The sequence below is a fragment of the Pseudonocardia sp. OZ21 genome (assembly GCF_059359135.1).
This window is the reverse complement of record NZ_JCADBN010000021.1, coordinates 55,764-108,142: the sequence shown is the minus strand read 5'-3', so window position 1 is coordinate 108,142 and position 52,379 is coordinate 55,764. Positions and strand designations below refer to the sequence as shown.

Here is a 52,379-nt window from a genome sequence, read left to right as displayed (position 1 = left end):
GGTGTGGGAGAGTAGGTCGCCGCCGACATCAAACTGTTTGTGGGCCCCCGCCGTCTGGCGGGGGCCCACTTTTTTGTATCATCTGCAGGTGAGTATCGCGGATGGTTCCGGCGATAACCGCCCGCGACGAGATGATCGCGACGGCGCCAGGGGACCCGACAGCCGACAGACACGTGCCCGTGGAGACCGCCCGGAGCGCGGTGATGAGCGTCGCGGAGCAGAACGCGGCCGTCGTGACGCACGTGCAGGAGGAGCCGGCGGCCGCGTCGGCTCGGGCTGGTCCGGTGGTGGATCCCGGGAGTCCGACCGGGGCTACCGGCCCCGCAGCGAGTCGTACGGAGGCGCAGGAGCACCGGCACGCGGTGCCGGGGGCTCTGGGCGCGACGCAGCACGTCGGGACGACCGTGCCCGGGACGACAGGCGTGGCACCGACCGCTCCGGTGACCGGGGACGGTCCGGATATCAGGCGAGCAGCAGGTACAACCGGGGATCCGAGGGATCTGACAGGCCCCGCTCAGGCGGCGGCAATGCAGGCGGCCGACGGTCCGACGCGGATCGCTCCTCGTACCCGCGCCGCGACGAGACCTCCGGTGGTGACCGCTACCGCGGCAGCCGCAGCGATCGGTCCGGCACCGACCGGACCGGTGGCGCGGATCGCCGCGGCTGGTCCGATGACCGACCCAGGAGCGGTGGCGGCTGGTCCGAGCGGCGGCCTTCGGGGCAGCGTTCGGACTCCCCGCGCGGTGGGAACCGGGAGGACCGCGGTGCGGGAGCGGCGCCGGGGAGCCGTGACCGCGATGAGCGCGGAGGTGGCAACCCCCGGTACGAGCGGTCGACCGGGGATTCCCGCGGTGGTTACCAGGGGCGGCCCCGCGGAGACGACCGTGGGGACCGCGGTGGATATCGCGGTACCGGCGGAGATCGCAGCGGTGACGACCGTGGCAGCGACCGCGGGAGCTCGGGCGGCTACCGCAGGGACGACCGGGGAGACCGCGGTGGCTACCGCGGAAATACCGGTGCGAGCCGCGGCGGATACCGGGGCGGCGAGAGCGGCCGCAGTGATTTCCGGGGCAGTGATTCCCGCGGTAGTGATTTCCGTGGAAACTCCGGGTCGGACCGCGGCAACGAAGCCGGCGGCGACCGTGGCGGTTACCGCGGTGACCGTGGTGGTTATCGCGGAAACACCGGTGGTGACCGTGGTGGTTATCGCGGTGGAAACACCGGCGGTGACCGCGCTGGTTCTCGTACGGACGACCGAGGTGACCGCGGTGGTTATCGCGGAAGCACCGGTGGTTCCCGTGCGGATGACCGGGGCGGTTATCGCGGCGGGAGCTCCGGTGGCGACCGGGCCGGATATCGGCGGGACGACAAGGGCGGACAGCGCGGCGACGACCGTGGGGGTTATCGCGGTAGCAGTGCCTCCGGCGGCGACCGTGGTGCTTCCCGGACCGATGACCGTGGCGGTTATCGCAGCGACGACCGGGGTGACCGCGGCGGTTACCGCGGCAATGCCGGCGGTGACCGCGGCGGATACCGGGGCGACGACCGTGGCGGCCGTGGTGGCTACCGCGCAGCCGACCCCGGCAACCGGAGCGCCGACCGTCCGTACAGCAAGAGTGCGGAGCGTTCGAGCAACCGGCGGGACGACGGCTCGGAGAGCCGGAGCGGCGACCGGCCGGCGACCCGGGGGAGTGGCCCCACCTCGAGCCGGAAGGACGACCGGCCGAGTGCCGCTGCGGAGGAGCACGGCAGTACCGACCGTGGTGACGAGCGCGGCACGCCGACCGGCGACTCGGTGAGCGCTCCTCCCGCGGAGCGACAGGACGTCGAGCCCACTGCGCGGGCGGCGGCTGCTGAAGACCGTGCCGACCGCAGCGGCGACCGCCCGTCGGGCGCCGGCAGTGAGCAGACGTCCGGTTCCGAGGACCGTGGCACCGAGCGGCGGTCGAGCGACGAGCGTCCGCCGGGTTCCGAGTACCGCGGTAGCGAGCGCCGGACGGGTGCCCGCAGTGACCGGCCCTCCGGTGACGCGCGTGGGCGTGGCGATCGGTCGGGCGACCGAGGTCCGGCACGCGACCGCAGTGCGAGCAGCTACGGCCGTGGGGCCGGGGCCAGAAGCGGAGGGCCCAGGGCCGGCGCCGCCGGTGGTGGCCGTTCCTCCGAGCGCACGGGCCGCTCCCGCCCGACCGAGGGCGTGCCTGTCGCGCGGGTCGCCGAGCCGCCGTTGAGCGACGACATCACCACCGCGGGTCTCGACCCCGAGGTGCGCCGGGACCTGCGCGGCCTGCAGAAGGACACGGCCGACAGCGTGGCGCGTCACCTCGTCGCGGCGGGAATGCTCGTCGACGACGACCCCGAACTCGCTCTCGAGCACGCGCGGTTCGCGCGTACCCGCGCTTCCCGGATCGCCGTGGTGCGGGAGGCCGCCGGCATCGCGGCCTACCACGCAGGTGAATGGGCCGAAGCGCTGGGCGAGCTGCGGGCCGCTCGCCGGATGGGCGGGGGTCCCGGGCACCTGGCGGTGATGGCCGACATCGAACGCGCACTGGGACGTCCGGAGCGCGCGCTCGACCTGAGCCGCGGGCCCGAGGTCCGCGAGCTGGGCCGGGCCGAGGCCATCGAGCTCCTCATCGTGGCCGCGGGCGCACGGCGTGACCTGGGCGAGCTCGACGCGGCCGTGATCGGCTTGCAGGTGCCGGAGCTGGACCCGGCGCGGCGCGAGCCGTGGAGCAGCCGCCTCTTCTACGCCCACGCGGACAACCTCCTCGCCGCCGGTCGGGAGTCGGACGCACTGGAGTGGTTCGTCAGTGCCGCCAATGCCGACACGGACGGCGAGACCGACGCCGAGCAGCGGATCGCCGAGCTCACCGGGGAGCTGCTGCTCCCGGAGGACGACGTCGAGTTCGGCCCGGAGGACCTGACGGACCTCCCGGCTGCCGACGAGGCCGACGACCAGACCGATGAGGACACCGATGTGTCCGACGGTCCGGCGGCCGACGGGCCCGCCGAGCACAGCGAGGCCGGCGACGAGGTCGCCGCGGACGAGGCTGCCTCGGCGGGCGCTGACCCTGCGGCAATCGACGTCGCAGACGACGCCCCTGCGGAGCAGGACGCGGCGGATGCGGACACCGTGCACGCGGAGTCAGCAGGGAATGACGCTCCCGACGGTGACGCTGTCGCTGATGACGATGAGGTCGCAGGCACCGAGGTCGTGACGGACGACACGGCGGCGGACGGCAGCGGCGACGCCACGATCGGTGAGGCCGCCGGCGCTCCTGCCGGGAGTGCCGATGCCGAGGTGCGCGGGGATCCGGCCGCGCCGAGAGGGGATGCACGGCTGTGACCGAGAGCGCCACCGACCTGCTGAGCAAGCACGATGTCGTACTCGCCGACCTGGACGGCACGCTGTACCGCGGGCAGCTCGCCGTGCCCGGGGCGGTGGAGGCGGTGAAGGCTGCCCGGGAGCGCGGTGTGCCCACCAGCTACGTCACGAACAACGCCTCGCGGCGGCCGTCCGACGTGGCGGCCCACCTCGCCGAGCTGGGCTACCCGGCAGGCGAGGGGGACGTGGTCACCAGCTCGCAGGCGGCGGCCGCGATGCTCGCGCAGCAGCTCCCGGGCGGCTCGCGGGTGCTCGTCGTCGGCACGGACGCCCTGGCGGCCGAGGTCGTCGGCGTCGGGCTGGCCGTGACCGATCGCGCCGAGGACGCCGTGGCGGTGGTGGAGGGCCACAGCCCGGACACCGGGTGGCGGGTGCTGGCCGAGGCCTCCGTCGCGCTCCGGGCCGGGGCCGTGTGGGTCGCGTGCAACCTCGACTCCACGCTGCCGACCGAGCGCGGTCTGCTGCCCGGAAACGGGGCCATGGTCTCCGTGCTGCGGGTCGCCACCGGGCGAGAGCCGCAGGTTGCCGGGAAGCCCGCTCCCGGGCTGTTGTACAGCGCCGTGGAGCGCACCGGGGCGAAGGCTGCCCTGATGGTGGGCGACCGGCTCAACAGCGACGTGGAGGGCGGCCGCGCGGCCGGCCTGCCCACCCTGCTCGTCCTGACCGGCGTCTCCGACCCGGCGGAACTGCTCGCCGCGCCGCCCGCGCTGCGGCCGGACTACGTCGACGCCGACATGGGAGCGCTCACCCGCGCTCCCGAGGAGCTCGCCCCCGGAGTGCGGCCCGGCTGGGGTGCGCGCGTCACCGGACACGGCGCGCTGACGCTCACGGCGGACGGGGGCACGGACCCGCTCGACGCGCTCCGCACGCTGTGCTCCGTGCACTGGGGTGCGGGTGGCGGACCCGCCGTCGTGACGGCCGACGGCCCGGACGCCGCACGTGCTCTGCGTGCTCTCGGGCTCGCCGGGGCCGATGCGTCCTCGGCTACCGTGGGTGGTGTGGACGGTGCCGCATCCGCCGCCGGCGGAGCGCGCCGTGGCACCGGGACCGACAACGCGGGAGCGCATTCATGACCGTCCCCAAGCCGGGGCCTCCACCAGTACCCGTGGATCCGCAGGAGATCGTCTCCCGCGCGATGGCGGGTCTCAGCGGGCTGGGCGACCGCCCGCTCGCCGAGCACGTGGAGGTGTTCGAGCGGGTGCACACCGCGCTGGGTGAGGCGCTCGCCGCGGGAACCTCCGGCGCTGCGTGACGGTGGTCACCCGAGCCCGCCTCGACGCCGAGATGGTGCGCCGGGGTCTCGCCCGCTCCCGGCAACAGGCCGGTGAGCTGATCGACCAGGGGCGTGTCGCGGTCCGCGGGGTGCCGGCGGGCAAAGCCGCCACCGTCGTCGACCGGGACACCCCGGTGACGGTCACCCACAGCGACGAACGCGAGTGGGCTTCCCGCGGCGCCCACAAGTTGATCGGCGCCCTCGACGCGTTGGCCGTGGACGTCACGGGGCGGCGCTGCCTCGACGCGGGCGCGTCGACCGGCGGGTTCACCGACGTGCTGCTCGACCGGGGTGCCGCCGAGGTGGTGGCGGTCGACGTCGGCTACGGGCAGCTGGTGTGGCGGCTGCGCAGTGATGAGCGGGTCCACGTGCACGACCGCACCAACGTGCGCGCACTGGAAACGTCGACGATCGGCGGTCCGGTCGACCTGGTCGTCGCCGACCTGTCGTTCATCTCGCTGCGTACCGTGCTCCCTGCGCTGATCGCGTGCACCCGCGAGGACGGTGAGCTGTTGCCGATGGTCAAACCGCAGTTCGAGGTGGGCCGCCAGCGGCTCGGTTCGGGCGGGGTGGTCCGCGACGCGAGCCTGCGGCTCGCCGCGCTCACCGAGGTCACGACGGCGGCGCGGGCGTCGGGGCTGGTCCTGCTGGGAGCGGTGGCGAGCCCGCTGCCCGGCCCGTCCGGCAATGTCGAGTTCTTCCTGCGGCTGTCCCGCCACGGCGTCGACGCCGGGGACGCGGTGCTGGCCGCGGCGATCGAGGAGGGCCCGTGACACGGGAGGTTCTGGTCGTCCTGCACTCCGGGCGGGAGACCAACCGGCGCACGGCGGCGGCGGTGGCGCACCGGCTCGCCGCCTCCGGCATCCGGTTGCGCGTGCTGGGCGAGGAGTGGGCCGAGGTGCAGAACGGCGACCTGCCGGCTCCGCTCGCCCCGCGCATCGTCGACGGGCGCCCCGGTTGTGCCGAGAGCGCCGAGGTGGTGCTCGTGCTGGGCGGGGACGGCACGCTGCTGCGGGCCGCGGAGATGGCCCGGCCGGTGGGGGTGCCGCTGCTCGGGGTGAACCTCGGGCGGGTCGGCTTCCTGGCCGAGGCCGAGGAGGAGTCGCTCAACGAGGCGCTCGACGCCATCGTGGAGGGCGGTTACTGCGTCGAGGAACGCATGACGCTCGACGCCGTCGCCCGCCTCGACGGGCACGTGCTCGCCCGCACGTGGGCGCTCAACGAGGCGACCGTCGAGAAGGTCAGCAGGGAACGGATCCTCGAGGTGGTGCTCGAGGTGGACGGCCGCCCGGTCTCCGCCTTCGGGTGTGACGGCGTGATCTGCGCGACGCCGACGGGATCCACCGCCTACGCGTTCTCCGCGGGTGGTCCGCTGGTGTGGCCGCAGGTCGAGGCGCTGCTGCTGGTGCCGAGCAACGCACACGCGCTGTTCGCCCGGCCGATGGTGATCGCCCCGGACAGCGAGGTGGCCATCGAGGTCGACCCGGCGGGGCCGCCCGCGGTGCTGGACTGCGACGGCAGGCGCACCGTGGCGCTGCCGCCCGGAGCACGGGTGGAGCTCGCCCGCGGCGCGACCCCGGTCCGGATGGTCCGGCTGGACGGGCAGCCCTTCGCCGACCGGCTGGTGCGCAAGTTCGACCTGCCCGTTCGGGGATGGCGGGGCGCGCCGCAGTCCGGCAACTGAGGCGTTGTCGGTTCGGCGCCGTACGCTTCGCCCCATGTTGGCCGAGATGCGGATCCAGGGCCTCGGCGTGATCGACGACGCTACGCTCGAACTGGATCCCGGGCTCACGGTGCTCACCGGTGAGACCGGCGCGGGCAAGACCATGGTCGTCACGGGGCTGTCGTTGCTCGGGGGCGGTCGCGCGGAGTCCTCGCGCGTGGCCGAGGGCGCGCGGCGGGCCGTCGTGGAGGGTCGCTTCAGTGCCGACCCGGCGGCGCTCAAGGTGGCCGACGAGGTGGGCGCCGACGCCGACGACGACGGCACGCTCATCGCGGTGCGCACCGTGAACGCCGACGGCGGGTCCCGGGCCCACCTGGGTGGCCGTTCGGTGCCGGTCGGGGTGCTGTCCCGGCTGGCGGAGGCCACGCTGGCCGTCCACGGTCAGAACGACCAGCTACGCCTCCTGCGCCCCGCTGAGCAGCGGGCCCTGCTCGACCGGTTCGCGGGCGAGGGGGTCGGGGTGCCGTTGGAGCGCTACCGCGCCGTCCGCGCGGAGTGGCAGCGCGTGGCCGCCGAGCTCGTCGAGCGGCGGGACGGGGCCCGGCGGCTCGCGCAGGAGGCCGACCTGCTGCGCCACGGCCTCACGGAGATCACGGCGGTGGATCCGCGGCCGGGCGAGGACGTGGAGCTGGTCGACCTGGCTCACCGGCTGTCCGCGGCCGACGACCTGCGCGAGGTCGCGTCCAGCGCCCAGCTCGCGCTGGTGGGTCCGGAGGACGGCGACCTGGACACCCCCGGCGCCCTCGCGCTGATCGGTGATGCGCGCCACCGCCTCGCCGGCGCAGGCGACCCCGACCTCACCGCGCTGGACGCGCGGCTGGGGGAGGTGCTCGCGCTGCTCGGCGACGTCGGCACGGAGCTCACCGGCTACCTCGACCGCCTCGACGCCGACCCGGAACGGCTGTCGGAGGTGCTCACGCGGCAGGCCGAGCTCAAGGCGCTCACCCGCAAGTACGCCGCCGACATCGACGGGGTGCTCGCCTGGGCCGACGCCGCCAGGGAACGGCTGGCCGGGCTCGACACCTCCGACGAGGCCCTCGCCGCCCTCGCCGCCCGCCGCGACGAGCTGGGGGTCGAGCTGGCCGAGCACGCGGCGGCCGTCACGGCGGCCCGCACCGAGGCCGCCGCCCGGCTGGCCGCCGACACCACCGCGGAGCTGGGCGGCCTGGCCATGCAGGACGCACGGCTGCTCGTGGAGGTCTTCCCCCGCGAGGCCGGGCCGGGGGCCGCCGACGCGCTGCGGGTCGGCGGCGCCACCCTCGTGGCAGGCACCGACGGCGTCGACGAGGTGGAGCTGCGGCTGGTCGCCCACTCCGGTGCCACGCCGCTGCCGCTGCACAAAGGCGCATCCGGTGGCGAGCTCTCGCGCGTGATGCTGGCGCTGGAGGTGGCGCTCGCCGGGGCCGACCCCGTTCCCACGATGGTGTTCGACGAGGTCGACGCGGGCGTCGGAGGCCGCGCCGCGGTCGAGATCGGGCGGCGGCTGGCCCGCCTCGCGGCGCGCCACCAGGTGATCGTGGTGACCCACCTGCCCCAGGTCGCGGCGTACGCCGACCGGCACCTGGTGGTCGACAAGACGGTCCGCAGCGGCGCGGGGCCCACCCGCAGCCGGGTGCGCACGCTGGCCGAGAGCGACCGCATCGTCGAGCTCGCGCGGATGCTGGCCGGGCTCGACGACACCGACACGGGTCGCGCTCACGCCGAGGAGCTGCTGGGGGCCGCTCGGGCCCACCGTGAGGCCGATCGGGCTCGTCCCCACGGCGCAGCGACAAGCAGCGCGGCAACCAACGGAGCCACGCCGAGGAACCGCAAGAAGGCGCCCAGCGGCGCCTGAACACGCAGGTTGTCCCAACCGCGCCACCTGGGGCGGAGGCACCCGTCGGAAGGTGGACGGTCGGGGTTCCTCCCGGCGTGCCTTACTCGTATCACCAGGCCCAGATGCCACAGTGCGTTCATGGAAGGGGGGTGCCTGCAATGAAGTTGTCCGGTCTGCTGCACCGCTCGCGGCCCGAGTTGCCGGGGCTGTCCGGTGTCGCGCGGGTCGATCGGCGAACCGACGGTCTGCTCCGGCGCATCAAACAGGGCGAGATCGCTGTGCTCGACCAGGTCGACCTCGACCGCGCCACAGCGGACGCCCTCGTCGCGGCCGAGGTGACCGCCGTCGTCAACGCCTCCCCGTCGATCTCCGGGCGGTTCCCGAACCTCGGGCCGGAGGCCCTCATCGACGCCGGCATCACGCTGGTGGACAACGTCGGGGCCGAGGCGCTGCACGCGATCAAGGACGGCAGCCGCATCCGGCTGCTCGACGGCGCCGTCTACGCCGGGGAGCTGCACCTTGCCGACGGCGTCGAGCAGACCGCCGACACCGTGGCCGACGCCATGGTGGAGGCCAAGTCCGGGCTCACCCACCAGCTCGAGGCGTTCGCCGCCAACACCATCGAGTTCATGCGGCGCGAGCGCGCGATGCTGCTGGACGGGGCCGGCGTCCCGGACGTCGATGTCGAGCTGACCGACCGGCAGGTGCTCGTGGTCGCCGCAGGCTTCGACCACGCGGCGGAGCTCGCCCGGCTGAAGCACTACATCCGCGAGTACCAGCCGGTGCTGGTGGGTGTCGGCGCGGGCGCCGACGCCCTCCTCGCGGCCGGGTACCAGCCGCAGCTCATCGTCGGCGACCCGGGTGAGGTGTCCAACGAGGCATTGACGTCCGGCGCCGACGTCGTGGTTCCTGCCTTCTCCGACGGCCACGCGCCGGGGCTGCACCGCGTGCAGGACCTCGGGACGGGTGCGGTCACGTTCCCGAGCTCCGCCAACCCCGAGGACCTCGCGCTGCTGATCGCCGCCCACCACGGCGCGTCGCTCGTGGTCACGGTGGGGCTGTCGGCGAGCATGGCCGAGTTCCTCGACCGTGGGCGCTCGGGAAGCATCGCGTCCACGTTCCTCACCCGCCTGCAACTCGGTGGCACCCTCGTCGACGGCCGCGTGATCGCCGCGCTCTACCGCAGCCGGATCTCCTCGGGAGCGGTGCTGCTGATGATCGCGGCGGCCGTGGTGGCCGTGATCGCCGCGCTGCTGGTGTCGGACGCGGGTGACGCGGTGCTGGCCTGGCTGTCCCAGGTCTGGACCATGCTCGTCGGGCAGGTCAGGGGCCTGTTCCGGTGATCTCGCTGCGATACCACGCGATCTCGATCACCGCGGTGTTCCTCGCGCTGGCGATCGGCGTCGTCCTGGGCGCCAGCGGCGTGTCCGACCGGTTGCTCTCGGCCGTCGCCACCCGGGCCGACGACCTCGGTGGTCAGGTGCAGACCCTCACCGCCCAACGTGATGCGCTGGCCGCAGCCCAGCGCGGCTCCGACGAGTTCGCGCGGCGCACCGGGCCGGCCGCTGTCCGGGGGCTGTTGCAGGGCCGGTCGGTCGTGATGGTCACGGCGGGTGCCGACCAGGGCGACCGGGATGCCGTGCGTGCCCTGCTCGATCCGGCCGGCGCCACCGTGACCGGCGAGATCGCGCTGACCGACGCCGTCGGCGACCCGGCTCGTGCCGACCAGCTCCGCGAGCTCACCTCGCAGCTGCTGCCCACCGGGGCGCAGCTGCCCGCGGCGTCCGACACCGGCAGCCTGGTGGGCGGCCTGCTCGGCGGCGTGGTGCTGGCCTCGTCCGGGCAGGTCTCCCCGGACCAGGCCGACGCGGTGCTCACCGGGCTCACGTCGGCCGGGTTCGTCAGCCCCGGGGAACGGCCCCGGCCCGCCGACCTCGTGCTCGTGCTCACCGGCGGCGCCGTTCCCGGGGTCGACGGCGCCGACGCCGCGGCCGTCACGGCGCGCCTGGCGGCGCAGCTCGACCGGGCGGGCGGTGGGGCCGTGCTGGCCGGGCGCACCGGCTCGGCCGACGCCATGGGCGCGGTGGGGGTGGCCCGGGCCGACCCGAACGTCACCGCGTCCCTCTCCACGGTGGACGACGTGCAGACGGGCGCCGGTCAGGTGGCGGCGGTGCTGGCCCTGCGTGAGCAGCTCGACGGGCGCGCCGGGCGCTACGGCACCGCGATGTCGGCGGCGGACGGCGTGGCCCCGGCCGCGTGACCGTCCGGAGCGACCGGCTCGACCACGCAGAGGCGCCGAACGCGGGCCCTCCGTCACCGTTTTCGCTGCGTCACCGTGCTCAATCGGGCGGGAGCCGCACAACACGCGGGTGGGGGCGGCCGGTCGCCGTCGTCCTATGTACCCTGAAACCCCGTGCACCCACGCGCGACGCGTCATCTGTTCGTCACCGGCGGGGTCGCGTCCTCGCTGGGTAAGGGTCTGACGGCCTCGAGCCTCGGACAACTTCTCACCTCCCGCGGGCTGCGGGTGATCATGCAGAAGCTGGATCCCTATCTGAACGTGGATCCCGGCACCATGAACCCGTTCCAGCACGGTGAGGTGTTCGTCACCGAGGACGGCGCCGAGACCGACCTCGACATCGGCCACTACGAACGTTTCCTCGACCGGAACCTGCACGGCAACGCCAACGTCACCACCGGCCAGGTCTACTCGTCGGTGATCGCGAAGGAGCGCCGCGGTGAGTACCTCGGCGACACCGTGCAGGTCATCCCGCACATCACCAACGAGATCAAGGACCGCATCCTCGCGATGGGCGATCCCGACGACGACGGGATCACGCCCGACGTCGTGATCACCGAGGTCGGGGGCACGGTCGGCGACATCGAGTCGCTGCCGTTCCTGGAGGCGGTGCGCCAGGTCCGCCACGACGTCGGGCGGGACAACTGCTTCTTCCTGCACGTGTCACTGGTGCCCTACCTCGCCCCGTCGGGCGAGCTCAAGACCAAGCCGACGCAGCACTCGGTCGCGGCGCTGCGCAACATCGGTATCCAGCCCGACGCGCTCGTGCTGCGTGCCGACCGGGAGATCCCGGACGAGATGAAGCGCAAGATCAGCCTCATGTGCGACGTGGAGACCGACGGCGTCGTCGCCGCTCCGGACGCCCCGTCGATCTACGACATCCCCCGGGTGCTGCACCGCGAGGGGCTCGACGCCTACGTGGTGCGCAGGCTCTCCCTGCCGTTCCGCGACGTCGACTGGACGGTCTGGGGTGACCTGCTCGACCGCGTGCACCACCCCGACGAAACGGCGCGTATCGCGCTCGTCGGCAAGTACGTCGACCTGCCGGACGCCTACCTGTCGGTCACCGAGGCGCTGCGGGCAGGCGGGTTCGCCCACCGGGCCCGCGTCGAGATCGTGTGGGTCCAGTCCGACGAGTGCCGCACCCCCGCGGGGGCGGCGGCCGCGCTGGAGGGCATGGACGGCGTGCTGATCCCCGGCGGTTTCGGGGTGCGCGGTATCGAGGGCAAGCTCGGTGCCATCCGGCACGCCCGCACGCGCGGCATCCCGACACTCGGGCTGTGCCTCGGGCTGCAGTGCATGGTGATCGAGGCGGCCCGGTCGCTCGCGAACCTCGGGGACGCCAACTCCAGCGAGTTCGACGAGCGCACCCCGCATCCGGTGATCTCCACGATGGCCGACCAGCGGGACGTCGTCGCCGGCGAGCGCGACATGGGCGGCACGATGCGGCTCGGCGCCTACCCGGCCGCCCTCGGAGCCGGCACGGTCGTGTCGAAGGCGTACGGGAGCCGTGAGGTGTCCGAGCGGCACCGGCACCGCTACGAGGTCAACAACGCCTACCGCAAGCGGTTGGAGGAGGCCGGGCTGGTGTTCGGGGGCACGTCGCCCGACGGCACGCTGGTGGAGTTCGTCGAGCTACCGGCCGAGAAGCACCCGTTCTTCGTCGGCACCCAGGCCCACCCGGAGCTCAAGAGCCGCCCGACCCGTCCGCACCCGTTGTTCAGCGCGTTCGTGCGGGCCGCCCTCGACTATCGGGCCGCCGACCGGCTGCCGGTGGAGTTACCGCCCCGGGAACGTGCGGCGGCGGCCGTCAACGGGGCCGCGTCATGAGCGCTCCGCGTCACGACTTCCCCGTGAAGGCCAGCACGGACATCTACGCCGGTGCGGTGATGGCGCTGCGCTCCGACGAGGTGGTGATGCCGGGCGGGAAGGTGGCCGTCCGGGAGATCCTGGAGCATCCGGGAGCCGTCGCGATCGCGGCCCTGGACGCCGACGACCGGCTGATGGTGATCCACCAGTACCGCCAGGCGGTGCGGCGGCGGCTGTGGGAACTGCCTGCCGGGCTGCTCGACGTCGACGGGGAGGACCCGCTCGAGACGGCGAAGCGGGAGCTGGCCGAGGAGGCCGGGCTGGCCGCCACCGACTGGTCCACGCTGCTCGACGTGGTGCCGTCCCCCGGGTTCTCCGACGAGTCGGTGCGCATCTACCTCGCACGCGGCATCACCGAGGTGGGCCGCCCGGACCTGGGCGACGACGAGGAGTCCGACCTCACGACGCGCTGGGTGTCGCTGCCGGTCGCGGTGCGGATGGTGCTGTCCGGCACGATCGTCAACGCGGCGACGGTGGCGGGGGTGCTCGCCGCGCACGTCCTCTCCGGCGCGCCCACGGCAGCGCGGCCCGCCGACGCTCCGTGGCCGGACCGGCCCACGAAGTTCGCCGAACGGTCGCGCGCGGAGTAGCGCCCGGCCTCAGGGGCGCAGCGGGCGTCCGTGGCGGTCGGTGGGCCGCCCGGCGAGGATCACGATGCCGTCGATGAACGCCCAGAGCAGGCCGATCCCGGCGAAGCTCAGCACGAGCTGGGCGACCGCGATGCCGGTGTGCCCGGTGTAGAACCGCCCGATCCCGAACGGCAGCAGCAACTGCAGCACCCCGGCCGCGACCTTGTACCTGTCCGAGTAGGGCACGCCGGTCACCGGGTCGCGGCCGTAGGGCGCGGCGAGGTCGTGAGGGTGGTGCGCGGGATGGGGCACCGGTGTGGCGACGGTCGCCGGAACCGGCAGCACGGTGGTGGACTGCTCGTCGCCGCCGGGGAGGTCCTCGAACAGGGGCGCCAGGTCGACGGAGGTGCGGGCGGCGTACGCCGCGGTCGTGCGCTCCTCGAACTCGTCCTGGTCGAGCCTGCCCTGCGCGTAGTGGTCGCCGAGAGCGCGCGCGGCGGCTTCTCGTTCCGCGTTGCCGATCCGTAGGGGGCGAGGGTCGGACGTGCTCATGGAACGACGGTACCGGGGGTTTCGTCCGTTTGGTGACCGGTGGCCGGGACCCCGTCAGGTGGGAACTAGCCGCTCGTGCGGGTCGACGTGCTGATCCAGGGCCTGTGCCCTAGGCAGGCTCGGTGGTGGCCGCCGCTCGGGCCGAGTCGTAGGTGTCGGCGTAGTGCAGGTACGCCGTGGCCACCTGGTCGATCACGCCCGCCTCGTCGAGGTCGCCGCGCACATGCGCGAGCAGCGGCTTCTCCCAGATGGTGCGTCCGATGGCGAAGCCGTGGAAGCCGTCCACCCCGGCGGCCACGCGCAGCCACCGGTCGAGCTGCGGCTGGTCGGCGTCGCGCCCCAGCACCACGCACCGGACGTCGTCGCGGCCGCCCCGGCGCGCGACGGCGACGACGCGCTCGGCGTCCTCGGCCAGGTCCAGGCCCTCGATCTTCCAGATGTCCGGTGCTGCTCCGGCCCCTTGCATGTCAATGATGACCTGCTCGGTCAGCGGGGGACGCAGCGCGCGGTCGTAGTCGTCGCCGAGGTTCTCGTGCTGCTCGGGCGTGGGCGGCACCAGCAGTTCGAGCAGCAGCCGTCGTCCGGCTCGGTGCAGCTCACCGGTCACCTGGGCGAGCGCGTCCTGCTGCTCGCGGCGGGCCCGGAGATCGAAGCCGGGGTTGTCGCGCACCAGGACCTTCACGTAGTCCGGGTCGAATTCTGCGACGTGTTCCAGCCACTGGCCGTCGGACAGGGAGCCGTACTCCAGGCTGAACCACTCCTGTCCTGAGCGTTCGATCGGCATGGCGAGACTCAGGCCCGCCGCGCGTGCTGCCCCGGCGACGTGCGCGCCGTACCGCTCGTCGACCAGCACTCCCGCCCCGGCCGGGGCACCGCGGTCGAGCGCGGCGCGAAGGCCCGCGAAGACCAGTTGCTTGCCGTCGGCGATCCGTGCCGCCTGCTCGTCGGTCAGGGGTTCTCGCCAGTCGTAGACGGTCCGGGCCAGCGACTCGCGGTGGTCCATGGCCAGGATCAGGAGGTCGGATACGACGGCGCCGGGCGTGGTCGTCGAGGCGGTGCGCATGTCGTCTCCCTCGTATGCGCTGTGGCCGGAGCGGTGCCGCGGCGGGCGGCGTTCGGCGAACACAGCGGCCGCTACCGGGCACCGACGTCCAGTGTGCCGATTCCGGCGGCCGGCGAGACGACCTCGGAAGCGCGCAGCGGCTGTACGTCCTACAGAGCACGTTCGGTGCCGACGGGCGATCGCACTAGTATGGAAGTCCGTGACCGGAATGCGCTTCGGAATGTTCGTTCCCCAAGGATGGCGACACGACCTCGTCGGCATCGACCCTCACGAGCACTGGCACACCATGAAGGGCCTCGCGCAGCACGCCGACGCGGGCCCATGGGAGTCGCTCTGGGTCTTCGACCACTTCCACACCGTGCCCGTCCCCACCGACGAGGCCACCCACGAGGCCTGGACGCTCATGTCGGCGTTCGGCGCCGTCACCGAGCGGGTGCGACTCGGGCAGATGTGCACCTGCATGAGCTACCGCAACCCCGTCTACCTGGCGAAGGTGGCCGCCACCTGCGACATCGTCTCGGGTGGCCGCATCGAGATGGGCATCGGCGCGGGCTGGTACGAGCACGAGTGGCGCGCCTACGGCTACGGGTTCCCACCCGCCCGTGAGCGCCTGCAGATGCTCGACGAGGGCGTCCAGATCATGCGTCAGGCGTGGACCGAGGGCCGTGCGACGCTCGACGGCAAGCAGTACCAGGTGAGTGACGCCATCGTCCGACCCCTGCCGCTGCAGGAGGGCGGCATCCCGCTGTGGATCGCCGGCGGCGGGGAGAAAGTGACGCTGAAGATCGCGGCGAAGTACGCTCGCTACACCAACTTCACCGGAGAGCCCGACGTCTTCACCCGCAAGTCCGAGCTGCTCCGGCAGCACTGCGAGACGGTCGGCACCGACTTCGACGCCATCGTCCGCTCCGCCAACTTCCGGGTGGCCATCGGCGAGACCGAGGCCGACGCCGAGCAGCGGCTGGCCGCCACCAAGGCGCGGATCGAGCCGTACATCGGCGCGGAGAAGGCCGAGGCGGTGGTGAACGAGACGCGCGGCACCACCACGTTCGGCACCCCGGCCCAGATCGTCGAGAGGCTCGGGCCGCTGCGCGAGAAGGGCCTGACCTACGGGATCTTCAACTTCCCGGAGGCGGCCTACGACCGCTCGGGCATCGAGCTGTTCGAGCGTGAGGTGATCCCGGCGCTGAGCTGACCCACCCCCGCCCCGTTGCAGCAAAGCCACTTTCATGCAACGACGTTGCGTGAAAGTGGCTTTGCTGCAAGGTGGGGGAGGGTTCGTGCGGGAGGATGCCCCCGTGGGAGCCCGGCCTGGTGACGTCGTCGAGGCCTTCCTGCACCACCTGACGGTGGAGCGGGGGAGTGCGGCCAACACCCTGCGCTCCTACGGCACCGACCTGCAGCGCTACCTCGAGCACCTGGCGGCCCGCGGGATCGACGACCTCACCGCCGTCCGGGAGGACGACGTCGCAGGCTTCGTGGTGGCGCTGCGCAGTGGTCCCACCCCGCTGGCGGCCTCCTCGGCCGCCCGCGCGCTCGCGGCCGTGCGCGGGTTGCACCGGTTCGCGGTGCGGGACGGCCTGCTGGCCGAGGACGTCGCGCGGGAGGTGCGCCCGCCCGCCCTGCCGGCGCGGCTGCCCCGCGCTCTCTCCCTCGACCAGGTCGAACAGCTGCTGGCCGGGTGCATCGGAGAGGGTCCGGGACCGTTGCGGGACCAGGCCCTGCTGGAGTTGCTGTACTCCACCGGCGCGCGGATCTCGGAGGCCGTCGGGATCGACCGGGACGACCTCGACGCGGCGAACCGCACCGTGCTGCTGCGCGGCAAGGGCGGCAAGCAGCGGATCGTCCCGGTGGGACGCCCGGCGCTCGTTGCGGTCGAGGCCTACCTGGTGCGGGCCCGTCCCGGCCTCGCCGCCCGCGGCCGGGGCACCCCGGCACTGCTGGTCAACGCCCGCGGCGGCCGGCTCTCACGTCAGAGTGCGTGGCACGTGCTGCGCGCCGCGGCGCAGGCGGCCGGGCTCGCCACCGCCGTCTCGCCGCACACGCTGCGGCACTGCTTCGCCACACACCTGCTTGCGGGTGGAGCGGACGTCCGCGTGGTGCAGGAGTTGCTCGGCCACGCGTCGGTGACCACCACGCAGATCTACACCAGCGTCACGGTCGACACGCTGCGCGAGGTCTACGCGACCTCCCACCCGCGGGCTCTCGGGTAGGTGTTGTCAGCCGGCGGCCGCGACGGTGCAGCCGGGCACGTCCTCGATCCGGGTGTAGACGGCGATGCCGCGCTCCGGAGCGTCCACGAACCGCGATATGTGTCCACGTCGCTGCCGCTCCGGAGCTGCCGGTGCAGCACGGGGCGTCCCGGGGTCGGCCGCGGTCGCCCACGCGGATCGGGCGACTCGCGCACACGGATCGGGCGACTCGCGGGCGGGGACTGGGCGACTCGCGCACACGAATCGGGCGACTCGCGGGCGCCCTGCTGGTGAGCTGATCACCCGTACGGCGTCGGAGGGCGCCGCCCGCACGGCCGGCCGTCACCACGGGTAACGTGGGCCTTCGATCGACCAGGTCAGGTCGATCGATCGGCCGCCGTACGGCGGGGCGCGTTGCCCGTCGTCAAGTCGGCCTCCTAGTCTGCCCGGATCGGCCCTCCGTGGGGTCGCCCGCCAGAGACCGGAGCCCGCATTGGACACACCGCGGCCCTTCGCCCCCCAACCGGAGCCGCTCGACGAGGATAGCTATGCCGACGATCACGACGGTACCGAGCCGGACGTGGCTGCCGACTCCGCGGGAAGGCAGCACGTGAAGGTCCCGGAACCGGCTCCGCTCACCGAGCACGGCCCGGCGCGGGTCATCGCGGTCGACGTCGACCATCAACCTCGGCGCGGCTCTCGCCGAGTACGGCCGCAAGGTGCTGCTCGTCGACTTCGACCCCCAGGGCGCCCTCTCTGTCGGCCTGGGGGTGCAGGCCCACGAGCTCGACACCACGATCTACAACCTGCTCATGGAGCGGGGCGTGGAGATCGAGGACGTGATCCTCGAGACCTCCGTCGAGGGCATGGACCTGCTGCCGAGCAACATCGACCTGTCCGCCGCCGAGGTGCAGCTCGTCACCGAGGTCGGCCGTGAGCAGGCGCTCGGCCGCGCGATCAAGCCGGTGCTGGACAAGTACGACGTCATCCTCATCGACTGCCAGCCGTCGCTCGGGCTGCTCACGATCAACGCGCTGGCCTGCGCCGACCAGATCCTGATCCCGCTGGCGTGCGAGTTCTTCAGCCTGCGGGGCGTCGCGCTGCTGATGGACACCATCGACAAGGTGCAGGAGCGGCTCAACCCCGACCTGAAGATCCTCGGCATCCTCGCCACGATGTTCGACCCGCGCACGCTGCACACCCGCGAGGTGCGCCAGCGCGTGATCGAGGCGTTCGGTGACCTGGTGTTCGAGTCCGTGATCAACCGGACGGTGCGCTTCCCGGAGACCACGGTGGCGGGCGAGCCGATCACGTCGTGGGCGCCCACGTCCAACGGCGCCGAGGCGTACCGCCTGCTTGCCCGTGAGGTCATCGCACGGTGACGCTGCTCGACGACACCGGGTCGTCCGTCGGGGACGGCCCACCCCTGGCCGAGGGCGTCCGCCCGCGGTTCCAGGTGCGCCTGCACAACTTCGAGGGCCCGTTCGACCTGCTGCTGCAGCTGATCGGGAAGCACGAGCTCGACATCACCGAGATGGCGCTGCACACCGTCACCGACGACTTCATCGCCCACCTCGCCGCGCTCGGCGACGACGCCGACCTCGACGAGACCACCGAGTTCCTGGTGATCGCGGCCACCCTGCTCGACCTGAAGGCGGCCCGGCTGCTGCCCGACGCCGAGGTGGAGGACGCCGAGGACCTCGCGCTGCTCGAAGCCAGGGACCTGCTGTTCGCGCGGCTCCTGCAGTACCGCGCGTACAAGCAGGTGGCGGCGCTGTTCGTGGAGCTCGAGGCCGGCGCGATGCGCCGGTTCCCGCGGTCGGTGGCGCTGGAGGAGCGGTTCGCCGTGCTGCTCCCCGAGGTGCTGCTGGGCGTCAACCCCGAGACGTTCGCCGACCTCGCGGCCTCGGTGTTCCGGCCCAAGCCGCCGCCCACCGTCGGGCTCGACCACCTGCACTTCGCGAAGGTGTCGGTGGCGGAGCACGCCGCGCTGCTGCGGGAGCGGCTCGCCGAGCTGGGGGTCGCCACCTTCGCCGTGCTCACCGCCGACTGCGCCGGCCCGCTCGAGGTGGTCGCCCGGTTCCTCGCGCTGCTGGAGCTGTACCGGGAGGCGAGCGTCTATCTGGAGCAGCCGGAGCCGTTCGGCGAGCTGACGGTACGCTGGAGTCCGGCTGACCAGCCCGGATACCCTTCCGGGCCCGACACCGGAGTGGCCGGCCCCGACGAGCGGGATGAGTGACGACAGGCCCGTGAGCCTCACCGATGTGACCACCACCCCCGAGCCCGACGGCGCCCCCGACCCCGACGGCGCCGCCGCCCCGCAGGTCGTGCTGAGCGACACCGAGCTCGATGCGGCCCTCGAGGCGCTGCTGCTGGTGGTCGACGCACCCACCGACGACGAGACGCTCGCGCTGGCCGTCCAGCAGCCCGTCGCGCGGGTGCGGGCTGCGCTGCAGCGCCTGTCGGTGAGCTACGCCGAAGCCGGGCGGGGCATCGACCTGCGCCACGTCGGAGCCGGCTGGCGCTTCTACACCCGTGACCAGTACGCCCCTTACGTCGAACGCCTGCTGCTCGACGGTCAGCGGGCCCGGCTCACCCGGGCCGCTCTCGAGACGCTGGCGGTGGTGGCCTACCGGCAGCCGGTCACGCGTGCCCGGGTGTCGGCGGTGCGCGGGGTCAACTGCGACGGCGTGCTGCGCACCCTGCTCACCCGCGGGCTGGTGCAGGAGGCCGGGGTCGACGACTCCACGCAGGGCACGCTGTTCTGCACCACCGAGCTGTTCCTCGAGCGGCTGGGGCTGTCGTCGCTGGAGGAGCTTCCCGCGCTGGCGCCGCTGCTGCCCGACGTCGACGCGATCGACGAGCTGTGAGGACGAAGGCGCCCAGACATGAGCACCACCGATGAGTACGAGACATGAGCACTGAGATGAGTGGAATGACGACCGGAGCCCGGCCCGACGGCGTGCGCCTGCAGAAGGTGCTGGCCCAGGCCGGCGTCGCGTCCCGGCGTGCGGCGGAGGAGCTGATCGCCGCGGGCCGGGTGAGTGTCGACGGCAAGATCGTGCGCGAGATGGGCAGGCGGGTCGACCCGGAGACGGCCGTCGTGCACGTCGACGGCGCCCGGATCGTGCTGCGCGACGACCTCGTGCACCTCGCCCTGAACAAACCGCGCGGGATCCTCTCCACGATGTCCGACGACCGGGGCAGGCCCTGCGTCGGCGACCTCGTGGTCGAGCGGGGCATCGTCGACGAGCACTTCGACGGCGCCCCCCGCGCCCGGCTGTTCCACGTCGGGCGGCTCGACGCCGAGACCGAGGGCCTCCTGCTGCTCACCAACGACGGCGAGCTCGGCCACCGGCTGATGCACCCGTCGTTCGAGGTGGAGAAGACCTACCTCGCCGAGGTCATGGGCCAGGTGCCGCGCGACCTCGGGCGCCGGCTGCGCGACGGCGTCGACCTGGAGGACGGGCTGGTCACCGTGCACTCGTTCAAGCTGGTCGACTCCACCCCGGGCCGGTCGCTCGTCGAGCTGGTGATCCACGAGGGCCGTAAGCACGTGGTGCGCAGGCTGCTCGACGAGGTCGGTTTCCCGGTGCAGCGGCTCGTGCGCACCGCGATCGGCGACGTGCGCCTCGGTGACCAGCGGCCGGGCCGGTTCCGTCCGCTCACGCAGCAAGAGGTGGGATCGCTGTACCGCTCGGTGGGGATGTAGGGGTGACGGTTCGTGCTGTGCGCGGGGCCATCCAGGTGGACGGCGACACGCGCCAGGAGATCCTCGACGGTTCGGCCGAGCTGGTCACCACGGTGCTCGACCGCAACGGGCTCACCGCGGACGACATCATCTCGATCGTCTTCACGGCCACGCCGGATCTCACGGCCGAGTTCCCCGCCTATGCGGCTCGCCTGCTCGGCCTGACCGACGTGCCGCTGCTCTGCGCGTCGGAGATCGCCGTGCCGGGGGCTCTGCCGCGCACGCTGCGGCTGCTCGCGCACGTCGAGACGGAGCGGGCGCGTGCGGAGGTGCGTCACGTCTACCTGCGTGGGGCGACGGCGCTGCGTACGGACCTGCCCCAGTAGGGGGCGGGCTCGTCGGGCCCCCGACCTCAGATCATCGACGGCCCGCACGGCATGATGGTCGGCGATCCGCGGTCGGCGCGCGGCAGGTGGTGGGCCGCTGGCCCGGACAGGGGCGAACGGTGACAGGGCGGTTGCGCGGGATCGTGGCGATGGACGGCCCGTCGGGCACCGGGAAGTCCACGGTGTCGCGGCGGCTGGCCGGTGCCTGCGCCGCCGCCTACCTCGACACGGGCGCCATGTACCGGGCACTCACCCTCGCGGTGCTGCGGGCGGGTCTCGACGGCGCCGACCCGGCCGCGGAAGCCGTCGCGCTCGGCGCCGTGGCGGCCCTGCAGTCGGTGGTCGACCCGGCCGCTCCGCGGATCCTGCTCTCGGGCGAGGACGTGGAGGCCGAGATCCGGGGGCCGGAGGTGACGGCGGCGGTGAGCGCGGTCTCGGCGGTGCCCGCCGTGCGCGCGGCGCTGGTGGAGCGGCAACGCACGATCGTGGCCGACGCGCTGGCGGACGGCGGCATCGTGGTGGAGGGCCGCGACATCGGCAGCGTCGTCGTGCCGGACGCCCCGCTGAAGGTGTACCTCACGGCGTCGGAGCACGTCCGGGCCGCCCGTCGGGGCGCCCAGGACCGTAAGGCCGGACGCACCGGGGACCTCACCGTCGTGCTGGCCGACGTCCGGCGCCGCGACCGGCTCGACTCGACGCGCAAGACCTCGCCGCTGCAGGTCGCGTCCGACGCGGTCGTGCTGGACACCGACGAGCTCAGCGTCGACGACGTGCTGTCCGAGCTGCTGCGACTGGTGCGGGAGCGAGGTCTGGTGACGTGAGCGCCGATCTACCACCGGGCACGTGGCCGTGGCTGCACGACCTGGCCCGCTGGGTCGGCACGTGGTTGTTCGGCCCGTTCTTCCGCGTGCGGGTGTACCACCGGGAGCGCATCCCGGCGTCCGGCCCGGTTGTTCTCGTCGCCAACCACAGCTCGTTGGTCGACGGACCGCTGTTGTTCGGACTACTGGGACGCCGCGCGGTGTTCCTCACCAAGCAGGAGATGTTCGCCGGGGCGCTCGGCTGGTGGCTGCGGCGGATCGGGCAGCTGTCGGTGCGCCGCGGGGCGCCGGACCGGCGGGCGTTGACGGTCGCGCTCGACGTGCTGCGCGCCGGGGGCCTGATCGGGGTCTTCCCGGAGGGCACCCGCGGCAGCGGCGAGGTCGTCGCGGCCCAGCACGGGGCCGCGTGGCTGGCCCGCACCTCCGGTGCGGCCGTGCTACCGGTGGTCTGCCGGGGTACCCGACGCCGCGACGGGTCGGGCAGACGATGGCGACCGCAGGTGGACGTGCTGGTGGGGGAGTCCCTGACCATCCCCGCCGGTGGTGGCCGGGCCGGCCTGACCACCGCCACCGAGACCGTCCGGGCCGCACTGGCCGGGATGGTCCGAGAACTCGATGATGTTCGGAGCAGGACGTGAGTGGTACCGAAGGCCCGCAGGTGGGGCCGAGCAACGAGACCCGGCCGAGCGACGGCGGGGACACGGCCGCGATGGCGGCACTGGGACTCGATCCCGGTGAGTTCGTGAGCGCCGACGAGGACGACGGCTACCCGTCCGGCGCGGACGGTGATCCCGAGTCGGGTGGGCTGCTGCCCGCGCCGGTGCTCGCCGTCGTGGGGCGTCCGAACGTCGGCAAGTCCACGCTGGTGAACCGGCTGATCGGGCGCCGCGAGGCGGTGGTGCAGGACATCCCCGGGGTCACCCGCGACCGGATCGCCTACGACGCCCTGTGGAACGGCCGTCGCTTCACCCTCGTCGACACCGGCGGCTGGGAGCCTGACGCCACCGGGCTGCAGGCCGCTGTCGCCGCCCAGGCCGAGATGGCCATCCAGACCGCCGACGCGGTGCTACTGGTGGTCGACGCGAGCGTCGGCGCCACGGCCACCGACGAGGCCGTGGCCAGGGTGCTGCGCCGCTCGGACCGTCCGGTCCTGCTCGCCGCCACGAAGGTCGACGACGACCGGCTGACGTCCGACACGGCCGCTCTGTGGCGACTCGGCCTGGGTGAACCCCACCCGGTCAGCGGTCTGCACGGGCGCGGGTCCGGCGATCTGCTCGACGCCGTGCTCGACGCGCTGCCGGAGAGCCCGCGTGACCTCGCGGGCACCGGAGCAGGCGGCCCGCGCCGCGTCGCCCTCGTCGGCAAGCCCAACGTGGGCAAGTCCAGCCTGCTCAACCGGGTGTCCGGGGAGGTCCGGTCGGTCGTCCACGACGTCGCAGGCACCACCGTCGACCCTGTCGACTCGCTCGTCGATCTCGACGGCGAGGTGTGGCGGTTCGTCGACACGGCGGGCCTGCGCAAGCGCGTCCACATGGCGAGCGGCATGGAGTACTACGCGAGCCTGCGCACGCGGGCGGCGATCGAGGCCGCCGAGGTGGCGGTCGTGCTGATCGACGCGAGCGAGCCCATCGCCGAGCAGGACCAGCGCGTGATCGGCATGGCCGAGGAGGCCGGCCGGGCCCTGGTGCTCGTGTTCAACAAGTGGGACCTCGTCGACGAGGACCGGCGCCTGGCGATGAAGCGGGAGCTGGAGCGGGACCTCGTACGTGTGCAGTGGGCCGAGCGGGTCAACGTGTCCGCGCTGACCGGACGGTCGGTCGCCAAGATCGCGCCGGCGTTGCGCACCGCCTTGGCGTCGTGGGACCGGCGGATTCCCACCGGGCGGCTCAACGGCTGGCTGGCCGAGGTGATCGCGGCGACCCCGCCGCCGGTGCGCAGCGGGAAGCAGCCGAAGGTGCTGTTCGCCACCCAGGCGCAGACCCGTCCTCCGACGTTCGTGCTGTTCACGAGCGGGTTCCTGGAGGCGGGGTACCGGCGGTTCCTCGAGCGTCGGCTGCGCGAGGAGTTCGGGTTCACCGGGTCGCCGGTGCGGATCTCGGTGCGCGTGCGGGAGAAGCGGGGACGGAAGAGCTAGCACGGCCCGCCGGTCTGCTACGCCTGGGCGGCGATGCCGTTCTCGTAGGCGAACACCACGGCCTGGGTGCGGTCGCGGAGGCCGAGCTTCATCAACACCCGGCCCACGTGCGTCTTGACGGTCTGTTCGGCCACCACCAGCACCGCAGCGATCTCGGCGTTGGACATGCCGCGGGCGACCAGCCGCAGCACCTCGAGCTCCCGTGGGGTCAGCGCCCCCACGGCCTCGGGACGCGTCGTTCCGGCGCGACGCCGCCTGGCGAAGTCGGCGATGAGCCGCCGCGTGACCGACGGCGCGAGTAGCGCCTCGCCGCCGGCCACCACCCGTACGGCGTGGACCAGGTCGGCGGTGGGAGCGTCCTTGAGCAGGAACCCGCTGGCCCCGGCGCCGAGCGCGTCGTAGACGTACTCGTCGAGGTCGAACGTGGTGAGCACGAGTACGCGCGGGCCACCGTCGTGCGGCGGATCACCGAGCAGCTCCGCTGTGGCCGCGATTCCGTCGAGCACCGGCATGCGGACGTCCATCACCACCACGTCCGGCGCCAGCGCACGTGTGATGTCCACGGCCTGGCGTCCGTCGGCCGCCTGCCCGATCACCTCGATGTCCGGCGCCGCCGTGAGCAGCGTGGCCAGCCCGTCACGCACCATCAACTGGTCGTCGGCGATCACGACGGAGATGGTCATGCGGCTAGTGTCCGTCCTCGGCTCCGATGGGCAGGTGCGCCGACACCTCGAAGCCGCCGGCGTCGGCAGGACCGACGCTGAGCCGGCCGCCCAGCATCGCGACCCGCTCACCCATGCCCACCAGGCCGTGCCCGCCTCCACCGGTGGTGCTGCGGCTTCCCGGCACCGGGCCGTCATCGACGATCCGCACCGCGAGCGACGTTCGGTGATAGCCGATGGCCACGTCGACCGCGGCCCCCGGTGCGTGGTGCGCCACGTTGGTCAACGCCTCCTGCACGATTCGGTACGCGGAGACGTCGACGGCGATCGGCAACGGCACCGGGACACCCCGAACGGACGAGCTCACGTGGATTCCTGACCGCCTGGCCCGCTCGATCAGGTCGTCGAGGCCGTCGAGCCCCGGTGGGGGAAACCTGTCGGCGTCGAGATCGGCGTCCTCCGCGGATCCGTCGGCGTCGTCGACGCGCAGGAGGCCCACGATCCTGCGGGTCTCCGCCAGGGCTTCGCGCGCGGCCTGGTTGATCACGGTCAGGGGTACGCGCAGGGGCTCGGGAAGGTCCGGGACCTTGTATGCGGCCGCTTCCGCCTGGATCGCGATCATCGACATGTGGTGGCCGACCACGTCGTGCAGCTCCCGGGCGATGCGGGCCCGCTCTTCGAGGACCGCGTGGCGGGCGAGGTCCTGACGTCGACGATCGGTCTCCTGTGCGAGCCGCCGCTCGACGTGCCGCCGGGTGCGGATGCTGTCGCCCAGTACGAGCGCGGCGGCCATCACCAGCGCGAGCACCAGCGGCGCGTACACCGGCACGGCGGTCAGCGCCGGTGCGACCGCAACGTCGACCACGATCGTCACGGCCCCGGCGCACGCCGCGATCCGCCGCTCGTGGCGCAGCGCCACCAGGAAGAGCACCAGCGCGAGGAGGACCAGTCCGGGGATGGGCCACGGCCAGAGTCGCAGGACGCCTCCGTCGGTCCAGACGGCGGAGGCCACCAGCCCGAGCAGTTCGGCCACCGCCAGGATGCGCCACGCGAGCAACGGTGACCACGACAGCACCGGCAACGCCGTGCCGACAGCCACGCCGACCACGATCGCCGGGCCGGTCGGCACCCCGGTGCTGTCCAGCTGCGCAGCGGTCACGGCAGCCGTCCCCGCGCCCAGCCCGAGGAGCGCGAGCCACACCACCACATTGCGGCCGCGCGCGTCGATCGCCCCACCGTCGGGGCCCTCCGGTGGCATCAGCACCCACAGCAGGATGTACAGCGGGCCGCTGATGATCAGCAGCAGCGCGCGGATGAACCACACGTTCCAGCCGAGGCTCCGGGCGAGCCCGGCGCAGACGCCCCCGATCAGTCGACCCTGGCGTGGTCGTACCGGTCCGGTCGGCAACCGGAGCCGGCCGTCCGGCGGGCTGAGCCGGCCGGACCAGATCGTGGCCGCCACGGTGTCGAGCAGGCCGTGCGCCGAGTGGCGCGGCGCGGGTTCGTCGGTTCCTGCTGCCATGGCGCCGCCCACGGTAGAGCCGGGATGCCCGTGACGCGTCCTACCTCGGAGGGACATCGCACCCCTTACCTGTGGGTCACGCGGCGCCCACGTCTGTCGTCCCCGGGGAGAGAACGGGACGGCCCTGCAGCGGGACGCGCGCCGGGCGCCGGCGACCAGACGATGAGCAGGTCCTGTAGTGACCGCGGTTGGAGAGTCGATGCGCAATGCGAGATCGTTGATCGCTGCCCTGGCGGTGGCCGGGCTGGTGGTGATGTCGGCGTGTGCCGACGACGGGAGCGACGTCGCCGCAGCCGCTCCGGGTCTCGTCTGGGCACCGTGCCCGGGCGAGGACATCCCGCCCGGAATGCAGTGCGCCGCGATCAACGTACCGGTGAACTGGGCACAACCGGCCGGCCGCACGATCACGCTGGAGTTGGCCCGGTTGCCCGGCGCCGACCCGTCCCGACGGATCGGCGCCGTGTTCGCGATCCCCGGCGGGCCGGGCAGCCCGGGTATCGACGAGTTGAAGCACGTCGCCGGTACCTTCACCGCCCTGCGCGAACGGCTCGACGTGGTGACGTTCGATCCCCGCAACGTCGTCGGCGCCTTGGCGCCCGGGTGCTACCAGCCAGGACCCGTGCAGATCCCGCCGAGGAACGCGGACGAGTACGAGGCCCAGGCGGCGCAGAACCTGGCGCTGATGCAGCAGTGCCGGGCAGGCGACCCGGAGCGGTTCGACCATCTGGACTCCGCATCCGTGGCGCGCGACATCGACGCGGTCCGCGCCGCCATGGGTGAGCCGCGGCTCAGCCTCATCGGCAGTTCGTACGGTGGGGTGCCCGCTGCCGCCTACGCCCGGCTGTTCCCCGACCGGGTGCGCGCCGTGTTCCTGGACGGCGTGCCCGACCACACCGCCGACCGTGCCACGGCCGATCGCCTGCTCTATCAGCAGGTGGAACAACGGTTCGCCCGGTTCGCCGACTGGTGCGCCACCAACGCCGGATGTGCGCTCCACGGCGAGGACGTGCCGGCGGTGTGGCAGTCGCTGGTCGCCGCAGCCGACCGCGCGCCGATCCCGGTGCCGGGCAAGGGACCCGACGCGGCGCTGGCCGGGTTCGACCTGAAGTTCAACTCGATGGCTCTGCGGGACACGCCGCAGCAGTTCGCGGCGGCCATCGACCTGGCGCGCAACGGTGACGGCTCGGGTTTCGCGGTCCGGCCCAAGCAGCCGATGTTTCCCGGTGGCGCCGCGGTCCACTGCCACGACGGCTGGGGATACGCGAACTACGACGACTACGCGCAGGCCCAGGAGCGCGCGGTGCGCTGGTCGCCGAACTTCTCCGGCCTCACGCATTTTCTCCGGCTGGACTGCTCGGGTTGGCCCACACCACCGGTGAACCCGCCGGCCCCACTGTCCGGCGCCGACCTTCCGCCGTTCCTGGGCGCGGGCTCGCCGGACGAGACGCCGACCATCGATGTGCTGGTCGGGGCCGTTCCCGGCTCGTCAGTGATCCACTACGCCGGTCCCGGCCACGTCCTGTACCAGTCCGGAAGCCGATGCGTCATCGACCATGCGGACCGGTACCTGACCGAGCTCACCGTGCCTCCGGTCGGTACCGGGTGCCCGGCGGACCTGCCGGATCGGTGACGCCGTGCGCCGACGCGGAGCGGATTGGGGCGAAGTGACCGAGGAAGAGCTGGCACGGATGGGTTGCCCTGTGCTCCTCCGGTTACGCTCGGCCACATGGCGGTCGACGTGGGGCGCGGACCAGGGCCCGTTCGCGTGGTTCTCGCCGATGACGAGCCGCTGATGCTGGCCGGGCTGCGCACCGTCCTCGAGGCGAGTGGCGCGGTCCGTGTGGTCGGAGTGGCCGGGGACGGTGCCGCGCTGCTCGCCGCCGTCGACGCGTACCGGCCGGACGTGGTGCTCGCCGACGTCCAGATGCCCGGCACCGACGGGCTCACCGCGCTGCGGGTGCTGCGGTCGCGTCCGGACGCGCCTGCCGCCGCGGTGCTCACCACGTTCGACCTCGACGACTACGTCGCCGAGGCGCTCCGGATCGGGGTGCAGGGCTTCCTGCTCAAGGACACCGACCCGGATGCGCTCGTCCGGGCGGTGCGTGACCTCGCCGCGGGTGGCGCCGTGCTCGATCCGCGCATCACCGCGCGGCTGCTCCCGCATCTCGCCACGGGCTGGGCCCCGCAGCCCGTCGGCCTGACGCTGCGCGAGCAGCAGGTGCTGCGCGGCCTCGCGGCAGGCGACTCGAACGCCGCCATCGCGGCCCGGCTCGGGCTGGCCGAGTCCACGGTCAAGAAGTACGTGTCGGGGCTGCTCATCAAGCTGGGAGCCGACAACCGCGTGCAGGTCGCCCTGCTGGCGAAGAGCTGGGGGCTCGCCTGAGGAGCGGCCCGGTGAGCGCGTGAGAGGGGACCGATCGGGGGGAGTCGGATGGTGAGCGGGAAGCGACGGCTGCGCGTCCTCGGCACGGAGTTCGCGGCCGTGCTGGTCCCGGCGGTCGCGGTGCTGTGGGCGCAGCCGCCGTTCTCGTGGTCCGTGGTGTCGGCGCTGGTGGGCTGCGGGCTGTTGCCGTTGCGGCACGTCTGGCCCCCGCTCGCCGTCCTGGGCGCTCTGTGGGGTCTCGCGGGCGGCCTCGGCTGGCCGGCCACCCTGGTCGCCCTTTACACGCTCGGCAGGCGCGCAGGCCGCGCCTACGCCACGGCGCCGTGGCTGGTGCCGCCGGTCGTCGCGGCCGTCACGCCGGTACTGCTGACGCAGACCCTGCCCTGGCAGCGGGTCGTGCTGACCGTGGCGTTCGTGGCGCTGTACGCCATCGCGCCCACCTCGCTGGGCCTGCTCATGTCCACCCGGCAACGGTTGACGGAGAGCCTGAACGACCTGGAACGGGCCCGGGAGGAGGCGCTGGCGGCGTCGCAGGAGGCCGCGCGGGCTCAGGAACGGGCCCGGATCGGCCGGGAGATCCACGACGCCGTCGGGCACCACGCCACGCTGATCGCGGTCGGAGCGGCGGCGATCGCCGCGTCCACCAAGGAGGACGAGACGCGCCGCGGAGCCGAGCAGCTCCGCACGCTGGCGAAACGGGCGCTGGCGGAGATGCGGGTCGCGCTCGGACTGCTCGACGGGCGCGAGCACGCCGCCGGGCTCACGGAGATCGCGGCCCTGGTGGCCGGCTCGCGGGCCGCAGGCGTCGACGTCGAGTTGCTGCCGAGCGGGATGCCCACCGAGGTCGGTCCCGCCGTCGGGCGCGCGGTGTACCGCGTGGTGCAGGAGTCGCTCACCAACGCGGCCCGGCACTCACCGGGCTCCGCGGTCCGCGTCGAGCTGCGCTGGCACCCGCAGGAGCTGGAGGTACACGTGCGCAACACGGCCCCGGGCCGCCCGCCCCGCGCGCGACGCGATGCGGTGGGCGGCGGCGGAGCCGGTCTGACGGGTCTTGCCGAACGGGTCGCGTCGGTTGGCGGGCAGCTGTCGTGGGGTCCGATGGACGGTGGGGGGTTCGCCGTGCGGGCGATCTTCCCGCTGCGCCACGAGCCCGTGGCGCTGCCACCCACCGCCGAGCCGTCCGGTGCGGAGCAGCCGGCGGCCACGCAGCCGGAGTCAGCCGGGCAGAGCGCGTAGCCGTTCCAGGAGCTGCGCGAGCAGGGCGGCGTCCGGGGTGCCCAGCTCGTCCACCAGCTCGTCCCCGACGCGTGTCATGGCCGGCGCGAGCCGCTCGTACCCTGCGCGGCCGTGGTCGGACAGGAACACCAGCACGCGACGGCGATCGGTCTCGTCCGGCCGCCGGTACACCAGCGCCCGATCCACCAACCGGTCGACGATCTTGGTGAGGGTGGGCGCGGGCACCATCGCGTGGCCCGCGATCTCGGTCATCGGATGGCCCTCGCCGTCACTGAGGAGTGCGAGCACCCGCCACTGGTCCAGCGTGGGGCCATGCGGCCCGAGAGCCGCTTCCATCCGGCGGGACACCTGGTGGGCCACCTGGTTCAGCAGCTCCGGGAGCGCGGGCACGAGCGGGGCGGGTTGCGCCGCGGGCGCTCGGGAAGCAGTCACGTCATCCTCCTTCGGCGCGTGACGCCGGAGCTGCCATCGTAAACACTGTCATCGGCACGGACACCGTCACCGGCAGGACGTCACAGCACACAGACCGAGCAGGAATCACCTCGACACCGGACACCGTGCGGGACCGGAGGTGGGCATGGCACGCGACACGCTGGAGGTCGCCTTCGTGGTGCCTCGCAGCGGCCCCGCGGCGATCGTCGGGCCGTCCTGCGAGGCGTGCGGACTGCTCGCCGTCGACGAGGTGAACGCAGGCGGCGGCATGCTCGGGCGGGAGGTGCGGCTCCGGGTCGTCGACGGCGGGCGGGCGCCCCGCGCGGTGGCCGGGGAGATCGACGGGCTGCTCAGTGCCGGCGCGGTGGAGGCGGTCACCGGGTGGCACATCTCGGCGGTCCGCCAGCAGCTCGCCCCGATCGTGTCCGGCCGCGCCCCCTACGTCTACAGCCCCCTCTACGAGGGCGGCGAGCGGACCCCGGGCGTCTACCTGGCGGGGGAGACCCCTGACCGGCAACTGCTCCCCGCGCTGCGCTGGATGGCAGGCGAGCTGGGTGTGCGGACGTGGTGCGTGGTCGGGGACGACTACGTGTGGCCGCTCGCGTCGGCGGCGGTGGCGCGCCGCTACGCACACCACTGCGCGGACATCCGGATCCTCGACGAGGTCTTCGTGCCGCTGGGCACCCAGGACTTCGCGGCCACCGTGCACCGGGTGGAGCGCAGCGGTGCGGACGGCGTGCTGATGCTGCTGGTCGGCTCCGACGCGGTGCGGTTCAACCACGCGTTCGCCGCCGCCGGGCTCGACAGCGCCTGCGTGCGGCTCAGCCCGCTCATGGAGGAGAACATGGTGTTCGCCACAGGCGCGGCCGCCACCCGTGAGCTCTACGCCGCGTCCGGCTACTTCGAGGCGCTGCCCACGCCGTCCGGACTGGACTTCTCCCGCCGCTACGCGGCCCGCTTCGGCGTGCAGGCTCCGGTGCCCGGATCGCTCGGCGAATCCTGTTACGAGGGCGTGACGTTGCTGGCGCAGCTGGCCGAGAGGGCGGGCAGCCTCGGGTCCGACGAGCTCGCCGCCGCCGCCGACACCCTCGCCTACGACAGTCCGCGGGGGAGCGTCCGGATGGCGGGCAACCACCTGCTGCAGAGCGTGTACCTCGCCCGGGCCGACGGGCTCGACCTCGACGTCGTCGCTCGGCTGACGCCTTGACGGGTAGTACTCATCAAAATAGTTTCATCTGACAGTTTCGGTTCTGCTGGAGGTGACGAGTGCCGACCTACGGATACCGGTGTCCCTCGGGGGACACCTTCGACCTCGTCCGGCCGATGGCCGAAGCCGGAGAGCCGGTCCGGTGCCCGGACTGCGGGGAACCCGCGCGCCGGGTCTTCGGCGGACCCGCTCTGCGCAGCCTCGACCCGGCGGTGCGCCGAGCACTCGACGCCGGCGCGCGCAGCGCCGACTCGCCCGACGTCGTGACGTCCCTACCCGGACGTTCCCGGCGCGCCACCCCCGTCACCAGAGATCCGCGCCACGCCCGCCTGCCCCGGCCCTGACGTACCGCCCGCACCGCCTGCTCCGCACCCCCTCCCGGAGGCCCCTCATGCCCGACGTCGTCTTCTCCGTCGACCAGGCCAAGTCCATGCGTGACCAGGCGGTTCCCGGACACAACCGCTGGCACCCGGACATCCCGCCCGCGGTCACCGTGCGGCCCGGCCAGTCCATCCGCGTGGAGTGCCGCGAGTGGACCGACAACCAGATCGGCAACAACGACTCCGCCAACGACGTGCGTGACGTCGACCTGACCAGGGCGCACATGCTCTCGGGGCCCATCCACGTCGAGGGTGCGGAGCCGGGTGACCTGCTCGTCGTCGACATCCTGGATCTCGGTCCCGTCCCGCAGGAGGTCGGCGAGTCCCCCGGCCAGGGCTGGGGGTACACCGGGATCTTCGCGAAGGCCAACGGCGGCGGCTTCCTCACCGACACCTTCCCCGACGCGTACAAGGCGATCTGGGACTTCTCCGGGCAGAAGGCCACCTCCCGGCACATCCCCGGCGTCGAGTTCACCGGCATCACCCACCCCGGCCTCTTCGGCACCGCGCCGTCGGCCGACCTGCTCGCCCGCTGGAACTCCCGCGAGCGCGCGCTCATCGCCACCGACCCCGACCGCGTCCCGCCGCTGGCCCTGCCGCCGCTGGAGGAGTCCACCCTCGGCGGCACCGCCACCGGGGACGCACTGGCCGCCATCGCCCGTGACGGCGCCCGCACGGTGCCGGCCCGCGAGAACGGCGGCAACCACGACATCAAGAACTTCACCCGCGGCTCGCGCGTCTTCTACCCGGTGCACGTTCCCGGCGCGCTCTTCTCCGGCGGCGACCTGCACTTCAGCCAGGGCGACGGCGAGATCACGTTCTGCGGCGCGATCGAGATGGGCGGCTTCATCGACTTCCACGTCGACCTGATCAAGGGTGGCATGGAGACCTACGGCGTGACGACGAACCCGATCCTGATGCCGGGCAATGTCGAGCCGCGCTACTCGGAGTTCGTGACGTTCATCGGTATCGGCGTCGACCACACGACCGACACCCAGCTCTACAACGACGCCACGGTCGCCTACCGCAACGCCTGCCTCAACGCCGTCGAGTACCTGAAGAACTTCGGCTACTCCGGCGAGCAGGCCTACCTGCTGCTCGGAGCCGCACCGATCGAGGGCCGTGTGAGCGGGGTGGTGGACATCCCGAACGCCTGCTGCTCGCTCTACCTGCCCACGGCGATCTTCGACTTCGACATCCGGCCGTCGGCCTCCGGCCCGGTCACGGCGGACCGGGGGAGCTGCGCGGTGTCGTCGTGACCGGCCGCGAGGCGCCGTACGACGTCCACGAGATCCCGGACTTCACGCTGGAGTGCGGCGCGACGTTGCGGCCGGCCAAGGTGGCCTACCAGACGTACGGCACGCTCAACGCGGCGAAGGACAACGCGATCGTCTACCCGACCTGGTACTCCGGGCGGCACTGGGACAACGAGTGGCTGATCGGCGAGGGCATGGCGCTCGACCCGGAACGCTGGTTCATCATCGTCCCGAACATGCTGGGCAACGGCCTGAGCTCGTCGGCGTCGAACACGCCGCCGCCGTGGGACCGGAACCGCTTCCCACCGATCACGGTGCGGGACAACGTGACGTCGCAGCACCGCCTCGTCACCGAGGTGTTCGGGATCGAGACGCTCCCGCTCGTGCTCGGCTGGTCGATGGGCGCGGGGCAGAGCTACCAGTGGGCGGTGAGCTACCCGGACATGGTGCAGCGGATCCTGCCGTTCTGCGGTTCGCCGCGGACGGCCCCGCACAACCAGGTGTTCCTCGACTCGCTGGCCCACGCCCTCCGCGCCGACGCCGCGTTCGCCGAGGGCCTGTACGCGCCGGACGCGTTGCCCGTCCGCGGCCTGCGGGCGTTCGCCCGGGTCTATGCGGGCTGGGGCTTCTCGCAGGCCTTCTACTACGACGAGGTCTGGCGCGAGCTCGGGCACACCACGCTCGAGGACTTCATCATCGACTTCTGGGAAGGCATCTTCGTCGTCGACAAGGATCCCAACGACCTGCTGACGATGATCGACACCTGGTGGCACGGCGACGTCGGCACCACCCCGGGCTTCTCCTCCACCGAGGAGGCGCTGGCCTCCATCCGCGCCCGCGCGCTCGTCATGCCGGCCGAGAAGGACCTCTACTTCCCGCCGGAGGACGAGCGGTGGGCCGTCTCTCAGATGCCGAACGCGCAGCTACGCGTGATCCCGGGTGTGTGGGGCCACTTCGCCGGGGGTGGCGTAAACCCCGTCGACACGGCCTTCATCGACCAAGGAGTGTCGGAGTTGCTGGCCGAGCCGTCGGGCATCTGAGCTACCGATCGGTACCCACCAAGGTTGCCCCCGCAGGGCGACCGAGGGCGGTAGTGCGCCGGGCCCGTGCGGCACAGACTGGCCCGGTCGTGATCCCCGGCGAGCCGGGGTGACCGACGGGAAAGTGCGGACTACCGGGCCAGTTGGGGGGAGCCACGACCGGCCGGTGGGGGCCGATCGGCCATGCGGTAGGCTGATCTCGCTCCTTCGGGGGCGGCCGGGACGTGGCGCAGCTTGGTAGCGCACTTGACTGGGGGTCAAGGGGTCGCAGGTTCAAATCCTGTCGTCCCGACGGCATGATGGGCGGTTCCCTTTCGTCGGGGGAGCCGCCCATCAGCATTTCTACCTGCGGAAATGCTGCGCTGGCGGGGTCTCTCGTCGCCTTGGGGCTGAAGCCGTGTGGCGTTCGTTCTCGATCAAGGTTTCTTGCTGAGTGACTATGTGAGTGACTGTCGGGCTCGTCGTTGGGGAACAGGTCGTCCATCGCGGTGGTGCCCTCGTCGAGCACGGCCGGTCTACCGCCATCAACTGCAGGCCATGCACTACTTGCTGAGCCCGTCGACTACCCGGAGAAGGCCCTCCGCGCCGCCTCTCCGCGGCCGGAGGGTCTTCGTCGTGCGGCTCCTTCGTCGTGCGGCTCCTTCGTCGTGCGGCGGGGTCAGCTTGCCGACATGTGGGGCTTGAGGACGACCTTCGTCCAGCCGTTCTCGCGAGCGTCGAAGGCCTTGTACGCCTCCGGGGCGCGTTCGAGTGGGAACTCGTGAGACACGATCCAGGATGGCGTGCACTTGTTCTCGTGGATGAGGCTCCGCAGGTTGCGGTTGTACCGCTTGACCGGGCACTGGCCGGTTCCCTGCGTCTGGCCCTTGAACCAGTGCAGCCCGAAGTCGAACGGGACCTTGCCCTGCTTCTCGAACTCGTCCGGGGCCTTCGGGTCCTGCGGGACGTAGACGCCGACCGTGCCGATCCGGCCGGTGAACTTCACCGAGCGGACGAGCTTGTCGAGCGTGTCGTTGTTGTGCTCTTGGCCCACTGGATCGTGCGCCTGGTATCCGACGCATTCGCACCCGCAGTCGGCTCCCCATCCGTTCGTCTGGTCGAGCACGAACTGGACGGTGTCGACCGTCGAGTCGTCGATCGGGATGGCGCCGATCTCCTCGGCGAGCCGGAGCCGATCGGGATGCCGGTCCACGATCCACACCCGCGACGCGCTCTTCAGGGTGGCCGAGAGCGCGGCCATCAACCCGACAGGGCCGGCGCCATAGATCACCACGGTGTCGCCGGGGTGGACCCCGGCCATCTCGGTCGCGTGCCAGCCGGTCGGGAAGATGTCGGACAACATGACGTAGTCGTTCTGCCGCTCGCGGGCGTCCTCGGGAAGCCGCAGGGCGTCGAAGTCCGCCCACGGCACGCGCAGGTACTCGGCCTGTCCGCCCTGCCAGGGGCCCATGTCGGCGAACCCGTACGCGGCCCCGGCGATGCCGGGCTCGTTGGCGGTCAGGCAGTAGTTGGTCAGCTGGCGCTCGCAGTTGTGGCAGTGCCCGCAGCTCACGTTGAAGGGCGCGGAGACCATGTCGCCGACCTTGATCTTCTCCACGGCGTCGCCGACCTCGACGACCTCGCCGAGGTTCTCGTGGCCGAACACCCGCCCCGTTTCGAAGCTGGTCCGGCCCTCGTACATGTGCAGGTCCGAACCGCAGATGTTCGTGCTCGTGATGCGCACGATCGCATCGGTCGGTTTCTCGATCCTCGGGTCCGGCACCTGCTCCACTCCGACGTCTCGCGGGCCGCGGTACACGACTGCCTTCATTCGGGATTCCGTCCTTCCAGGTCACGTCACGGCGTGATCGGCTCACGCGCGGTTGACTGAGCGTGCGCTGACGGAAGGGTTGGTGCATCGGCCCGAGAGGGCGAAGCCGGGGACCGCGACCCGCCCGCGTGGGCGCTCGCCGCGCAGGTTGCGGGCGTCAGCGGCCGCGGTCGGCTCGGTCGCGGCCGAGCCGGGCGGCGGCCTCCGTCTGCCGGTACCGCCGGCGACCGTGAATTCGCCCCGCCAGGCCCATGCTCTGATCGCCCGCGGGGCGCAGATTGGGGCTGAGCGGGCGCTGCCCGCGTCCGCGGGAAGGAGCGTTCCATGCGCACGAACACCAGTCCGGGCACCCGGACCTCCGGGCGCTCGCCCGACGGCGACCCGCCGGTGGCCGGCGCGAGCCAGCCGCGGCTGCACCAGCACGGTCCCGAGATCCAACCGTTCCCGACGTTGCGGCAGCTGCCTCTCGCCCTGTCGTTCGAGACCCGGGCGCAGAGCGTGCAGCTGCTCAACCGGATCCTGGCCGACTCGCAGATTCTGCAGAGCCACTACAAGAAGTACCACTGGTTGATGCGCGGCCCGACCTTCTACCAGCTACACCTGCTGACCGACAAGCATGCCGCCGAGCAGGCGACGCTGGTCGACGAGCTGGCCGAGCGGATCCAGACCCTCGGAGGGGTGTCCGTGGGCGACCCGCGGCACGCCGCGGAGATCACGGAGCTGCCTCGGCCACCGGACGGCGCGCAGGCGGTCCCGTCCATGCTGTCCCAGCTACTGGAGGACCACGAAATCATCATCGCGGTGCTGCGTGAGGCGATCCGGAAGACCGAGCAGAACGGCGATGCAGGCACGAACGACCTGCTGACCGGCACCGTTCTGCGCTCCCATGAGATGCAGGTGTGGTTCCTCGCCGAGCATCTCGTGGATACCCCGCTGGCGACCGAGGAGTGAGGAACCGCCACAGCTCCACGATTCGAAGTGGGCCAGGTCTTCCGGGGGTCAACACTCTGTGGTCCGGGGGAGGACTGGTCGCCGTCGGGCGGAACGCGCCACGCAGCAGCCACTGCACCCGGGTCGCAGAACGTGATCCGACCCGCCGTGTCGAGCCTCTTCCGCCGAGTTGGTAGGGCCAGGCCGGTGCCCGTCCCCAGGCCGTGGGCCGAATCTTGAGATACCAACGCGCCAGGAGGTCCAGTGCAGTACGAGGAGATCATCAACGCCGTAGCGCAACGCGCCGGGCTGCCGCGCGATGAGGCAGAGGCCTTGACCCACGCCACCCTGCGGGTGCTGGCGGAACGAATCAGCGGCGGCGAAACCGAGGATCTCAAGGCTCAGCTGCAGAAAGCGCTTCAGCCGGACCTCATCCCGCCGCAGGAGGAGGCACAACGCTTCGGCGCCGACGAGTTCGCGCGACGCGTCGCGCGACGGACCGGGATCAGCGAAACGGACGCCGGCGCGGGCGTGATCGCCGTACTCGCCACGATCCGGGACGCGGTCGACCCCGGCGAGTTCCACGACGTCCTCGCCCAGCTGGGCCGGGAGTTCGCCGAGCTCGTGGACGCGGCGACCTAGTCGGCCGGCATCGCCACGGGCAGCAGAAGGCCCGTGGGTGGCGATATCCGTGTTCTCACACGTGGCGGCCGCTCATGCCGGGGTGTGTGAGCCAGGTGGAGCGACGGGGAGAGGGGAGATCGCCCGGATGACCGCCACAGACCTCTACGCGCCCCCGGCTACAGGGCCGAAGGAACCCCATCCCGAGCCGGCGGGGCAGGAACCGGAGCCCGGCATCCAGGAAGGACGATCATCCGAGCATCAGCGCCGGCGCACCAACCAGTACGCGCATCTCACCCCGCTGTTCGCCGAGCTCGCCCGGCTGCCTGCAGGGGGTCGCCGCAGCGCCGAACTGCGGGAGCAGCTGATCATCGAACACCTCCCCGTGGTCAAACACATCGCCCAGCGCCACGCACACGGGCGCGAACTCCTCCAGGACCTGGAGCAGGTGGCCACGGTCGGCCTGATCTGTGCAGTCGACCGCTTCGACCCCGACCTGGGCCACGAGTTCCTGACCTTCGCAGTTCCGACGATCAACGGCGAGGTCCAGCGGTGGTTCCGCGACCGGATGTGGATGGTCAGGGTGCCGCGGCGGCTCAAGGATCTGCACGTCGCCATCACCGTGGTCGTCGCTGCGCTGAGCCAGGAACTCGGCCGGGCTCCGTCGCCCACGGAGATCGCCGGCCGCCTCGACGTCGCGGTCACAGACGTCGTCGACGGCCTCCAGGTGAGGAACGCCTACCGCTGCGTGTCCCTGGACGAGGCGGCCGGCAACGGAGCCAAGACCAGTGGGGCGCCTCGGTCGGCCACCGCGATGGGCAGCCCCGATCCAGGCGTCGTGCTCGTTGAGAACCGGGAAGCGCTCATTCCGCTGATCGACGCGTTGTCCGAGCGGGAGCGCCGGATCGTCCACATGCGGTTCTTCGGGGACATGACCCAGAGCCAGATCGCCGGTGAGGTCGGCGTCTCCCAGATGCACGTCTCGCGGTTGCTGACCGCGATCATGGCCAAGCTGCGCCGCGCCATGACCGTCGACGCCTGACCTTCGAGCATGACTGCCACCGGTCCGGCAGACCTACCACCGTCAGACCGCGGCACTGGGCCTCGGGCAGGCATTGCCGGTGCCGTCGTTCCTGGCGCTACAGCCCGAGCTTGTCGGCCGCGACAGCTCCCCGTGTGCGGCACCTGTTGTGGGCGGCCCGCACGCGCAAGAGCTGAGGACCGGCCGCGACGGGACGCGGTTCAGGCGTAGGCGGGCCCGCGCAGCGTCAGCCACGGCGGCTCCCCGTAGCGGTTCTCGAAGTCGTCGACGAAGCGCCCCTCGTTCACGAACCCCCAGCTCGATGCCACGCCGGCCACGCTGGTCACCCCGGCGTCCGCCTGCTCGAACTCACGGTGTGCGCGTGCCAGCCGAACCGAGCGCAGCGCTTCGGCGGGTGAGAGATCCCGGTGGCGGCGGCAACACTGGAGCAGAGCGGGCACGCTCACCCCGGCGACATCGGCGAGGTCCGCGACCGTGTAGGGGCGCCGTGGGTCGGCCTCGATCAGATCGATCATTCGGCGCACCGGTCCGGGCCCCCACGAGTGCACCGGCGCCTCGAGCTCGTCGCGGTACTCGTGGTCGAGGGCGAGCAGCAACCGAGCCACCAGGGTCTCCTGTGCCGCGGCGGCCAGCAACGGGTGACGTAGCAGCGGCGACGTGGCCAGCAACCGGATCAGATCGGCCCAGGCCCGACCGGCCGGGGTCCGCAGATCGAGGCTCACGGCCAGTTCGGGTGGTCGGCGAACCGTGTGGCCGAGCCGGTGCTCCAGCACGTCCTGCAACTCGCTCGTGTCGATCGTGACCGCGAAGCAGGAGAAGTGCTCCCCGCACGACATGCCGATGTCGGTCTCCGGCCGGAACACGACCGCCCGGCCCGAGTCGGCGCCGAGCGTGCCGGTCCGGTAAGGGACCTCGACCGCCCCGTTCACCGGGACCGCGACGGTGTACCCGGCCGCCTCGGCAGGCAGCCCGACGTGCGTCGCGTGGTCGCATCGGATCCTGCGGACGTCCACCGGATGGGGCGTCGCTGCCGACGACTGCACCTCATCCACGACGACCTCCCGGGTTTCGTTCACGGGTTGTCCTCCCTCGAACAGTGATGCAGTGACCGGCGTGCCGGGCCGGCCGGGGCACCCGTCGGTTCTCCTGATCCTGCGCCACGCGCGTGCCCGTCCGAACCGTCCCGGCGGCACCAGGTCGGGTCCATGACCTCGTCCCGGCAGCACACACCCCTCGATATCGGCGTGCGCCTCGACGGTGCTCTCCTAGAGCAGCATCCGGAAGAGCTCGAACCCGCGCTCCCAGTGCTCGGTCGAGGGGTTCGTGACATCGGGGTCGACGATCCGGAACGACCGGGCCAGCGCGATGCTGATTCCCCCGAAGACCTCGGGGAGCATGTCCTCGGTCTCCTCGCTGAACGTCACGTCCGCGGGGGGCCGGCGTACCGCGTCCCGCAGCAGCTGTCGGATCTCGTCGGCCTCGTCGAGCTTGTCGAACTCGCGCATCAGCTCCTGCAGGCCCTTCGTGATCGGCAGGTCCTGCGGGGCGATGACGTCCCGACCGTTCCAGCCGGCGGAGTTGCGGCCGGCGATCGCGATGTCGTCGATCTTCTGGTCGACGAACTCCCGGAACCGCCGCAGGTCGTCCTTGTCGATGTCCACGCGCCCCGCCGAACGGAAGAACCGCTTGAACACCGGAATCCCGGTCACCTCGGCCATGCCTTCTCCTCCGCGCTCATGTCACCGCGTCGCCAGGTGCTCGTGCACCAGGCGCACTGCCATGGCGCCCTCGCCCACCGACGAGGCCACCCGCTTGATGGATCCGCTCCGGACGTCCCCCGCCGCGAACACGCCGGGCAGGGTGGTCTCGAGGAACGCAGGGGTGCGTCCGTCGGTCTGCTCCGCGGCCCGCCCACGGCCCGCGGCCGATCCGGTCAGGATGTAGCCACCCGCATCCAGGGCCACCGACTCCGGGAGCCACGACGTGCACGGGTCACCACCGATGAACACCATGAGGTCGCGAGCGGGCAGGCGCTGCCGCTCCCCGGTCGCGGTGTCCTCGACGACCACGGCCTCCAGCCTGCCGTTCTCGCCCTGAAGCTCCCGGACCTCGGTGTGCAGGTGCACCTGGATACGCGGATCGCGGATGATCCGGTCGGCGAGGTAGCGGGACATCTGCTCGTCGAGCCGGGGCTCCCGGACCACGAGGTGGACCTCAGCGGCATGGTCGGCGAGGAACACGGCCGCCTGTCCCGCCGAGTTGCCGCCACCGACCACCACCACCGGGTCACCGACGCACTGCTGGGCCTCGATCGGCGTGGCCGCGTAGTAGACGCAGGTGTCCTCGAACTCCTCCAGCCGAGGCACCGGAAGTCTCCGGACCCGAACCCCGGTCGCGACGATGACGGATCGCCCGAGCACCTCACCGCCGTCGGCGAGCCGCAGCGCGTACTCGCCATCGCGCTGCTCCAGGCCCACGACCTCCGCCGGCACGGTCCGCCTGGCACCGAACTTCTCCGCCTGCATCGCCGCGCGCTCCGCGAGCTCGCCCCCGGAGATCCCGGCGGGGAAGCCGAGGTAGTTCTCGATCCGCGACGTCCGGGCGGCCTGCCCACCCGCGGCGACGGCCTCGAGTATCCCCGTGTCGAGCCCCTCTGACGCCCCGTAGACCGCGGCCGCGAGCCCCGCGGGGCCGGCGCCGACGATCACCAGGTCGCAGACCTCCTCTTTCCCGTCGAGCTCCCGCAGCCCGAACATCGCAGCCAGCTCGGTGACGGACGGGTTGCGCAGCAGCCGGTTCTGGTACAGCACGACCGGTGTGTCCTCGGGCGCCACCCCCAGTTCGCGGAGCAGCCGCTCGGCCGACGGATCGGTCTCGAGGTCGACGAACCGGTGCGGGAGGCGGTTGCGGGCGGCGAACTCGCGCAGCTTCCGTGTGCCGGGCGAGTACCGGGACCCGACGATCCGGAACCCGATGCCCTCACCGAGGGCCAGGGAGCGCCGGATCAGGTAGGCACGCAGCACCTGGTCGCCGAAGGCGGGGTCGGCCGCCGCATACGCGCGGAGGCGTTCGGCCGGGATCGCGAGAACCTGCCCGGGGTCGACGACGACGGTGGTGAAGAACGCGGCCTGCCCGGTCAGCACACCGAGCTCGCCGAGGAAGCGCCCCGGTCCGTGCACGCGGGCCACCCGCTGATCGGGGCATCCGAACGCCTCAACCACCGCGACACGGCCGGAGAGAACCACGTAGAAGGTGGTCTCCGGCTCGCCCTCGGCGATGAGCACCTCGCCGCGCGACGTGGGCCGGCGTTCGCCCAGCGTCTCCAGGGACCGGATCCGCGACTCCTCGAGCCGGGTGTACCCACCCGAGAGGTCGGGGGTCTCGCTGGGCGGCACGTTCGCGAGCAGCTCCTCGACTCCGTGGCTGCCGCCCGGGGCGGTAGGGGCCGTCATGCCAAGGCCTCGTCGACGTAGCACCATCGCCAGTTCTCGCCTGGCTCGAACGACCGGACGATCGGGTGGCCTACGAGCCCGGCATGTGCGCGGGCGTGCCGGTTCGGCGACGAGTCGCAGCACCCCACGTGCCCGCAGCTCAGGCACAGCCGCAGGTGCACCCACGGCGACCCGATCCGCAGGCAGTCCTCGCAGCCCTCCGGAGTGCGCGGCACGACGTCGTCGCGCACGAAGGCCAGGTGCGGGTCGGGTCCGACCGGGGACCAGGCCGTGGTCACCGCGAGCCGCCGTCCGACGTCCGCCGGAGCAGCGCAGCGGCGGATGCGGTCAGCCCGGCGCCGGCCGGCCGGCCGGAGACGAACGGCGCCGGCTGCCAGAGTCTGCCGCGCACGCTCATGATCCGCCGTCCTCCTTCGGCCGCAACGCCTGGTCGAGCCAGCTCCGTATCGCCGGCATCGGCGCCGACCCGGCCTGGCGGTCGACCACCTCCCCGTCGCGCATCGCCAGCAACGTCGGCACGGCGCGCACCTCGAACCGCTGCGCCAGCCGGGGCGCGGCGTCGATCTCGACCTTCACCACCTTGATGTCGCCGGCCCGTTCGATGGCCAGCTGCTCCAGGGCGGGGCTCACCACCCGGCAGGGCCCGCACCACGCCGCCCAGAGGTCCACCACCACCGGGACCGGGGACCGCTCCGCGACCTCGCCGAAGTCGTCGTCGCCCGCGTCGGCGACCCACGGCAGGAGGTTGTGGCAGTTCCCGCATTTCGGCACGCTCTCGCCCACGGCGGGCACGCGGTTGCGCCGCCCGCAGTTCGGGCAGGCGATCACACTCGTCCGCGGGGTCACCGGGGCGCTCACGACTGCGCTCCCGCCATCTGATGGGTGACGACGATCTGGTCGCTCTCGACGGCGACCCGCAGCGTCGAGCCGTCGATCGCTCCGTCGCGCAGGAGGGCCCGGGCGATCCGGGTCTCCAGCTCGCGGGCGATGAACCGGCGCAGCGGCCGGGCACCGTAGACCGGGTCGTAGCCCTCCCGTGCGATGAAGTGGCGGGCCTCCTCACCGACCACGAGCGTGATGTCGCGGTCCGCGAGCCGGGCGCGCAGCTCTGCGAGCATCAGCTCGACGATGTCCTCGATCTCGCCCAGGGTGAGCGGGGTGAACAGCACCGTGTCGTCGACCCGGTTGAGGAACTCGGGCCGGAAGTGACCTCGCAGCTCGGCCAGCACGAGATCACGGGCCTCGGGCTTGAGCTGGCCGTCCGGGGTGACGCCGTCCAGCAGGTACTGCGACCCGATGTTCGAGGTCATGATGATCACCGTGTTGCGGAAGTTGACCGTGCGGCCCTGCGCGTCGGTGAGCCGCCCGTCGTCGAGCACCTGCAGCAACGTGTTGAACACGTCCGCGTGCGCCTTCTCGATCTCGTCGAAGAGCACCACGGCATACGGACGTCGTCGCACGGCCTCGGTGAGCTGCCCGCCCTCCTCGTAGCCGACATAGCCCGGCGGGGCACCGACCAGCCGCGACACCGTGTGGCGTTCCTGGTACTCGCTCATGTCGATCCGGACCATGTTGTCCTCGGAGTCGAACAGCGCCTCGGCAAGCGCCTTGGCCAGCTCCGTCTTCCCGACGCCGGTCGGGCCCAGGAAGATGAACGAACCGGTCGGCCGACGGGGGTCCTTGACCCCGGAACGGGCCCGGATGATCGCGTCGGCGACGGCCTGCACCGCCTCGTCCTGGCCGACGACGCGCTGGTGCAGCACCTCATCGAGACGCAACAGCTTCTCCCGTTCCCCCTCGGTCAGGCGGGACACCGGGATCCCGGTCCACACCGAGACGATCTCGGCGATCTCCTCGGCCGTGACCACCTCGCGCAGCAGCCGGTGCTCGCCCTGCTTCTCGGCGAGCCGCTGCTCCTCCGTCGGCAGCTTGCGTTCCAGCTCGGCGAGCCTGCCGTAGCGCAGCTCGGCCGCCCGGTTGAGGTCGTAGGACCGCTCCGCCTCCTCGACGTCACGGCGCACCTGCTCGAGCTCAGCCCGCAGCTCCTGCACCCGCTTGATCGCCTGCCGCTCCGCGTCCCACTGGGCGCGCATGGCGTCGGCCTGGCTGCGCAGATCGACCAGCTCCTTGCGGAGCTGGTCGAGCCGGGCGATCGACGCCGGGTCCTCCTCCGTCGAGAGCGCGGCCTCCTCGATCTCCAGCCGCATCACCTTGCGCGTGATCTCGTCCAGCTCAGCAGGCATGGAGTCGATCTCGGTGCGCAGCCGGGCGCAGGCCTCGTCCACGAGGTCGATCGCCTTGTCGGGCAGGAACCGGTCGGTGAGGTAGCGATGGCTCAGCGTCGCCGCAGCGATCAGGGCCCCGTCCAGGATCCGGACGCCGTGGAAGACCTCGAGCCGCTCGCGCAGCCCGCGCAGGATCGACACCGTGTCCTCGACGCTCGGCTCGTCGACGTGGACGGGCTGGAAGCGGCGCTCCAGAGCGGCGTCGGACTCGATGCGCTTGCGGTACTCCTGCACCGTCGTCGCGCCGATCATGTGCAGCTCGCCGCGGGCGAGCATCGGCTTGAGCATGTTGCCGGCGTCCATCGCGCCTTCCGCGGCGCCGGCACCGACCACGTTGTGCAGCTCGTCGATGAACAGCAGGATCCGGCCGTCGGCCCCCTTGACCTCAGCCAGCACGGCCTGCAGCCGCTCCTCGAACTCGCCGCGGTACTTCGCACCGGCCACGAGCAGGCCCATGTCCAGGGCGAAGACCGTCCGGTCGCGCAGGCCCTCGGGCACGTCACCGTTCACGATGCGCTGGGCAAGGCCCTCGACGATCGCGGTCTTGCCGACGCCGGGGTCGCCGATGAGCACGGGGTTGTTCTTCGTCTTCCGCGACAGGATCTGCACTACGCGGCGGATCTCGGCGTCGCGGCCGATCACCGGGTCCAGCCGGCCCGAACGCGCCGACTCGACCAGGTCGATGCCGTACTTCACCAGCGCCTCGTACGTGCCCTCGGGCGTCGCCGAGGTGACGCGCTGGTTGCCCCGCACCCTGGTCAGGGCGGAGAGGAACGCGTCGCGGGTGACGCCGTGCTTGGCGAGCACCCGACCGGCCCCGGTCGCGGGACCCTCCTCGACGAGCGCGACGAGCAGGTGCTCGACCGAGACGTACTCGTCCTTCATCCGGCGGGCCTCGCGCTCGGCGGCGTCGAGCACCCGGGCCAACCGCTGGGTGACCGTGACCTGCCCCGGCTGGGTGGCCGGGCCGGTGGTCCGCGGCTTGCGGGAGAGCTCGGCCTCCAGGTCGGTGCGCAGGCCCCGCTCGTCCACACCCATGGCGGCGAGCAACCGGGGTACGAGCCCCTCGGTCTGGTCGAGCAGCGCGAGCAGCAGGTGCTCGCCGTCGACCTCGGTGTGGCCGGCTCGCGTCGCGAGATCCTGCGCGGCCGAGAGCGCCTGCTGGGACATCTGGGTCAGGCGGTTCAGGTCCATTGCGTGCTCCGCGTCTGGTCGCTGTCGGTGGGCTCGGTTCCGGGCGGGCGCACGGGTTCGGTGTGCCCCCGGATGCGCAGCTCGCTCTCCAGTTCGGTGATGCGGTCGAGCAGGTCGACGACGAGGCCGAGAGCCGCGTAGTTGAGCGGCAGCGTGGCCCGCAGCCTCTGCATCCGGGCGACGGCAGCCAGCTGCGACCTGGTGAACCACAGACATCCGTCGGCATCACGCGCGGCCGGGACCAGGCCGAGCGCGACGAACCGCCGGACGAGGTCCGGATGCAGACCGCAGAGCCGGGCGAACTCCTCATGGCGCAGCCGGTCGCTTCCTGCTCCCCGCGACCGCCGGCGACGGACAGGCGGATAGGGCACGGTCATCGGCTTCCCCTCCTCCGCTCGGAACCGGGGCGGCGCGGATCGAACGTGGACGCTGCGGCCAGCTCGGAGAACAGCTCACGCTCCCGGTCGGTGAGCCGGGCGGGCACCATGATCTTGACCTCGGTGTAGAGGTCGCCCGGCCTGCCGCGCGGGTCGGGCATGCCCTGCCCGCGAAGGCGCAGCCGCCGGCCGCTGGAGGTACCCGGTGGAACGGTCACCTTGGCCTCCCCATCGGGTGTCGTGACCGGGACGTCCGCCCCGAGGGCGCCCTCCCACGGCGCCAGCGGCAGGTCGACCACGATGTCCTTGCCCTCGACCCGGAACCGGGGGTGCGGCAGCAGGCGAACGATGAGAAAGAGGTCGCCTGCCTGGCCGCCACCCATCCCGCGGCCGCCCTCGCCGGACAGCCTGATCCGCTTGCCGTCAGTGACACCGGGCGGGACCGTCACCGTGTACGTGCGCGGGCCGTCCGGGCCGTTGAGTGTGATCGGCCTGCGGCCGCCGCGGTACGCCTCCTCCACGGTGAGCGGCAGCTCCGCCTCCTGGTCGGCGCCCCCCACCGGGCCTGCCCGGCCCCGGCCGCTGCCGAACATCCCACCGAGCAGGTCCTCGATGTCGACGCCCCCGAAGCCGCCACCGAAGTCCCTTCCGCCGAAATCGGGACCGTCGCCCCCACCTGTCGACCAGGTGTAGCTGCGACCGCCGCCGCCCCCGCCGAAGGGGGACCGGCCCGCGCCGGCACCGACGCGCTCCTCCCAGTCCTCCGGGACCTGTCGGAAATCGTCGCCGAAGCGGTCGTAGCGCTTGCGCATCTCCGGGTCGGACAGCACCTGATAGGCCTCGTTGACCTCCTTGAACCGCTCCTCGGCACCAGGGTCTCGGTTGACATCGGGGTGGTTCTGCCGGGCCAGCCGCCGGAACGCCTGTTGCAGCTCCTCGGGGCCCGCGTCGCGCGACACCCCGAGCGTCTCGTAGTAGTCGCGGGCCATCGGCTAGCCCCCCGAACTCTGCGCCACGGTCACCGATGCCGGCCGCAGCTGGCGGCCCGGGGCGCCGTAGCCGGGCCTGACGACCTCGGCCACCGAGCCCGCGGCAGCCCCACCGCCGTTGGGCTCGACCACACCCACCACCTCGTGGCGGCTCGGGTCGAACGGCACCCCGGTCTCGTCCTCGCGGCGGTACCCGAGCCCGGCCAGCACGGCCAGGGCCTGCTCGCGCAGGGTCCGGATGCCGTCGACGATCGACGCCGGGTCGGCGTCGGCGTACTCGAGGGCCCGGTCGATGGTGTCGAGCACCGGCAGGAACGCCGAGGCGACGAGCTCTCGCTCGGCTTCCCGTTCCCTTCCGAGTTCGCGGGCATACCGCTTGCGCAGGTTGTCCAGGTCCGCGACGGCCCGAAGCCAGCGATCCTCCAGCTCGGCCGCGTCCGGCCCGGGCCGGCCCTCCGGCTGGTCCTCGGGTCGATCCTCCGGGGATCGGGCCGGGGCGGCTGATCCCGTGACCCCATCCGTTCCGGTCCGTTCCTCCGGCGTCGCCGTGTCGTCCTGACCGGTGGTGGCGCGTGCTGCCGGCCGGCCGGGCATCCTGTCCCGTGCATGTTCGGTCATGAGTGCGCCTCAGCTACGGTCGAACTCCGCGTCGATCACGTCGTCGTCGGTCTCGCTCGTGGCGCTCTCGCTGCCGCCACCCTGTGCGCCCCCGGGGCCGCCCGCTCCGGCCGACACCGCGCTCAGGCCGGCGAACACCTGCTGGAGCTCGGCGGTCAGCTCGCGCACCCGGTCCAGCGGCGCCTGTTCGTCCACAGCCCGCCGGGCGTCCGCCACGAGCATCTCCGCGCGGGCCCGTTCGTGCGACGGCGCGGCGTCGCCGAGCTCGTCGAGACGGCGCTGCACCTGGTAGGCGACGCTGTCCAGCTCGTTGCGCGCGTCGACCTCCTGGCGCAGCTGCTGGTCCGAGCTCCGGTTGCGTTCGGCCTCCTGCACCATCCGATCCACATCGGAGGAGTCCAGATTGGTGCTCTCCGAGATCGTGATGCCCTGTTCCGCACCGGTGTCCTTGTCCCGGGCGGTGACGTTGAGGATCCCGTTCGCATCGATGTCGTAGACGACCTCGACCTGTGGTTCACCCCGCGGGGCCGGCCGGATGTCCTCGAGCCGGAACCTGCCAAGCACCCGGTTGTCGGACGCGCGCTCACGCTCACCCTGCAACACCACCACGTCGACGGCGGGCTGGTTGTCCGCCGCGGTGGAGAACGTCTCGCTGCGCCGGACCGGGATCGTCGTGTTGCGGTCCACGACCCGGGTCATCACGCCGCCCTGGGTCTCCACACCCAGCGACAGCGGGGTGACGTCGAGCAGGAGGACGTCGGACACGTCGCCCTTCAGTACACCGGCCTGGATCCCCGCACCGACCGCGACGACCTCGTCGGGGTTCACGGTCATGTTCGGGTCCTTGCCACCGGTGAGGCGGCGAACCAGCGCCTGCACCGCCGGGATCCGGGTCGACCCGCCGACGAGGATCACCTCGTCGATGTCGTCGGCCCCGGCCTTGGCGTCCGCCATCGCCTGCTTGACCGGGTCCATCGTGCGTTCCACGAGATCGCGGGTGAGCTCGTCGAACGTCGAGCGCATCAGCGTCATCGTGAGGTGCTTGGGACCGTTGGCGTCGGCCGTGACGAAGGGCAGGTTGACCTGGGTCTGGGTGACCGAGCTCAGCTCGATCTTCGCCCTCTCCGCGGCTTCGTAGAGCCGCTGCAACGCCTGCGGGTCCTTCCGCAGGTCGATCCCGTTGTCCTTCTGGAACTGCTCGGCCAGGTGGTCCACGACGCGCCGGTCGAAGTCGTCGCCGCCGAGGTGCGTGTCACCTGCGGTGGCCCGTACCTCCACCACACCGTCGCCGACATCGAGGATGCTGACGTCGAACGTGCCGCCCCCGAGGTCGAACACCAGCACCGTCTCGTGCTGGCGCTTGTCCAGCCCGTAGGCCAGCGCCGCCGCGGTCGGCTCGTTGATGATCCGGAGGACCTCGAGTCCCGCGATCTTCCCGGCGTCGCGAGTGGCGGTCCGCTGGGCATCGTTGAAGTACGCCGGCACGGTGATCACGGCCTCGGTCACGCGCTCGCCGAGGTGGCGCCCGGCATCGTCGGCGAGCTTGCGCAGGATCAGCGCCGAGATCTCCTCCGGCGCGTACAGCTTGTCGCGAACCTTGATCCGCGCGTTGCCGTGCTCGTCCGGCACCACGTCGTAGGTGACCTGCTCGGCCTCCTCCTCGACCTCCTCGTATCGGCGGCCGATGAAGCGCTTGACGGAGTAGATCGTGCCCTTGGCGTTGAGGATCGCCTGCCGACGGGCCAGCTGACCCACCAGCCGCTCACCGTTGTCGGTGAACGCCACCACCGACGGCGTCGTACGCGAGCCTTCGGCGTTGGGAATGACATCGGCCTCGCCCCCCTCCCAGGCCGCGATCACCGAGTTGGTCGTTCCGAGATCGATACCAACAGCGCGGGGCATGTCAGACCCCCGTCGCGAGCAGTCGGACCGCTTCGTCGGCCACCTCGTCGTCGACGACCACCTCGAAGCGTTGCGGGCGCATCATCATCACGGAGGCGAAGTCGCGGCGGCCGCCCTGCAGGGCATAGATGACGACGCCGACGATCGCGCCGATGACGGCCCCGATGATCAGGCCGTACAGGGCCAGCAGCAGGCCCGCGATCAGCGGGTTGACCCAGCTGAAGATCCCGAACAGCCACCCGATCAGTGCGCCGGGAACAGCGCCGCTCAGCGCGCCGCGCCACGCGGCCCGCGGGTAGTCCATCCTGCCGGTGACCTGCTCGACGGTCTGCAGGTCCTGACCGATGATCGCCACCCGTTCGACCGGGAAACCCAAGTCGGAGAGACGGTCGACGGCCCGTTCGGCGTCCTCGTACCTGGCGAACGACCCGATCGGCCGCCGGGGCCGCAACCCCGGGTCGGCCGGGCCCTCGGGGGACCATGCGCTGCTGGCTACCCGACCCTGGGGGCCGGCCGCCTGCCTTCCGGTGTCTCGCTGCTCATCGATCATGACAACCTCCCGATCACGTGGTGGTGCGGTCGGCCGCCGAGGCGGTCTCCGACCCGGTATTTGCACTGGAGGCGGCGCTGTGCTCGGTCGCTCCCTCGGACGTGTCGGCGGTACCGAGCTCCACCCGGCGCGGCTTGCTCGCCTCGCTGACGGGGATCCTCAGGGTGAGCACGCCGTCGCGGGTGTCCCCGGACATGCGGTCTGAATCGAGGTTGTCCCCGAGGAACAGCTGGCGGGTGAACTCGCCATGTGGCCGCTCGTCGATGATGACCTCGTCGCCCTCCTGGTGGGCGGTCGCGCGGCGGGTGCGCACGCTGACCACATTGCGCTCGACCGTCACGTCGATGTCTTCGGGAGGGACGCCGGGCACATCGAGGAAAACCAGGAAATCGGCGCCCCGGCGCAGCGCTGCCATGGGCATGCTGCGCGTCGCACGGGCGCCGGCGGAAAGGGCCTGATCGGCCATCCGTTCCAATTCTCGGAACGGGTCGAAGCGCATCAGAGTCACAGAGTTCCTCCTGCCGGGCCGGGTCAACCGAGCTTCGGCAACCGTCGCACCCCTGCTGGCACACGGCATCGGTCCGCCGGATGCAACCTCGGTCGCAGGACTCGGCCCACCAGGTCCATCAACCCCCTGTGACCTGCGCCGTTCCCGGGCACCGCTCACTCCTCGTCGATTGCCTACGACTGTGTGCAGGACCAGCCGCGGCGGGCGTCCCGCAACCGGCGACACACATCGCGGCCGGGGAAATCCCTGCCGGGTGAGCAGACGCTTTACGGTGATTCCCCTGGGTCCGCCGGGTTGACCGGTTCAGCTGCCCTTCGACCCCTCGGGTCCAGTCGCATAACCTGGTGGCTCGGCATTGTTCGTCCGGACCGAATACCGCCGAGTAGCGGAGAGATGATGATCCTGGTGACGGGGGCGACGGGCCAGGTGGGCCTGCGCCTGGTCGAGGAGTTGAACGATGCGCGGGTCGCCGTGACGGCCATGGTCCGCGCAGAGGCGAAGGCCATGGACTTGCCGCCCTCGGTGGACCACGTGGTGGCCACGCTCGACGAGCCACCCCCTGTGGACGTGCTGCGGCAGTTCGACCGCGTCTTCCTCATGAGCCCATCGCGCGAGGAGCAGACCGAACTCGAAGTGGGGTTCGTGGACGCCCTCGTCACCGCCGGGCACCGGCCACGCGTCGTCAAACTCGCTGCCGACGGGTTCCAGGAGCCGGACTGCGCTGTGCGCTTCATGCGCAGCCACCGTCGGATCGCCATGCATCTCGAGCGAACCGGCCTCCCCATCACCTACCTGGCGCCGAACTTGTACATGGAGAACCTGCTCTCCGCGACGGACGCGATCCGGGAGCGGGGTCTGGTCCTCGCGCCTGCCGGGGGCGGCCGCGTCGGGTTCGTGGCGGTCAGCGACGTCGCGGCGGTGGCCGCGCGGGCCCTCACAGACGGCGACCCACCGGACATCCAGGTGATCACGGGGCCGGAGGCGCTCGACTACGCCGATGTCGCCGCTCGGATCTCGGCCGTCTTCGCCCGCCAGGTCGACTACGCCGACATCCCGGCCGAGGAGGCCCGGTCCATGATGCTCGGCAACGGCGTTCAGCCGTGGCAGGCCGAGGGCATGCTGGAGCTCTTCGAGTGGGTCTCCTACGGAGGCTGCGACACGGTCACCGATGCCGTCCGCGCAACGGCCGGTGCGGATCCCCGCACGCTGGAGCACTGGCTGAACGAGCAACGCGGGGCGTTCATCGGGCGATGGCCGCCAGGATCCGCTCCGCGCTTCTGAGGGGTCAGATCTCGGCGAGGAACAACCGCTCGAGCCCGATTATCTTGAGTTGTTCGAGGAGGTCCTTGCGCCCGTCGCAGGTCAGCGCCAACTCGATGCCCTGCAGAAGGCAGTCATCCTGCACGCGACGGAGAATCACCAGTCCGGTCGACCCGAGCAGATCGACCAGGGAGAGGTCCACGATCAGTCGTACCGGGCGGTCCACCAGCTCTCGGCGAAGTGCGCGTTCCAGATCCGTCCCCGTCAGGGCGTCGATCCCGCCGAGGATGTGAACGACTTTCGTCACCGGCTTTTCGTTCTCCACGGTCGTTGTCATGGATAGGTCGTCTTCTCTCGGAAAAGCTTGTCTTTTCAGCATCCGACTCCTCTCGCCGCGCGACCGTCGCCTCGCGTTCGATCGGGATGACCGTGCACCACGAGGCCCGCGGGGGGCACCGGCCTGCCAGGGCGGGTTCCACGCAGTCCGATGCGTCGGCCAGGTCGTACCGGCGCATCGACCCGCGACGACGACCCCGCGGCCGCGGAGGGGCCAGGACGGCTGCGCCAGGTCGGTCACCACGCTGACGACGACCAGGGTGACCGCGAGCGCGTCACTGCTGCTCGTCCTCGGCGCCGCATGCTCGGCCGGCACGGGCCCGATGTCCGATTTCGTCCACCTTCGGAGAATTTTGGCCGGCGCGAGAGATCCACTCCGATCACTGCGTGGTTGCCCTCAGTGGCGAGACTCGTCCCTCCCTGAAGCCGTGAGGGTGGGCTGCTCGCCTGATCGGTTTTTTCCGGCCTGTACTGCAACCTCTGGCGCGTAGCGTCTCCCCAGTGCCCTTCGGGATGCCGTCCTGTTGCGAGGACTAGATGGACAGCCAGCAGCTGATCGACGCCATGCGGGAGCAAATGTCCAAGCTCTCGAGCATTTTCGCGCTCTCGATGGTGAT

General features: G+C 72.1%; 52 protein-coding genes, 1 tRNA gene and 1 pseudogene (1 of these 54 only partly in view). 34 read left to right on the top strand and 20 right to left on the bottom strand.

What is annotated here, in order from left to right:
- Positions 1-797 precede the first annotated feature (797 nt).
- From AC5L35_RS33130 to AC5L35_RS33080, 11 genes are all read left to right on the top strand, one after another.
- Positions 798-1,799 (top strand): hypothetical protein, encoded by a 1,002-nt coding sequence (locus AC5L35_RS33130; RefSeq protein WP_495063684.1) that lies wholly within the window; start codon positions 798-800, stop codon positions 1,797-1,799.
- 395 nt (positions 1,800-2,194) lie between these two features.
- Entirely contained in the window at positions 2,195-3,343 is a 1,149-nt protein-coding gene (locus AC5L35_RS33125; RefSeq protein WP_495063683.1) for a hypothetical protein, read from the top strand.
- On the top strand, positions 3,340-4,455 hold the full coding sequence (locus AC5L35_RS33120) for an HAD-IIA family hydrolase (protein ID WP_495063682.1): 1,116 nt from the start codon (positions 3,340-3,342) through the stop codon (positions 4,453-4,455). The genes AC5L35_RS33125 and AC5L35_RS33120 overlap by 4 nt, the downstream gene beginning before the upstream one ends.
- Positions 4,452-4,634 carry a hypothetical protein gene (locus tag AC5L35_RS33115; RefSeq protein WP_495063681.1) on the top strand — a complete coding sequence of 61 codons (183 nt, stop codon included), beginning with the start codon at positions 4,452-4,454 and terminating at the stop codon, positions 4,632-4,634. Before AC5L35_RS33120 ends, AC5L35_RS33115 begins: the two co-directional genes overlap by 4 nt.
- 2 nt (positions 4,635-4,636) lie before the next feature.
- Complete coding sequence (locus tag AC5L35_RS33110) at positions 4,637-5,428, top strand: TlyA family RNA methyltransferase (protein ID WP_495063689.1); 792 nt, start codon at positions 4,637-4,639, stop codon at positions 5,426-5,428.
- The gene (locus AC5L35_RS33105; protein ID WP_495063680.1) at positions 5,425-6,339 is read left to right on the top strand and encodes an NAD kinase; all 915 of its coding nucleotides are present in this window, start codon (positions 5,425-5,427) and stop codon (positions 6,337-6,339) included. The genes AC5L35_RS33110 and AC5L35_RS33105 overlap by 4 nt, the downstream gene beginning before the upstream one ends.
- A gap of 34 nt (positions 6,340-6,373) precedes the next feature.
- A complete protein-coding gene (gene recN, locus AC5L35_RS33100) occupies positions 6,374-8,212 on the top strand; it encodes a DNA repair protein RecN (RefSeq protein ID WP_495063679.1) in 1,839 nt (612 codons plus the stop codon).
- A 140-nt stretch (positions 8,213-8,352) separates the two neighbouring features.
- Positions 8,353-9,537 carry a putative cytokinetic ring protein SteA gene (steA, locus tag AC5L35_RS33095; RefSeq protein WP_495063678.1) on the top strand — a complete coding sequence of 395 codons (1,185 nt, stop codon included), beginning with the start codon at positions 8,353-8,355 and terminating at the stop codon, positions 9,535-9,537.
- Positions 9,534-10,454 (top strand): copper transporter, encoded by a 921-nt coding sequence (locus AC5L35_RS33090; protein WP_495063677.1) that lies wholly within the window; start codon positions 9,534-9,536, stop codon positions 10,452-10,454. The genes steA and AC5L35_RS33090 overlap by 4 nt, the downstream gene beginning before the upstream one ends.
- 153 nt (positions 10,455-10,607) lie before the next feature.
- Entirely contained in the window at positions 10,608-12,323 is a 1,716-nt protein-coding gene (gene pyrG / locus AC5L35_RS33085; RefSeq protein ID WP_495063676.1) for a CTP synthase, read from the top strand.
- The gene (locus tag AC5L35_RS33080; protein WP_495063675.1) at positions 12,320-12,952 is read left to right on the top strand and encodes an NUDIX domain-containing protein; all 633 of its coding nucleotides are present in this window, start codon (positions 12,320-12,322) and stop codon (positions 12,950-12,952) included. The genes pyrG and AC5L35_RS33080 overlap by 4 nt, the downstream gene beginning before the upstream one ends.
- Before the next feature lie 9 nt (positions 12,953-12,961).
- Here AC5L35_RS33080 and AC5L35_RS33075 read toward each other — a convergent pair whose 3' ends face one another.
- The gene (locus tag AC5L35_RS33075; protein WP_495063674.1) at positions 12,962-13,483 is read right to left on the bottom strand and encodes a DUF1707 domain-containing protein; all 522 of its coding nucleotides are present in this window, start codon (positions 13,481-13,483) and stop codon (positions 12,962-12,964) included.
- 109 nt (positions 13,484-13,592) lie between these two features.
- On the bottom strand, positions 13,593-14,546 hold the full coding sequence (locus AC5L35_RS33070) for a 2-deoxy-5-keto-D-gluconate 6-phosphate aldolase domain-containing protein (RefSeq protein ID WP_495063673.1): 954 nt from the start codon (positions 14,544-14,546) through the stop codon (positions 13,593-13,595).
- A gap of 208 nt (positions 14,547-14,754) precedes the next feature.
- Between AC5L35_RS33070 and AC5L35_RS33065 the strand changes: the two genes are divergently transcribed.
- The 10 genes and pseudogenes from AC5L35_RS33065 to der all read left to right on the top strand — a co-directional run bounded on the left by AC5L35_RS33065 (position 14,755) and on the right by der (position 23,770).
- Positions 14,755-15,741: an LLM class F420-dependent oxidoreductase gene (locus tag AC5L35_RS33065; RefSeq protein ID WP_495063688.1), complete on the top strand. Its 987-nt coding sequence runs from the start codon at positions 14,755-14,757 to the stop codon at positions 15,739-15,741.
- Positions 15,742-15,844: 103 nt separating this feature from the next.
- Positions 15,845-16,759: a site-specific tyrosine recombinase XerD gene (locus tag AC5L35_RS33060; RefSeq protein WP_495063672.1), complete on the top strand. Its 915-nt coding sequence runs from the start codon at positions 15,845-15,847 to the stop codon at positions 16,757-16,759.
- Between the two features lie 559 nt (positions 16,760-17,318).
- Positions 17,319-18,120: pseudogene (locus tag AC5L35_RS33055) on the top strand (ParA family protein).
- Between the two features lie 44 nt (positions 18,121-18,164).
- Positions 18,165-18,977: a segregation and condensation protein A gene (locus tag AC5L35_RS33050; protein WP_495063687.1), complete on the top strand. Its 813-nt coding sequence runs from the start codon at positions 18,165-18,167 to the stop codon at positions 18,975-18,977.
- On the top strand, positions 18,970-19,608 hold the full coding sequence (gene scpB / locus AC5L35_RS33045; protein ID WP_495063671.1) for an SMC-Scp complex subunit ScpB: 639 nt from the start codon (positions 18,970-18,972) through the stop codon (positions 19,606-19,608). Before AC5L35_RS33050 ends, scpB begins: the two co-directional genes overlap by 8 nt.
- A gap of 44 nt (positions 19,609-19,652) precedes the next feature.
- A complete protein-coding gene (locus AC5L35_RS33040) occupies positions 19,653-20,450 on the top strand; it encodes a pseudouridine synthase (protein ID WP_495063670.1) in 798 nt (265 codons plus the stop codon).
- A 2-nt stretch (positions 20,451-20,452) separates the two neighbouring features.
- The gene (aroH, locus tag AC5L35_RS33035; RefSeq protein WP_495063669.1) at positions 20,453-20,815 is read left to right on the top strand and encodes a chorismate mutase; all 363 of its coding nucleotides are present in this window, start codon (positions 20,453-20,455) and stop codon (positions 20,813-20,815) included.
- 119 nt (positions 20,816-20,934) lie between these two features.
- Complete coding sequence (gene cmk, locus AC5L35_RS33030) at positions 20,935-21,636, top strand: (d)CMP kinase (RefSeq protein ID WP_495063668.1); 702 nt, start codon at positions 20,935-20,937, stop codon at positions 21,634-21,636.
- On the top strand, positions 21,633-22,274 hold the full coding sequence (locus AC5L35_RS33025; RefSeq protein ID WP_495063667.1) for a lysophospholipid acyltransferase family protein: 642 nt from the start codon (positions 21,633-21,635) through the stop codon (positions 22,272-22,274). Before cmk ends, AC5L35_RS33025 begins: the two co-directional genes overlap by 4 nt.
- 71 nt (positions 22,275-22,345) lie before the next feature.
- Complete coding sequence (gene der / locus AC5L35_RS33020) at positions 22,346-23,770, top strand: ribosome biogenesis GTPase Der (RefSeq protein ID WP_495063686.1); 1,425 nt, start codon at positions 22,346-22,348, stop codon at positions 23,768-23,770.
- 17 nt (positions 23,771-23,787) lie between these two features.
- Here der and AC5L35_RS33015 read toward each other — a convergent pair whose 3' ends face one another.
- Together AC5L35_RS33015 and AC5L35_RS33010 are read right to left on the bottom strand one after the other, a co-directional pair.
- Positions 23,788-24,453: a response regulator transcription factor gene (locus tag AC5L35_RS33015; protein ID WP_495063666.1), complete on the bottom strand. Its 666-nt coding sequence runs from the start codon at positions 24,451-24,453 to the stop codon at positions 23,788-23,790.
- Between the two features lie 4 nt (positions 24,454-24,457).
- Positions 24,458-25,954 carry an ATP-binding protein gene (locus tag AC5L35_RS33010; protein ID WP_495063665.1) on the bottom strand — a complete coding sequence of 499 codons (1,497 nt, stop codon included), beginning with the start codon at positions 25,952-25,954 and terminating at the stop codon, positions 24,458-24,460.
- 199 nt (positions 25,955-26,153) lie between these two features.
- Here AC5L35_RS33010 and AC5L35_RS33005 point away from each other — a divergent pair, with 199 nt between their 5' ends.
- The 3 genes from AC5L35_RS33005 (at position 26,154) to AC5L35_RS32995 (ending at position 29,573) form a co-directional block, all read left to right on the top strand.
- Positions 26,154-27,584: an alpha/beta fold hydrolase gene (locus AC5L35_RS33005; RefSeq protein ID WP_495063664.1), complete on the top strand. Its 1,431-nt coding sequence runs from the start codon at positions 26,154-26,156 to the stop codon at positions 27,582-27,584.
- 96 nt (positions 27,585-27,680) lie between these two features.
- Entirely contained in the window at positions 27,681-28,337 is a 657-nt protein-coding gene (locus tag AC5L35_RS33000) for a response regulator (RefSeq protein WP_495063663.1), read from the top strand.
- Between the two features lie 48 nt (positions 28,338-28,385).
- Positions 28,386-29,573 carry a sensor histidine kinase gene (locus AC5L35_RS32995; RefSeq protein WP_495063662.1) on the top strand — a complete coding sequence of 396 codons (1,188 nt, stop codon included), beginning with the start codon at positions 28,386-28,388 and terminating at the stop codon, positions 29,571-29,573.
- Here AC5L35_RS32995 and AC5L35_RS32990 read toward each other — a convergent pair.
- The gene (locus tag AC5L35_RS32990; RefSeq protein WP_495063661.1) at positions 29,553-30,005 is read right to left on the bottom strand and encodes a MarR family winged helix-turn-helix transcriptional regulator; all 453 of its coding nucleotides are present in this window, start codon (positions 30,003-30,005) and stop codon (positions 29,553-29,555) included. The two genes, AC5L35_RS32995 and AC5L35_RS32990, sit on opposite strands and share 21 nt — an antisense overlap.
- A gap of 145 nt (positions 30,006-30,150) precedes the next feature.
- Here AC5L35_RS32990 and AC5L35_RS32985 point away from each other — a divergent pair, with 145 nt between their 5' ends.
- The 5 genes from AC5L35_RS32985 to AC5L35_RS32965 all read left to right on the top strand — a co-directional run bounded on the left by AC5L35_RS32985 (position 30,151) and on the right by AC5L35_RS32965 (position 34,180).
- Complete coding sequence (locus AC5L35_RS32985; RefSeq protein ID WP_495063660.1) at positions 30,151-31,212, top strand: substrate-binding domain-containing protein; 1,062 nt, start codon at positions 30,151-30,153, stop codon at positions 31,210-31,212.
- Between the two features lie 59 nt (positions 31,213-31,271).
- The gene (locus AC5L35_RS32980; protein WP_495063659.1) at positions 31,272-31,556 is read left to right on the top strand and encodes an FmdB family zinc ribbon protein; all 285 of its coding nucleotides are present in this window, start codon (positions 31,272-31,274) and stop codon (positions 31,554-31,556) included.
- Between the two features lie 47 nt (positions 31,557-31,603).
- Positions 31,604-32,851 (top strand): formamidase, encoded by a 1,248-nt coding sequence (gene fmdA / locus AC5L35_RS32975; protein WP_495063658.1) that lies wholly within the window; start codon positions 31,604-31,606, stop codon positions 32,849-32,851.
- A complete protein-coding gene (locus tag AC5L35_RS32970) occupies positions 32,848-33,888 on the top strand; it encodes an alpha/beta fold hydrolase (protein ID WP_495063657.1) in 1,041 nt (346 codons plus the stop codon). Before fmdA ends, AC5L35_RS32970 begins: the two co-directional genes overlap by 4 nt.
- 218 nt (positions 33,889-34,106) lie before the next feature.
- A tRNA-Pro gene (locus AC5L35_RS32965) sits at positions 34,107-34,180 on the top strand.
- A gap of 366 nt (positions 34,181-34,546) precedes the next feature.
- Here the strand turns inward: AC5L35_RS32965 and AC5L35_RS32960 are convergent.
- A complete protein-coding gene (locus AC5L35_RS32960; protein WP_495063656.1) occupies positions 34,547-35,698 on the bottom strand; it encodes a glutathione-independent formaldehyde dehydrogenase in 1,152 nt (383 codons plus the stop codon).
- 324 nt (positions 35,699-36,022) lie between these two features.
- Between AC5L35_RS32960 and AC5L35_RS32955 the strand changes: the two genes are divergently transcribed.
- The 3 genes from AC5L35_RS32955 (at position 36,023) to AC5L35_RS32945 (ending at position 38,291) form a co-directional block, all read left to right on the top strand.
- Complete coding sequence (locus AC5L35_RS32955) at positions 36,023-36,649, top strand: Dps family protein (RefSeq protein ID WP_495063655.1); 627 nt, start codon at positions 36,023-36,025, stop codon at positions 36,647-36,649.
- Positions 36,650-36,892: 243 nt separating this feature from the next.
- A complete protein-coding gene (locus tag AC5L35_RS32950; RefSeq protein ID WP_495063654.1) occupies positions 36,893-37,270 on the top strand; it encodes a DUF2267 domain-containing protein in 378 nt (125 codons plus the stop codon).
- 127 nt (positions 37,271-37,397) lie between these two features.
- Positions 37,398-38,291 (top strand): SigB/SigF/SigG family RNA polymerase sigma factor, encoded by an 894-nt coding sequence (locus AC5L35_RS32945; RefSeq protein ID WP_495063653.1) that lies wholly within the window; start codon positions 37,398-37,400, stop codon positions 38,289-38,291.
- Between the two features lie 200 nt (positions 38,292-38,491).
- Here the strand turns inward: AC5L35_RS32945 and AC5L35_RS32940 are convergent, their stop codons facing one another.
- From AC5L35_RS32940 to AC5L35_RS32880, 13 genes are all read right to left on the bottom strand, one after another.
- Positions 38,492-39,367, bottom strand: coding sequence for an AraC family transcriptional regulator (locus AC5L35_RS32940; RefSeq protein WP_495063652.1), 876 nt, complete (start codon positions 39,365-39,367; stop codon positions 38,492-38,494).
- 189 nt (positions 39,368-39,556) lie between these two features.
- Complete coding sequence (locus AC5L35_RS32935) at positions 39,557-40,009, bottom strand: DUF1931 family protein (RefSeq protein ID WP_495063651.1); 453 nt, start codon at positions 40,007-40,009, stop codon at positions 39,557-39,559.
- Positions 40,010-40,030: 21 nt separating this feature from the next.
- Entirely contained in the window at positions 40,031-41,743 is a 1,713-nt protein-coding gene (locus AC5L35_RS32930) for an FAD-dependent oxidoreductase (RefSeq protein ID WP_495063650.1), read from the bottom strand.
- Entirely contained in the window at positions 41,740-42,021 is a 282-nt protein-coding gene (locus AC5L35_RS32925) for a UBP-type zinc finger domain-containing protein (protein WP_495063649.1), read from the bottom strand. The genes AC5L35_RS32930 and AC5L35_RS32925 overlap by 4 nt, the downstream gene beginning before the upstream one ends.
- The gene (locus tag AC5L35_RS32920; RefSeq protein ID WP_495063648.1) at positions 42,018-42,140 is read right to left on the bottom strand and encodes a hypothetical protein; all 123 of its coding nucleotides are present in this window, start codon (positions 42,138-42,140) and stop codon (positions 42,018-42,020) included. The genes AC5L35_RS32925 and AC5L35_RS32920 overlap by 4 nt, the downstream gene beginning before the upstream one ends.
- Positions 42,137-42,601 carry a thioredoxin gene (trxA, locus tag AC5L35_RS32915; protein ID WP_495063647.1) on the bottom strand — a complete coding sequence of 155 codons (465 nt, stop codon included), beginning with the start codon at positions 42,599-42,601 and terminating at the stop codon, positions 42,137-42,139. The genes AC5L35_RS32920 and trxA overlap by 4 nt, the downstream gene beginning before the upstream one ends.
- Positions 42,598-45,222, bottom strand: a complete 2,625-nt coding sequence (gene clpB, locus AC5L35_RS32910) for an ATP-dependent chaperone ClpB (protein WP_495063646.1) — start codon at positions 45,220-45,222, stop codon at positions 42,598-42,600. The genes trxA and clpB overlap by 4 nt, the downstream gene beginning before the upstream one ends.
- A complete protein-coding gene (locus AC5L35_RS32905) occupies positions 45,213-45,599 on the bottom strand; it encodes a chaperone modulator CbpM (RefSeq protein WP_495063645.1) in 387 nt (128 codons plus the stop codon). The genes clpB and AC5L35_RS32905 overlap by 10 nt, the downstream gene beginning before the upstream one ends.
- Positions 45,596-46,588, bottom strand: coding sequence for a DnaJ C-terminal domain-containing protein (locus AC5L35_RS32900; protein WP_495063644.1), 993 nt, complete (start codon positions 46,586-46,588; stop codon positions 45,596-45,598). The genes AC5L35_RS32905 and AC5L35_RS32900 overlap by 4 nt, the downstream gene beginning before the upstream one ends.
- Before the next feature lie 3 nt (positions 46,589-46,591).
- On the bottom strand, positions 46,592-47,206 hold the full coding sequence (locus tag AC5L35_RS32895) for a nucleotide exchange factor GrpE (protein ID WP_495063643.1): 615 nt from the start codon (positions 47,204-47,206) through the stop codon (positions 46,592-46,594).
- Between the two features lie 9 nt (positions 47,207-47,215).
- Positions 47,216-49,108: a molecular chaperone DnaK gene (gene dnaK / locus AC5L35_RS32890; RefSeq protein ID WP_495063642.1), complete on the bottom strand. Its 1,893-nt coding sequence runs from the start codon at positions 49,106-49,108 to the stop codon at positions 47,216-47,218.
- A 1-nt stretch (position 49,109) separates the two neighbouring features.
- Positions 49,110-49,658 (bottom strand): YflT domain-containing protein, encoded by a 549-nt coding sequence (locus tag AC5L35_RS32885; protein ID WP_495063641.1) that lies wholly within the window; start codon positions 49,656-49,658, stop codon positions 49,110-49,112.
- A 13-nt stretch (positions 49,659-49,671) separates the two neighbouring features.
- The gene (locus AC5L35_RS32880) at positions 49,672-50,157 is read right to left on the bottom strand and encodes an Hsp20/alpha crystallin family protein (RefSeq protein ID WP_495063685.1); all 486 of its coding nucleotides are present in this window, start codon (positions 50,155-50,157) and stop codon (positions 49,672-49,674) included.
- A gap of 414 nt (positions 50,158-50,571) precedes the next feature.
- Here AC5L35_RS32880 and AC5L35_RS32875 point away from each other — a divergent pair, with 414 nt between their 5' ends.
- The gene (locus AC5L35_RS32875) at positions 50,572-51,447 is read left to right on the top strand and encodes an NmrA family NAD(P)-binding protein (RefSeq protein ID WP_495063640.1); all 876 of its coding nucleotides are present in this window, start codon (positions 50,572-50,574) and stop codon (positions 51,445-51,447) included.
- Between the two features lie 4 nt (positions 51,448-51,451).
- Here AC5L35_RS32875 and AC5L35_RS32870 read toward each other — a convergent pair whose 3' ends face one another.
- On the bottom strand, positions 51,452-51,763 hold the full coding sequence (locus AC5L35_RS32870) for an STAS domain-containing protein (RefSeq protein WP_495063639.1): 312 nt from the start codon (positions 51,761-51,763) through the stop codon (positions 51,452-51,454).
- Between the two features lie 536 nt (positions 51,764-52,299).
- Between AC5L35_RS32870 and AC5L35_RS32865 the strand changes: the two genes are divergently transcribed.
- On the top strand, positions 52,300-52,379 hold the 5' portion of the coding sequence (locus AC5L35_RS32865; protein WP_495063638.1) for a PucR family transcriptional regulator. 1,615 nt of this gene lie beyond the right edge of the window; 80 of the gene's 1,695 nt are visible here — the first part of the coding sequence; the start codon lies at positions 52,300-52,302; the stop codon falls past the right edge of the window.

Excerpts from the sequence above, each read along its gene's own strand:
- fmdA (WP_495063658.1), top strand. The coding sequence starts at position 31,604 with ATGCCCGACGTCGTCTTCTCCGTCGACCAGGCCAAGTCCATGCGTGAC.
- AC5L35_RS33015 (WP_495063666.1), bottom strand. The coding sequence starts at position 24,453 with ATGACCATCTCCGTCGTGATCGCCGACGACCAGTTGATGGTGCGTGAC.
- AC5L35_RS33065 (WP_495063688.1), top strand. The coding sequence starts at position 14,755 with ATGCGCTTCGGAATGTTCGTTCCCCAAGGATGGCGACACGACCTCGTC.
- AC5L35_RS32880 (WP_495063685.1), bottom strand. The coding sequence starts at position 50,157 with ATGCGCTTCGACCCGTTCCGAGAATTGGAACGGATGGCCGATCAGGCC.
- AC5L35_RS33010 (WP_495063665.1), bottom strand. The coding sequence starts at position 25,954 with ATGGCAGCAGGAACCGACGAACCCGCGCCGCGCCACTCGGCGCACGGC.
- AC5L35_RS32905 (WP_495063645.1), bottom strand. The coding sequence starts at position 45,599 with ATGACCGTGCCCTATCCGCCTGTCCGTCGCCGGCGGTCGCGGGGAGCA.
- AC5L35_RS32995 (WP_495063662.1), top strand. The coding sequence starts at position 28,386 with ATGGTGAGCGGGAAGCGACGGCTGCGCGTCCTCGGCACGGAGTTCGCG.
- AC5L35_RS32885 (WP_495063641.1), bottom strand. The coding sequence starts at position 49,658 with ATGATCGATGAGCAGCGAGACACCGGAAGGCAGGCGGCCGGCCCCCAG.
- AC5L35_RS33000 (WP_495063663.1), top strand. The coding sequence starts at position 27,681 with ATGGCGGTCGACGTGGGGCGCGGACCAGGGCCCGTTCGCGTGGTTCTC.
- AC5L35_RS33080 (WP_495063675.1), top strand. The coding sequence starts at position 12,320 with ATGAGCGCTCCGCGTCACGACTTCCCCGTGAAGGCCAGCACGGACATC.
- AC5L35_RS33070 (WP_495063673.1), bottom strand. The coding sequence starts at position 14,546 with ATGCGCACCGCCTCGACGACCACGCCCGGCGCCGTCGTATCCGACCTC.
- steA (WP_495063678.1), top strand. The coding sequence starts at position 8,353 with ATGAAGTTGTCCGGTCTGCTGCACCGCTCGCGGCCCGAGTTGCCGGGG.
- AC5L35_RS32945 (WP_495063653.1), top strand. The coding sequence starts at position 37,398 with ATGACCGCCACAGACCTCTACGCGCCCCCGGCTACAGGGCCGAAGGAA.
- AC5L35_RS32870 (WP_495063639.1), bottom strand. The coding sequence starts at position 51,763 with ATGACAACGACCGTGGAGAACGAAAAGCCGGTGACGAAAGTCGTTCAC.
- AC5L35_RS32895 (WP_495063643.1), bottom strand. The coding sequence starts at position 47,206 with ATGACCGAACATGCACGGGACAGGATGCCCGGCCGGCCGGCAGCACGC.
- AC5L35_RS33115 (WP_495063681.1), top strand. The coding sequence starts at position 4,452 with ATGACCGTCCCCAAGCCGGGGCCTCCACCAGTACCCGTGGATCCGCAG.
- AC5L35_RS32935 (WP_495063651.1), bottom strand. The coding sequence starts at position 40,009 with ATGGCCGAGGTGACCGGGATTCCGGTGTTCAAGCGGTTCTTCCGTTCG.
- AC5L35_RS32985 (WP_495063660.1), top strand. The coding sequence starts at position 30,151 with ATGGCACGCGACACGCTGGAGGTCGCCTTCGTGGTGCCTCGCAGCGGC.
- clpB (WP_495063646.1), bottom strand. The coding sequence starts at position 45,222 with ATGGACCTGAACCGCCTGACCCAGATGTCCCAGCAGGCGCTCTCGGCC.
- AC5L35_RS33075 (WP_495063674.1), bottom strand. The coding sequence starts at position 13,483 with ATGAGCACGTCCGACCCTCGCCCCCTACGGATCGGCAACGCGGAACGA.
- AC5L35_RS32930 (WP_495063650.1), bottom strand. The coding sequence starts at position 41,743 with ATGACGGCCCCTACCGCCCCGGGCGGCAGCCACGGAGTCGAGGAGCTG.
- scpB (WP_495063671.1), top strand. The coding sequence starts at position 18,970 with ATGAGTGACGACAGGCCCGTGAGCCTCACCGATGTGACCACCACCCCC.
- AC5L35_RS33130 (WP_495063684.1), top strand. The coding sequence starts at position 798 with ATGAGCGCGGAGGTGGCAACCCCCGGTACGAGCGGTCGACCGGGGATT.
- AC5L35_RS33005 (WP_495063664.1), top strand. The coding sequence starts at position 26,154 with ATGCGCAATGCGAGATCGTTGATCGCTGCCCTGGCGGTGGCCGGGCTG.
- AC5L35_RS32955 (WP_495063655.1), top strand. The coding sequence starts at position 36,023 with ATGCGCACGAACACCAGTCCGGGCACCCGGACCTCCGGGCGCTCGCCC.
- AC5L35_RS32900 (WP_495063644.1), bottom strand. The coding sequence starts at position 46,588 with ATGGCCCGCGACTACTACGAGACGCTCGGGGTGTCGCGCGACGCGGGC.
- AC5L35_RS32960 (WP_495063656.1), bottom strand. The coding sequence starts at position 35,698 with ATGAAGGCAGTCGTGTACCGCGGCCCGCGAGACGTCGGAGTGGAGCAG.
- der (WP_495063686.1), top strand. The coding sequence starts at position 22,346 with ATGGCGGCACTGGGACTCGATCCCGGTGAGTTCGTGAGCGCCGACGAG.
- AC5L35_RS33040 (WP_495063670.1), top strand. The coding sequence starts at position 19,653 with ATGAGCACTGAGATGAGTGGAATGACGACCGGAGCCCGGCCCGACGGC.
- recN (WP_495063679.1), top strand. The coding sequence starts at position 6,374 with ATGTTGGCCGAGATGCGGATCCAGGGCCTCGGCGTGATCGACGACGCT.
- dnaK (WP_495063642.1), bottom strand. The coding sequence starts at position 49,108 with ATGCCCCGCGCTGTTGGTATCGATCTCGGAACGACCAACTCGGTGATC.
- AC5L35_RS32920 (WP_495063648.1), bottom strand. The coding sequence starts at position 42,140 with ATGAGCGTGCGCGGCAGACTCTGGCAGCCGGCGCCGTTCGTCTCCGGC.